This window comes from Geodermatophilus sp. SYSU D01106 (assembly GCF_054049995.1).
In genome coordinates, this window is record NZ_JBJGYM010000024.1 from 1 (window position 1) to 57671 (window position 57671).

A 57671-nucleotide genomic window follows, 5' to 3' on the forward strand; every position below is an offset into this window, starting at 1 on the left:
CCCCCCCCCCCCCCCCCCCCCCCCCCCCCCCCGCCCCCCCCCCCCCCCCCCCCGCGCCCCCCCGCCGGCCGGCCCCCCCCCCCGCCGCCCCTCTGTCGTCACTCGAACCGGACGGTCACCCGGCCGTTGATCAACGTGATGTCCCCCCGGTAGAAGCGCTGGCCCTGGTTCCAGCCGGACCCGACGGCGTCCCCCGTGGGGTAGCCGAGCCGGCCGTTCTCCCAGCCCTGGGCCGCCCAGGCGGCGAGGAAGGGGCCCTGGACGGCGTAGGCGGTGCCGGTGCCGAGCCACCCGCCCGTCTCACCGTTCCAGTAGAGCGAGCCCCCCTGGAAGTGCTGGCCGCACCCGCCGCCGCGCAGGCCGCAGAACATCTCGGAGGTCGGGTACCCCAGGCTGCCGTACTCCCAGCCGTGCCGGGCCCACCGGTCGGCGAAACGCCGGTCGACCACCCGGGCCCCCGTCGCCGGCGACCAGTAGACCGAGCCGTTTTGGAAGTGCTGGCCGCACCCGCCGCCGCGCAGGCCGCAGAAGGTGTCCGAGGTCGGGGAGCCCAGCGGTCCGCGCTCCCAGCCCTGCGCAGCCCAGCGATCGCGGATGGGCCCGAGGACCGCGAGGACGCCCCAGTTGGTGTCGTAGAGCGAGCCGCCCTGGAAGTGCTGCCCCACCCGGTGGTGCACCCCGTGGAAGGGATCCGACGTGGGATAGCCCAGCGGCCCGAACTCCCAGCCGAACTGGCCCCAGCGGACGCCGGTCGGTGCGGTGACCACGTGCGCACCCGACCCCGGGGACCAGTACACCGAACCGGCCTGGAAGTGCTGACCGCAGCCGCCGTTCCGCAGGCCGCAGAAGGCCGCGCCGGTCGGGTACCCGAGCCGTCCCCACTCCCAGCCCTGGGCCGCCCACAGGTCGGCGATCGGCCCGCTGCGCACCGCCACCGCTCCGCTGGCGGGACTCCAGTACACGCTGCCGCCCTGGAAGTGCTGCCCGCAGCCGGTGTCCCGGAGTCCGCAGAAGGCCGCGGAGACGGGATAGCCGAGGGGGCCCCGCTCCCATCCGTCCGCCGCCCAGCGGTCCCGGATCGGCCCGTCGATGCGCACCGGGCTCGTGCGGGCGGACCGGTAGATCGACCCGTTCGCGAAGTGCTGGCCGCACCCGCCGTCCGGCAGGCCGCAGAAGGTGTCGGACGCGGGGACGCCGACGCCCAGGACCAGGGAGCTGAAGGCGCCCCCCGTCCGCTGCCAGGCCTGGACGAGTGCGCTGTCGGTGAGGGCGTACGCCGCCGCGGAGCGGTCCAGCGACCAGAACAGGGACCCGTGGTCGAAGTGCTGCCAACAGACCACGTCGTCCATGCACAGCTTGGTCTCGCGTGGAGCGCCGAGCACGCCTGCCGGGCCGCCCAGTGCGGCGTACTTCGCCTCGATGCGGTCGCCGTCGATCCCCGGGATGCCGGCCGGAGCCGTCGTCGCCGGCGCGGACGTCACCTCCGCCGGCGTCGCCGGCTCCTCGGCGAGTGCCTGCCCGGGCGCGAGCAGCGCGCCGGCCAGCGTCACCGCCACGACCGCGCCGTGCAGCCAGCGCGGTGCGCCGCGCCCCCGTGTCCCCATCGTCCGCTCCTGGTGCCTCGTGCCCGCACCGGCGCGGGGGAGGCGGACGCTAGGGGCGGCCGGCGAGGTCGACACGCCCGACACCCCGCCCGCCGGCCGCACGTGACCGGGACGGGACCACGGCGGCGGATGACGAAGGGGCCCGGGACGACATGTCGTCCCGGGCCCCTCTGCGGTCAGCGGCCGGTCAGGGCCGCAGCGCCGGTGCCGCGTAGTTCAGCGGCAGCAGGAGGGCCGGGTCGCTGATCGGCACCTCCCACACCGCGTCGCCGCCGTCGGGGTCGATGACCTGCCCGGTGCGCAGGAACGTCGCCACCTGCCGCTGGCCCTGCAGCGCCGCCGGGAGGGTCAGCTGCAGCAGGAAGGAGTGCGGGTTGTCGGCCGCGTTCGCCGTCCTGTCGTTGCGGTAGAGGCTGGTCCGCGACCACAGGTCCCCGGCGTCGACCAGCGTGTACGACGTCGGGTTGGGCACCGTCTGGTCACCGAAGGCCACCTGGACGACGACCCGCTCGGGCGCGATGAGCGGCGAGAAGGTCTCCGGGCTGCCCGGCCGGGAGAGCCAGGTGGCCCGCGCCAGGTACTCCTGGATCGCCGCCGCCCCCGGCACGGTCAGCGTCACCGGGCCCTCGCCGCGCAGCGGCATCTGCTCCTGGAAGAAGCCGCGGGTCGGGTCGCTGCTGTTGAGCAGGCCGGCCGCCTGCAGCGCCTGGGTGGTCAGCGGCCGGAACGACGGCGACAGCCGCGCGATCTCGGTGATCGGACCGCCGGGCACGTTGAGCACCGAGCGGGCGATCGCCGGGTCCGCGCCGGTGACCATCGTCCCGTAGATGCCACCGAAGCTCTGGCCGAAGTAGGTCACCCCGCGGCCGGAGAGGTCGGCGCTGCCGTTGCGGTCGACGTCGGTGCCCAGCGAGCGCACCAGGGTCATGACGTCCGCGGCGGTCTGCCGCAGCGCGTCCCGCGACGACGCCGCGGCGATCGCCCCGGTGGCCGAGGAGCCCTCGGTGTTGCCGATGACGCCGTCGCCGTTCTGGTCGACGCCCCGGCCGTAGGACGACAGCCGCGTCGTCTGGCCGCCGCTGGTGACGACCCACTCGCTGCCGGGCCCGTAGCCGTGGCCGACGACGTTGGTGCCGATCGTGGCCAGGCCGGCGTTGGCGTTGCCGACGGCGGCGAGGAAGACGCTCGTCGTCGAGGCGGTGAAGCCGTGGCCGAAGACCGCCGTCGGCCAGCCACCCGTCGGGGACGTGCCCGGCGGGAGGACGGCGACGATCGGCAGCCGGGCCTTGCCCACCGGCGCCGGGCCGCCGTCGCGGGTGGGCGTCTGCCGGATGGAGACGTCGGGCTGCAGCCACGACGGCGCCTCGTAGGAGCCGAAGACCAGCGTGCTGCCGGCCGGGTAGGGCGGGAGCACCACCGGGACGGTCTGGTCGGCGGCGCCGCGGTCCTGCAGCTGCGCGACCGTGGTGCCGGCCGCCGGGAAGACGCCCTCGATCCGCAGGCCCGGCACGATGCCCTGGGCGCGGAGGGCCGCGCCGCTCTCGATCTGCCGGCGCAGGTCGAGCAGGCCGTCGGTCGCGCTCAGCGTGGTGAAGGTGTCCTGGGTGGCCTTGTTGTCCGGGCCGCCCTGCACCTTGAGCCGGTACGTCGTGCCGGGCGCGAGCTGCTCGGCCGGGTGGGCGTACAGGGTGTTGGTGGCCGGGTCCCACACGACGCGGTCGACGCCGGTGCGCCACCCGCCGTGCTCCTCCTGGACGGTGATGCGCGCGGCGGTCGCCGCCGGGTCGACGGGCGAGCTGAACCGCACGGCGATCCGCGGGTCCAGGTCGAAGCCGTCGAGCTGGTTGAGCGACTGCACCAGGCCGCAGGTGACCGGGGCCCCGCAGTCGGCCGTCGGGAGGGCGACCCGCCGTCCGGTCAGCTGGGCCGGGTCGCGGACGGTCAGGGAGTTCGACGGGAAGACCGAGAGGGGCTCGGCCTTCTGCGGGGCGGCCAGCGCGGGGGTCGCGGTGACCGAGAGGGTGGCCGTGAGGGCCAGCGCACCGAGGAGCGACGAGGTCGCCCGGTGCCAGCGTCGTTGCTGCACAGGCTTCTCCAGATGGAAGGGACGAACCGGTCCTTCCTAGCCTCCGGTGAGCCGTATCACAACTGGCGGGTGTTGCAGCCGCTCCTGCTCCACGTGGAACTCCGGTGCCGACCGGGCCGTCGCCGTCCGCCCCGGGGACGCCGCAGCGGCCCGGAGCGGGGTGCTCCGGGCCGCTGCGGGCGCCTGGCTGGGTGGCCGTGTAGCGCCTAGTTGGCCATGTCCACGAAGCGGCTGTAGTGGCCCTGGAAGGCGACGGTGACGTTCGCGGTCGGGCCGTTGCGGTGCTTGACCAGCATGATGTCGGCCTCGCCGGCCCGCGGGGACTCCTTCTCGTACATGTCCTCGCGGTGGATCATCATCACCATGTCGGCGTCCTGCTCGATCGAGCCGGACTCGCGGAGGTCCGACAGCATCGGCTTCTTGTCCTGGCGCTGCTCCGAGCCACGGTTGAGCTGCGACATCGCGATCACCGGGACCTCGATCTCCTTGGCCAGCAGCTTGAGGGCACGGGAGAACTCCGAGACCTCCTGCTGACGGCTCTCGACGCGCTTGCCCGACGTCATGAGCTGGAGGTAGTCGATGACCACGAGCTTGAGGTCCTGGCGCTGCTTGAGCCGCCGCGCCTTGGCCCGGATCTCCATCATCGTCATGTTCGGCGAGTCGTCGATGTAGAGCGGGGCGTCGGCCACCTCACCCATCCGGCGGGCGAGCTTCGACCAGTCCTCGTCCGACAGCGTGCCCGCGCGCATGTGGTGCAGCGGCACCTTCGCCTCGGCCGACAGCAGCCGCATGGTGATCTCGTGCTTGCTCATCTCGAGCGAGAAGATGACGGCCGGCATGTGGTGCTTCACCGTGGCCGACCGGGCGATGTCGAGCCCGAGGGTCGACTTGCCCACACCGGGACGGGCGGCGATGACGACCATCTGCCCGGCCTGCAGGCCGTTGGTCAGCTCGTCGAGGTCGCGGATGCCGGTGGGCACGCCGCGGGCGGTGCCGCCGCGGGAGGCGATGGCGTCGAGCTCGTCCATCGTCGGCTGCAGGACGTCCTCGAGGCGCGAGTAGTCCTCGCTCATCCGCTTCTCGGTGACCTCGTAGATCTCCTGCTGCGCGCGGTCGACGATGTCGTCGACGTCGCCCCGACCGCCGGCCGCGCCGTAGCCGAGCTGCACCACGCGGGTGCCGGCCTCGACCAGCCGCCGCAGCGTGGCCTGCTCGGCCACGATCTGCGCGTAGTAGCCGGCGTTGGCCGCCGTGGGCGTGGAGGCGATGAGCGTGTGCAGGTAGACCGCGCCGCCCATCTTCGACAGCTGGTCGGTGCGGTTGAGCTCGGCGGCGACGGTGATCGCGTCGGCCGGCTCGCCCCGGCCGTAGAGGTCCAGGATGCAGTCGTAGATCACCTGGTGGGCCGGCCGGTAGAAGTCGTTGCCGGTCAGCTGCTCGACGACGTCGGCGATGGCGTCCTTGCTCATCAGCATGCCGCCGAGCACCGACTGCTCGGCGGCGACGTCCTGCGGGGGCTGCCGGTCGTACTCCGGCGCCGTGGCCTGCGGCCGGCTGAAGTCGTCGGCGACCGCCACCTGGTACCTCCCTGTGCTCGTGGGCGCGCGCGGACACAGCCCGGGCGGGAGCCCGGGCCCGGTGGGGGAGCACCAGGACGCGCGACGCTCGTGCCCGAACGTCCGTCCGAGCACGTTGCTACCGGGAGCCACCGACAGTTCTCCGCCGGGACCCGGTGCCGCAGAGGACGGTAGGAAACCGACGGCCGGTCCGTCCAACACCCGTGTGCACCGCGTTCTGCACAACTTGTGGACAAGTCGGTGGACAGCCCGAGTCGACATGTGGAGACGGGCGGGACACCGACCGGCCATCCGCGGGTCCTGCGGGTGTCACCTGCGGGCGCTCCGCCCACGGGCTGTGGACACGAAGAAGTCGGGCGATCCGACGTCCGGGCGTGTCGTGTCGTCCCGTCCGGAACACCGGTCCCAGCAGCCCACCCGCCGGGTCGTACGAGCCCTCGGGCGGCCCCGCGCGCGGCACGGGAGACTGGCCCGGTGGACCCCGCGGACCTCGGCAGCTACCTGTCCACCCGGCGCGCCCGCGTCCGCCCGGCCGACGTCGGCCTGCCCGAGGGCCCCCGCCGCCGGGTGCCGGGCCTGCGCCGCGACGAGGTCGCGCGGCTGGCCGGCACCTCGGTCGAGTACTACACCGAGCTCGAGCAGGGGAAGGCCACGCACCCGTCCCCGCAGGTGCTCGCGGCGCTGGCCCGCGCGCTGCGGCTCGACGGCGACGAGCGCGACCACCTGTTCCACCTGGCCGGCCTCGCGCCGCCGTCGTCGGGCGGCAGCGGGCACGTGCAGCCGGCGATGCTCACCCTGCTCGACCGCCTGGGGACGACGCCGGCGCGGGTCATCACCGACCTCGACGTGACCCTCGCGCAGAACCCCATGGCCGAGGCCCTGCTCGGCGACGCCGGGCCGCGGACCTGGCCCGCCGCGAGCTTCGTCTACCGCTGGTTCACCGACCCCGCCGCACGGGGCCTCTACCCCGCCGAGGACCACCTGCGGCACTCGCGGGAGAGCGTGGCCGACCTGCGCGCCGCCGTCGCCCGCCGGGGGCGCGACGACGAGGCCGAGGACCTGGTGGAGCGCCTGCACGCGGCCAGCGACGAGTTCGCGGCGCTGTGGGCCAGCGGCGACGTCGCCGTGCGGCGCAGCGTCCGCAAGCGGATCGTGCACCCGACCCTGGGCGTGCTGGAGCTCGACTGCCAACGCCTGGTCAGCGACGACGGCCGGCAGCGGCTGCTGTTCTTCACCGCCCCGCCCGGCAGCGCCGCCGTCGGGCAGCTGGAGCTGCTGTCGGTCGTGGGTCGCCAGGACCTCGGGACCCCCTCCGGGGCCTGAGCGCCCCCGTCAGGCGCCGGGAGCCCGCCCGGCCAGCGCCAGGACCGCCAGGAGGGCCGAGTGGTCCAGCGGGGCGCCGCGGGACCCGAGCGCCGCGCCGAGGTCGGCGTCCAGCGCGGCCACCGCGTCGTGCCCGGCGGCGAGCAGCCGGCGCCCCTCGCCGGTCACCCGGAGCCCGGCCCGCCGGCCGCGTCCCGGGCCGGCGGGCGCCACGGCACCGAGCTCGACCAGCCGCCCGACGGTCGCGTGCACGCTCTGCGGCGTCACCCGCGCCCGCCGTGCCAGGTCGGTGTAGGAGAGCCCCTCGTCGCGGGCCAGGTGGCCGAGGACGCCGAACAGCCGCAGGGACAGGCCCAGCGGCGCCAGCCGGCTCCCCAGCAGGTCCTCCACCGCGCGACCGGCGACCACGAGCGCCATCGCGGCGCTGTCCGGCGGCCGGTCTGCCGCTCCTCCGGGTCCCGTCACGGACGGATCCTCCCAGCACCGCTTGTTTCAGTCCGGCTGATACCGTGGCCGCACCGGAGAGAGGAGTCCCATGGCCGCCGTGCTGCTCAGCGTCCACGTGGTCGTCGCCGTCGTCTTCGTCGGCGCGGTGACGATCGCGATCAGCCTGTTCCCCCGCTACGCCCGAGAGGCCCTCGCCGACGGGACGGGCGGCGGGTCCAGCAGCGGGTCCAGCAGCGGGTCCAGCAGCGGGTCCAGCAGCGGGTCCAGCAGCGGGTCCAGCAGCGGGTCGGGCAGCGGGTCCGGAGCCGGGGTGCCGGCGCTGCGCCTGCTGCACCGGGTCACCCGCGTGTACGCCGTGCTGTCCCTGGCCGTGCCCGTCTTCGGCGTCGCGACGGCGAGCGCGCTGGGCGTCCTCGGGAACGCCTGGGTCCTCGCGTCGATGGCGCTCACGCTGCTCGCGGCGGGCCTCCTGGCCGGCGTCGTCCTGCCCGGCCAGCAGGAACTGCTCGCCGCGGCCACCCGGGCCCTCCCGGCCGGCGGCACGCTCGTGGCGGCGCGGGCCCGCGTCGCGCGGCTGGCGGCGGCGTCCGGGGCCTTCAACCTGGTCTGGGTGGCCGTCGTCGTCCTCATGGTCGTGCGTCCGGGGTCGACCGCCGGTGTCTGACCCGGCCGCCCGCCGGCTGGGCGTGGCCACCGCGGCCGAGCTGGTCACCCTCGCCGTCCTGCTGGGGAACCTCGCGACCGTGCACTGGGCGCCGCTCGCCTCGGCGGTCGGGCCGCTGCACGGCACCGCCTACCTGGTGACGGCGGTCCTGGCCTGGCAGCTGCCGCTGCCCCGCGGCGTGCGGCTGCGGGCCCTGGTGCCCGCGGTGGGCGGGCTGCTGGTGCTGCGGGCGGCCGCGCGGCGGGCACCCGGGACGGCGGCGCCCCCGAGCCCGTGACCGGTGCCCTGACCGGCCCCGGAGACGCCGCGGGGGGCGCCGGACGGAGTGTCCGACGCCCCCCGGGCGGTGCTGCGGTGCGTCAGCCGGCGACGACGTCGATCGCCAGCTGGGTGGTGACCTCCGGGTGCACCCGCACGGTGACGGTGTGCTGGCCGGTGGTCTTGATGCTGCTCGGCAGCTCGATGCGGCGGCGGTCCAGCTCCGGGCCACCGGCGGCCGTGACGGCCGCGGCGACGTCGGCGGTGGTGACGCGGCCGAACAGGCGGCCGCCGTCGCCGGCGCGGGCCGGCACCCGGACGGTCAGGCCGGAGAGGCGGCCGGCCACGGCCTGCGCCTCCTCGAGCGACCGCACCTCGCGGGCGGCACGCGCCCGGCGCAGCGACTCGACCTGCTTCTCGGCACCGCGGGAGGCGACGATGGCCAGGCCGCGGGGGAGGAGGTAGTTGCGGGCGTAGCCGCCCTTGACCTCCACCGTGTCACCGGAGGACCCGAGACCGGTGACCTCCTGCGTCAGGATCAGCTTCTGGGTGCTCATGGTCAGCGCGCCGTCGAGGTGTAGGGCAGCAGGGCCATCTCACGGCTGTTCTTGACGGCCGTGGCGACGTCCCGCTGGTGCTGGCTGCAGTTGCCGCTCACGCGGCGGGCACGGATCTTGCCGCGGTCGGAGATGAACTTCCGCAGCAGGGTCGTGTCCTTGTAGTCGATGTAGGTCGCCTTGTCCTTGCAGAACTGGCAGACCTTCTTCTTGGGCTTGCGCACGGGGGGCTTGGGCACTGGGTTCTCCAGGTACGGCTAGATCTGGGTAGAGAGGGATCAGAAGGGCGGCTCGTCGGACGGGCCGGCCGGCGTGGACCAGGGGTCGCTCGCCCCGCCGCCACCGCCGCCGAAACCGCCACCACCGCCGCCGCCGAAACCGCCGCCGCCGCCGCCGCCCTCACCGCGGGCGGCACGGGTGACCTTCGCGGTGGCGTAGCGGAGGGAGGGGCCGATCTCGTCGACCTCGAGCTCGATCACGGTGCGCTTCTCGCCCTCCTTCGTCTCGAACGAGCGCTGCTTGAGGCGCCCCGAGACGATGACCCGCGAGCCGCGGGTGAGGGACTCGGCCACGTTCTCGGCCGCCTGCCGCCAGACGTTGCAGCGGAGGAACAGCGCCTCGCCGTCCTTCCACTCCTGCGACTGCCGGTCGAAGGTGCGGGGCGTCGAGGCGACCGTGAAGTTGGCGACCGCGGCACCCGACGGCGTGAACCGCAGCTCCGGGTCGGAGGTCAGGTTGCCGATGACGGTGATGACGGTCTCGCCGGCCATGCTCAGTGGACCTCGGGCCGCATCAGCTTGGTGCGCAGGACCGACTCGTTGAGGTTGAGCTGGCGGTCGAGCTCGGCGACCGCCGCGGGCTCGGCCTGGATGTCGACGACGGCGTAGATGCCCTCGACGTGCTTCTTGATCTCGTAGGCCAGGCGGCGCCGGCCCCAGATGTCGGTCTTGACGGTGCCACCGGAGTTGGTGACGACGGTCAGGAACCGGTCGAGGGAGGGAGCGATGGTGCGCTCCTCCAGGTCGGGGTCGAGGATGACCATCAGTTCGTAGTGACGCACGGAGAACCCCACCTCCTCTGGTCTGGGCGGCTGCAGGACGTCTGCAGCAGGAGGGTCGTACACGCGTCGCGCGCCCTGCCTGCCGGGACGGCACACGGGACGCGCATGTCGAGCGTACCAGCGCGGCCGCCGACCCCGGCCGGGGACGGCGGCCGCAGGCACGCAGGTCAGGGGCGCCGGCCGCCGGGCGCGCGCAGGGCGAGGTGCGTGCGGACGAGCGCGGCGGTGGCGCCGGCCAGCGCGACGACGGCGAGCAGCGCCGGGAGCGGCAGCCCGACGGCGGGAGGCGGCCCGTCGGCGGTGACGGTGCTGCTCTCCTCGTCGATCGCCGTGCCGTCGAGACCGCGGAGGTCGCCGGAGACGGGCACGGGGACGCCGTCGTGGTTCCCCGGCAGGCCGCCGGCACCCGCGCCGGGTGCACCGGCCGCGCCCCCTCCGGAGGACGCCGCGGGGAGGCCGGGAGCCGCCGCGACCGCGTCGCCCACCGGCGCCATCGCCGCGGCGGCGCCGCCGAGGTCGTAGCCGTACGGCTCGCCGTCGACGCCTCGCGCGGCCGGGGCGGCGGGTGCCGGGGCCGGGGCCTCCGGCGCCGCCTCGGGCTGCGGCGTCCCGGGGACGGGCGGCTGCGGCAGCGGCACGTCGACCGCCGGCAGCTGCGGCAGGCCGACCGACGGCAGGTCGGGCAGCGGCAGCAGCGTGTCGACGACGAACGGCGTCGGGACGCCGATCTGCACCTGCGTCTGCCGCCCGTCGACCGTGACCAGCAGGTTCTGCGGCAGCCGGCCGAGCGCCTGCGTCGTCACCCGGGTCAGCAGCGAGCCGGCGACGGAGGTGTCGGGCACGACGACGCGGTATGTGTAGGTGATCGCGCACTGCGGGAACACGCAGGTCCGGTCGAAGCGCTCGCGGTGCTCGGCGTCCCTCGGCAGCGGGTGGGTGCCCGACGGCGTCTGCAGCGTGACGTCGGTGAACACCTGCGCGGTGACCAGGGACGGCAGCAGCCCGCCCCCGCCGACCTGCACCGTCCTCGGCTCGATCCGGTTGACGAAGGCGACCTCGCCGCCCGGGTCGACCGAGACCAGCGGCGGGGTGAGGTCGCGGATCTCGACGGTGGCCGACGGCGCCGCGCTCGCGGTGGGGGCGAGCAGGACGGCGCCGCCCAGCACCACGACCCCGGCGAGCACCAGGGCGGCGAGCCCGCGCAGGGCCCCCCGCCGGACCCTGCCGCCCCGCGCCGTACCGGTCCCCATCCGCGCACCGCCCCGTCGTCGTCGACGTCGTCCGGCGGGGATCCGCCGTTCCTGGTGTCCCAACGACGGCGTCCACGCGGCGATACGGGTGGGTGCCCGATCCGCGCCGAACTACTGTCGCCGGGGTGGCTGCACACCCGATCGGCGTACACGTCGGCCCCGGACTGACCGAGGACAACCAGCTCGACGACGGCGGCCCGCTCGCCCGCGCCGCGGAGATGGACGCCGACGGCGTGCAGGTCTTCCTGGGCGACCCGCAGGGCTGGAAGGCGCCGCTGCCGCGCCCGGACGCCGAGGACCTGCTGGCCTCCGACGTCGCCGTCTTCGTGCACGCGCCCTACGTGCTCAACGTGGCCTCGACCAACAACCGCATCCGCATCCCGAGCCGGAAGAACCTCGCCGTGAACGCGCGTGCGGCCGCGGCGATCAGCGCCCGCGGGATGGTGGTGCACGGCGGGCACGTGCTGGCCAAGGACGACCCGGCCGCCGGGTTCGACAACTGGCGCAAGACGTTCGCCCGGCAGGCCGAGGACGGGGGCTTCCCGCTGCCGCTGCTCATCGAGAACACCGCGGGCGGCGACAACGCCATGGCCCGCGAGCTCGGCGCCGTGTCCCGGCTGTGGGACGCCGTCGGGGAGTTCGGCGCGGGCTTCGTCCTCGACACCTGCCACGCCTGGGCGGCCGGCTGGGACCTCGCCACCGCCGTCGACGACGTCCGGGCGGTCACCGGCCGCATCGACCTGGTGCACCTCAACAACAGCCGCGACCCGCAGGGCTCCGGCCGTGACCGGCACGCGCCGCTCGCCGCGGGCGAGATCCCGCTGGAGCTGCTGCTGGAGGTCGCCCGCGCCGCCGACTGCCCGGTCGTGCTGGAGACCCCGGGCGACGCCGCCTCCCACGCCGAGGAGGTCGCGCTGGTCCGCGAGGCGCTGGGCTGACCGCCGGCCGGGCGACCTCCCCCACGGCGTCCTGGCTCAGCCCACGGCGTCCTGGCTCACCGCCGACGGTGAGCTAGGACACCGCATGATCAGGCGGCCTGATCGTGCGCGGTCGCCGGCGCAGGACCACCCGGTCCTCCGCGCCGTCCAGGGGGCCGCCGGCGGGGTCGTCGACGGCCGGCCAGGAGGTGCGGACGACGTCGGCGTCGGGGCGCCACACGTCGCGCACCACGAGCGCCATCAGCACGACGACGGCGACGTCGCGCACCACGACGCCGAGGAAGAACCACTCGACGCCGACGCCGCGGTCGTCGGTGCCGAGGTACCAGAGCATCCGGACCACCCACAGCACCGCCTCGGTGGCCTGCCACAGCAGCAGCGAGCGCCAGCGCGGGCGGGCCAGCACCGCGAGCGGCAGCAGCCACAGCGAGTACTGCGGGCTCCACACCTTGGTGACCAACAGGAAGCCCGCGACGAGCAGGAAGGCCACCTGGGCCACCCGCGGGCGCACCGGCACGGCCAGGGTCAGCCAGCCGACCGCGGCCACCACCAGCAGCACGCAGACCGCCACGAGCGCGTTGAGCACGACCGGCGTCTCGCCCTCGGCCAGCGGCCCGTCGAACAGGTCGCCGCCGGCCGCGGTGATGGCGATGTTCCACAGCGTGTCCGGATCGGCCGGCCGGCTGCTGTTGAGCCGGAAGAACAGCGACCAGTTCTCCGGCGCGAGCAGCGCCACCGGCAGGTCGGCGACGAGCCAGGCGGCGCCCGCGGCGACGGCGGCCCGCAGCCACACGCGCAGCGTCCCGGCGCGCACGCAGAGCAGGAACAGCGCGCCGAGCACCAGGACGGGGAAGAGCTTCGCGGCGGTGCCCAGGCCGAGCAGGACGCCGGCGAGCACCGGCCGCTCGCGCGCCCAGGCCCACAGCCCGCACGCGGCGAGGGCGACGGCGAGCAGGTCCCAGTTGGTGAAGGCGTGCACGAGCAGCAGCGGCGAGAGGCCGATGAGCGCCGCGTCCCAGGGCCGGCGGCCGGCCGCGCCCAGCACCGCGCGCACGGTGACCAGCGCGCACAGGCTCAGCAGCAGGCAGGTGGCGACGTAGTAGGCCTGCACCGGCGGCACCTGGGGCAGCAGGCCGGCCGCCGTCGCCACGCTCTCGTAGCCGCGGCCGAGCAGGGCCGCCAGCGCCATGAACGCCCCGGTGAGCACCGGGTACTCGACGGCGGAGTCCAGGTAGGGGAGCGCGCCGGTGTCCAGGCCGTGCAGGCCGAACAGCGGGACGGCGTCGGAGTAGCAGAGGTGGGTGTACTGCACCGACCCGGCCCAGTTGCCGTCGGAGCAGGGCGCCTGCTTGAGCCAGGCGCCGGCGAGCACGACGGTCGCGTAGAGCAGGCAGACCCGCAGCGGCGTCCAGAACAGGGCGCGCCCGGTGACCGCGTGCCGCCCCCACGGGCCGCCGACGGCCTCGCTGGCCTGCGCGGCGACGGGGTCCGACCAGGTCGGCACCACGCGGTCGGGCCGGCCGGACGGCGCCGGGAACGCCGCGGGCCCGTCCGCCGGCGTGGGTGCCGGGGCGGACGGGCCCGAGGGGGTGGAGCTCACGTGTCCAGTGTGCCGGGCGGGTCAGCCGGTGGGTTGCAGCGCCTGACCGGGCGCGGGGGCCTGCGCACCGTTCTGGTTGCCCCAGCCGTTCGCGGTCTGGTCCTCACCCGTCCCGGGCACCGGCGGCACCGTGCCCGGGGCGTTCGTGTCAGGAGAGGGCGACTGCGTGACCGGAGGGACCGGAGACTCCGGCGCCGGCGGGGGCGTGGTGGTCGTCGGGGCCGGCGGCGGGGTCGTGGTGGTCGGTGCGGGCGGCTGCGTCGTCGGGGCCGACTGGGTGGTCGGCGCCGACTGGGTCGGCGGCGCCGTGGTCACCGGCGCCGGGACACCCTCGCCGGTGTCGCCGCGGATCTTCGGCGAGTTGGGCAGGTCCTCCTCCGGCGTGCCGGCGAGGACGGTGTCCATGAACTGCTGCCAGATGGCACCCGGCAGGCCCGAGCCGTAGATGATCGCGCCGTCGCTGTTGCGGATCGGCTCGTAGCGGTCGCTGCCCATCCAGACCGCCGTCGACAGCGAGGGCGTGTAGCCCACCATCCAGGCGTCGGAGTTGTCGTCGGCGTCGATGCCCTGCGTACCGGTCTTCGCCGCCACCTCGCGGCCGCCGTCGAGCGAGCGGCGCGAGTACTGCGCCACGCCCTCGAGGGCGAAGGTGGTGTCGTTGGCGACGTCGGCCGACATGACCTGCTCGCCGGCGTCGGCGCCGCTCTCCAGCAGCACCGCGCCGGTGGTGTCGGTGACCCGGGCGACGAAGTGCGCGTTGTGGCGCACGCCGCCGTTGGCGAAGGTCGCGAAGCCGACGGCCTGGTCGATCGGGCGCATCTCGTACTCGCCGATGCCGATCGAGGAGCCGGTGACGCCGCCGGAGTTCGGGGCGGTGAGCGTCGGCTGGTCGTCGAGCAGACCGCCGGTGGTGGCGGGCCACGTCTCCGGCATGCCGGTGGCGGCCAGCGCCGTCGCCCGCACGTTCTCCGGGCCGACCTCGTAGGCCAGGCCGTAGAAGGTGGTGTTGAGCGAGCGGGTCATGGCCTCGACGAGCGTGCAGGCGCCGCAGGAGGCGCCGCCGGAGTTGCGCACCGGCGCCTCGCGGTCGGGGAACTCCTGCGGGGAGCTGCCGTCGCGCCGGGAGTTGACGCCGATGCCCTGGTCGAGCGCGGTGGCCAGCACGTAGGGCTTCATCGACGAGCCGGGCTGGCGGCGGGTCTGGGCGTAGTCGACCGCGCCCTCGCCGGCGCCGATCTCCCCGCCGTAGTAGGCGCGGACCGCGCCGGTCCTCGGGTCGACGGCGACCAGCGCCTGCCGCAGGTTGCCCGGCTCGCCCTGCATGACGTCGAGCACGCTGGCGCGCGCGGCGTCCTGCGTGGCCTTGTCCACGGTGGTGGTGATGCGCAGGCCGCCGGCGCGGATCTGCTCGTCGGAGTAGCCGCGGGCCTCGAGCTCGTCGATCGCCTGCGAGACGACCAGGCCCTCGGGGCCGGTGGGGATGCCCAGCGCGGAGGACTCCGGCCGCGGCGCGATCGGCGGGTAGACCGAGGCGTCGCGCTCGGCCTGGGTCATCCAGCCCTCCTCGACCATCGCGTCGAGGACCAGGCCCCAGCGATCCTGCGCGCCCTCGGGGTTGTTCTCCGGGTCGTAGGAGCTCGGGCTGCGGACGAGGACGGCGAGCACGGCGCCCTGCTGCGGGGTGAGCTGCGCGGCCGGGACGCCGAAGAAGGTGTTCGCCGCGGCCTCGATGCCGTAGGCGCCGCGGCCGAAGTAGATGGTGTTCAGGTAGTTCTCGAGGATGTCGTCCTTCGAGTACTCGTTGTCGAGCTTGACGGCGAGGAAGAGCTCCTGGAACTTCCGGCTGAACGTCTGCTCCGAGGACAGGAAGGCGTTCTTCACGTACTGCTGGGTGATCGTCGAGCCACCCTGCGTCGAGCCGCCGGTGAGGTTGTTCCAGGCCGCGCGGACGATGCCGGTGAAGGAGATGCCGGGGTCGGAGTAGAAGTTCCGGTTCTCGGCGGCGAGGATCGCGTTGCGGGCGGGCTCCGAGACCTGGGCCAGATCGACGTTGGTGCGGTTCGTGTCGCCCAGGCGGGCCATCTCGGTGGTGCCGTCGGCGTAGTAGACGACGGTCGTCTGCGCGTTCTGCACCGAGCTCGGGTCGGGGACCTCGGTGGTGGCGTAGACGACGCCGACGAAGACGCCGAGCAGCACGAACATGCCGACCAGCAGGCCGAGCAGCACCTTCAGCCGGCGACGGCGGCGCTGCTTCTTCGTGCGCGCCTTCTTGCCGCCGGGCGCTCCGCCCGCGGGACGGGAGCCGGTGGGGCGGGAGCCGCCGGGGCGCGAGCCCCCGTCGCGGGCCGACGTCGTGCGACCGCGGGTGCCCCCGGACGGGCGGCGGGCGCCGCCCGAGCCGGGTGCGCGGGCGGCCGGCGGCCGCCGCGGCGGGCCGCCGGACGGCCCGACCGGCGAGGTCTCGTCGTGGGGAGGCACCAGGGAGCCCCTCCTCGGTAGTCGGTGGGCAGGTCTCGAACCGGCCCAGCGTGGCGTTGTCTGCTGTGTGCACCGGGGAGGACGCGCGGGTGCGCACCGTCCCCGGGACGGGTGTGACGGACGGGTCCGGCGGTGCGCCCGGCGGTCCCGCTAGCGCTGCTCGGTGGCCGTGCGGCCCCGCGCGCGCTGGCGGCCGCGCTGCGGCGAGCTCCCCGGCGCCGGCTCGGTACCGAGGACGTAGGAGCAGTCCAGGTGGTTCCAGCCGCAGCCCCGGCACACCTCGACGGCGTACACGGAGAACTCCTCCTGCATCGCGTCCATCCGGGCGAGCTCCGCGTCGGTCTTGGCCTGCCCGGCCACGTGGCCGAGCGCCTCGCCGTACACGTAGTTCACCATCGTCAGGCGCTCGCGCCGGCACACCGGGCACGTCTCGTCGGTGGGCTGCCCGTGGTACCTCGCCGCACGGGTGAGGTAGGGGCTCGCGTCACAGACCTCGAAGAGCCCGGTGCGGCCGGCCTGGACGTCCGCGAGGACGGCTCGCCGGTGCAGCGAGTAGTCCACGACGGAGCGACGTCCGGGCACGGCCGCCAATGTACGCAGGAACGCCAGTCACGGACCCCGGACGCGGGCACTCCACGCCCCCCGGCGCGCCCCGCGGACGGTGTCCTCGCTCACCTCCCGCGCCCGATCGGGCGACCCCTGCCCGACGGCGGGATCTCGAGTTGCCGCCCCGTTCACACCCCGATGTATCGTCCCGATACATCGACCGGCAGGAGCCGATGGGGGGCGACGTGCTCGAGTTCGCCATCCTCGGACTGCTGCAGCAGGCCCCGATGCACGGCTACGAGCTGCGGAAGCGGCTCGCGGAGGTGCTGGGCGGCCTGCGCAGCATCTCCTACGGGTCGCTGTATCCCGCGCTCAAGCGGTTGCACGCCGCCGGGCTCGTCACCACCGACGAGCCCGACCGGGGGGCACCGCTGCCGGCCGACGCACCGCCGCTCACCGGCCGGCGCGGGAAGGTGGTCTACACGATCACCGCGGAGGGCAAGGAGCGCTTCGCGGAGCTGGTCAGCCAGGCCGGCCCCGAGGCGTACGACGACGGCAGGCTCTTCGGCGTCCACCTCGCCTTCTTCCGGCACACCGCCGCCGACGTGCGGCTGCGCATCCTCGAGGGGCGCCGCCGCACGGTCGAACGGCAGCGGGACGGCCTGCGGTCCTCACTGGCGCGGACCCGGGAACGACTCGACCGCTACACGCTGGAACTGCAGCGCCACGGCCTCGACTCGGTCGACCGGGAGGTCCGCTGGCTGTCCGAGCTCATCGACAGCGAGCGCCGCTCCCCCGGCCCGGGCCAGGACGCCGCGGACCGCGGCGGCAGCGGGCCGCCGGACCACGCACCAGAGCAGGACTGAACCCAGGCCTGCAGGCACGACCCGGCTGCGACCGCCGCTGCAGCCACCGCCAGGACCGGAACGGTCCCGCGACACGGACCACCCGGTCCAGGGAGAAGGGAAGACCATGGGAGCTGTCAAGGTCGCCATCGTCGGCGTCGGCAACTGCGCCGCCTCGCTGGTGCAGGGCGTGCACTACTACCGGGACGCCGACGAGACCACCAAGGTGCCGGGCCTCATGCACGTCCGCTTCGGCGAGTACCACGTCTCGGACGTGGAGTTCGTCGCGGCGTTCGACGTGGACGCCAAGAAGGTCGGCCGTGACCTCTCCGAGGCCATCGTCGCCAGCGAGAACAACACCATCACGATCGCCGACGTGCCGCCGCTGGGCGTCACCGTGCAGCGCGGCACCACCCTCGACGGCCTGGGCAAGTACTACCGGGCCACGGTCGAGGAGTCCGACGACGAGCCCGTGGACGTCGTCGCGGCCCTGCGCGAGTCCGGCGCCGACGTGCTCGTCTGCTACCTGCCGGTCGGCTCGCAGCAGGCCGCCGAGTTCTACGCCCAGGCCGCCCTCGACGCCGGCGTCGCCTTCGTCAACGCCCTGCCGGTGTTCATCGCCGGGACCAAGGAGTGGGCGGACAAGTTCACCGCCGCCGGCGTCCCGATCGTCGGCGACGACATCAAGAGCCAGGTCGGCGCGACCATCACCCACCGGGTGCTGGCCAAGCTGTTCGAGGACCGCGGCGTGCAGCTCGACCGCACGATGCAGCTCAACGTCGGCGGCAACATGGACTTCAAGAACATGCTCGAGCGCGAGCGCCTGGAGTCCAAGAAGATCTCCAAGACCCAGGCCGTCACGAGCCAGGTCGACCGCGACATGGGCACCGACAACGTCCACATCGGCCCGTCGGACCACGTGCCGTGGCTGACCGACCGCAAGTGGGCCTACGTCCGGCTCGAGGGCCGCGCGTTCGGCGACGTCCCGCTGAACCTGGAGTACAAGCTCGAGGTCTGGGACTCCCCGAACTCGGCCGGCATCATCATCGACGCCGTCCGCGCCGCGAAGATCGCCAAGGACCGCGGCATCGGCGGCCCGATCCTGTCGGCGTCGTCGTACTTCATGAAGTCGCCGCCGGTGCAGTACACCGACAGCGAGGCCCGCGACGCCGTCGAGGCCTTCATCCGCGGCGACGTGGAGCGCTGAGGAAGGACCCCGTCCCCCTCACCGCTCGCGAGCTCGCGGTGAGCCTCCGGACGGGGCCGTTCCAGCGCGTCACCACGTGAGCAGGCCCGTCCCCCGACCCGGGGGGCGGGCCTGCGGCCTGTCGGGGGTCGGGGAACGACGCCGGGCTGCCTACGCTGGCCCGCATGCCGCGCCGCCTGCTCGCGACCGCGCTGGTCCTGCTCGGCGTCGGGCTGACCGGCTGCACGGACGAGGGCGCCGACCGGCAGCCCGGCGACCCCGTGACCGCCGAGGAGGCCGAGGTGCTCGCCGGCCTGCTGGCGCGGGAGACCGAGGAGGGCGGCGCGGACGTCGTCGTCACCGCGCCCTTCGGCGAGGAGGGCTTGCTCACCCTCACCGGCGAGGTCGACCTCGCGGGCTCGGCAGGCCGGGCGCGCGCCGTGACCTCCTACGGCGACGGGCGGCCCGACGACGTCCGCACGCTGTTCTTCACCCGCGAGCAGGTCTGGTTCGGCGACGTCCCCGGCCTGGGCGAGGCGCTCGCGGCCGCCGGCCTCCCCGACGTCCCGTTCGTGCGCCGCCCGCTGGCCACCGGCCCCGACGCGGTGCCGCTGGGCGACGTCCTCGTGCAGGTGGTGCTCAACCTGGGCGCGGAGGACGCCGACGACGCCGGCGCGTTCCTCGGTGCGGTCACCTGGGAGGGGCAGCGGTCGATCGACAGCCGGCTCGCGACGGTCTACGCGTCGGACGCGGGCTGGTCGGTGGCCGTCGACGACACCAGCGAGCTGCTGCTGCAGTACGAGACGGAGCTGCCCGGCCAGGGGACCGACGTGACGGTGACGCTGGCCGACCACGGCGCGCGGACGATCGCGCTGCCCGGTGAGGACCAGTCCCTCGACGCGACCGCGCACCCGGAGGTGGCCGCGGCCGTGGGCATCTGACGGCGCCTCGCACCGGGGCCCGGACATGGGAGGAGGGGGCGGCCTCTTCCCCAGACCGCCCCCTCCGGGGCCATTCCTACCACGGTCCGCCGGGCGGCGCCTCCCGCGACGGCGTGTCGGGCAGGGACCCATCCGGTCGGGGGACCGGGCCGGCTGCCTAGTTGGCCGAGGGGTCGGCCGGCGCGGTGGACAGCACCGCCAGGCGGCCCCGCTGGCGGCCGAGCACCGCGCGCCACAGCTCCGGGCCGGACAGGTCGCTGAGCACGTCGTCGGGGGTGCCGGGCACGCAGGCCCAGGCGCCCTCGGCGAGCTCGCCGGCCAGCTGCCCGGGCGACCACCCGGCGTACCCGGCGAACACCCGCAGCCCGGTCAGGCCGCCGTCGAGGGCGTCGGGGTCGGCGTCGAGGTCGACGAGGTAGACGTCGCCGGCCACCCGCCGCAAACCGGCCGGCTCGGCGCCCTCGCCGGGGCACGCGGCCAGGCACAGCGCCGTGTCGGTCTCGCACGGGCCGCCCACGTGGAACACCCCGGGCTCGACGGCGAGGTCGCACCAGCCGGGCAGTACGTCGCGGATCTCGACCTGGCTCGGGCGGCCCAGGACGACGCCGAGGGTGCCGCTGTCGTTGTGGTCGAGCACGTAGACGACGGTGCCCGCGAAGTTCGGGTCGCTCAGCGCCGGCATCGCCACCAGCAGCGACCCGGGGCCGACGTCGTCGAGGGTGCCCGTGGACAGCTGGGGCACCGCCGCGCGGCGTCGGCCCGGGACGGCCGGAGCAGGGCGGCCGGACTCGGGATCGGGTGACGAGGGCACCGAGGACATCGATCCCAGTGTGCAACAGTCCGGCCTCCGGGGGAGGGCGAGGCCGCACCGTACGGTGAGCAGGTGCCGCGCGCCGACACCTCCGTGCGGCACCTGCTCGCCCGCGGCGACTTCCGCCGGCTGCTGGCCACGCGCCTGCTCGCCCAGTCCGGCGACGGCGTCCTGCAGGCCGCGCTGGCCGGCACGGTGCTGTTCAACCCGCAGCGGGCGGCCGACCCGGTCGACGTCGCCGCCGCCTTCGCCGTCCTGCTGCTGCCCTACTCGGTGGTCGGGCCGTTCGCCGGCGTGTGGCTGGACCGGTGGAGCCGCCGGCAGGTGCTGGTGCGGGCGAACCTGCTGCGCGCCGGGCTGGTCGCCGTCGTGGCCGCGCTGGTGCTGGCCGGCGACGCCGGGGTCCCCTTCTACGCCGCGGGGCTGGCCGTCTTCGCCGTCACCCGCTTCCTGCTGTCGGCGCTGTCGGCGGGGCTGCCGCACACCACGGACCCGGAGTCGCTGGTGCCGGCGAACGCGCTGGCGACGACGTCCGGCGCGGTGGCCACGGTGGCCGGGGGTCTCGTGGCGCTCGGCCTGCTGCAGCTCGCCCCGCCCGGCGACGCCGCCTACGCGGCCGTGGCGCTGTCGGCGGCGCTGCCGTGGCTGGCCTCGGCCGCCGTCGCCGCCGGGTTCGCGACGGCGTACCTGGGGCCGGACTCCGGCGCCGGCCCGGCGCCGGTCGCGGCGCGGGAGGTGCTGCGCGGCATGGTCGCCGGCGCCCGGCACGTGGCCGCGCACCCGCCGGCCGCCGCGGCGCTGGCCGCCATCGGCGCGCACCGGCTCTGCTACGGCCTGCTGACGCTGCTCACGCTGCTGCTCTACCGGAACACGCTGACCGAGGGCGCGGGGCCGTTGTTCGCCGGCGGGCTCGTGGGCCTGGGCCAGGTGCTCGCCGCCGGGTCGGCCGGCACGCTGCTGGCGGCCGCCGTGACGCCCGCGGCGGTGCGGCGGCTGGGCGCCCGCGGCTGGGTCCTCCTGCTGCTCGTGGCCGGCGGGGTGCTGCAGCTCGCGCTCGTGCTGACGTTCGCGCCGCCCGGCATGGTCGCCTCCGGGCTGGTGCTCGGCTTCGTCGCGCAGGGCGTGAAGATCTGCGTCGACGCCACCCTGCAGCGCTGCGTCGACGACGACTTCCGCGGCCGCGTGTTCTCCGTCTACGACACGCTGGTCAACGTCACCTTCGTCGCGGCGCTCGTGGCCGGGGCGTTCCTGCTACCCGCGTCGGGGCGGTCGGTGCCGGCGCTGGTGGTCGTCGCCGGCGTCTACCTGCTGACCGCGGCCGGCTACGCCCGGGTCACCCGGACCCACCGGGAACCGGACCGGGGAGCCGGCCCGGCGGCGGCGGCCCGGTAGCGGCGTCCCGGTCGGCGGCTCGGCGGCGGTGGCTCAGAGGCGGCGGCTCAGAGGCCGGGCTCGCACTCCCCCTCGCCCAGGCGCGCCAGCCCGGCGAGGTCGCCGGGGCCGAAGCCCGTCTGGCCGGTGTTCGTCGCGTGCATCAGCGCGGTGGGGTCGTCGACGTGGTCCAGGCCCACCACGTGGCCGAGCTCGTGCATGAGCACGGCGCGGACGTCCTCGCGCCCGCCGGGGGACAGCGCCGCACCGGCCGACCAGCCGGCGTCGAGGGTGACGGCGCCGGAGACGTACACCCACGGGCCGCCCGCCGAGTAGGCGACGCTGCCGCCGAGCCCGGCGACGGTGTCGGCGAGCTCGGGCACCTCCTCCGGCGTCGACCAGCTGACCAGCACCGGCGCCCAGCGGTCGCCGTAGCGCTCGGGCTGGTAGGCCGGGCGCTGCTCCGACCACGCCTCGTCGGTGGTCCCGTCGGCCACGAACCGCAGGCCGGTCGCCGCCGACACCCGCGCGACGGCGTCGGCGACGAGCGCCTCCGCGTCGGCCGGGGCGCCGTCCAGCGCGACGACGTAGTGCACCGGGCGGCAGGGGTCGTAGGCGACGGGCGCGACGCCGTCGGCCTGGCGCTGGACGAAGGCGTACCCGCCGACGTCCGGGGCGGCACCGGGCCGGCCGAGGGGCGCGGCCTCCGACTCGAGGCCCGGGGGAGGGCGGTCGCCGTCCACCCCGAGCAGGCCGCCGCCGGGGGAGAGGTCCGGGGTGCCGGCAGCCGGCGCGGGCAGCCCGCCGGCGAGGTGCGCGGCGCCCAGGCTCAGCGCGACGACGGCGGCAACCGTCAGCAGGGCGCGGGCGGGGGAGGAGCGGCGGCGCGGCGCGGGCGGCGCCCAGGTGCGCCAGCCCGGCGGCGCGACGGGCCGGCCGGTGGTCTGGTCGAGCACCCACTGCGGCACCCGCCCGGTGGGGGAGGTGGGCACCGGCGGCGGGCCCCACGCGGGAGGTCCCGCGGGTGGCACGGCGGGCGGCGGCGGGCCCCACGCGGGAGGTGCCGGCGGCGGCGCCCACGCGGGCGGGAGCGGGCCGCCGGAGCCGGGCAGCTCCGAGGGCCACGGCGGCCGCCCGCCCCGGCCGTCCTGGTGTCCGCCGTGCACGTGCGTCCTCCCCGTCGGTCCTCCCGCGGATCCTCCCGGTCCGGGCGCCTCCGGGGTACCGGCCGCGGTCGCCCCGCCACCCCGAGGGGGGAGCGCGGTCAGAGGTCGGGCTCGCACTCCCCCTCGCCCAGGCGTGCCAGGCCGGCGCGGTCGCCGGGTCCGAGCGCGCGCTGGCCGTCGTTGTGCGCGTACATGAGCTCGCCGGCGTCCTCGACGTGCCCGAGGCCGACCACGTGCGCGAGCTCGTGCACCAGCACCGCCGACACCGCGTCGCGCCCCTCCGGGCTGGCGGCCCGGTCGGCGGCCCAGTCGGCGTCGACGAGCACGCTGCCGGTGACGTAGACGGCACGGCCGCCCGCGCGCACCGCGTCGCTGCCGCCGCGTGCGGCGATGCCGCCGCCGACGTCGGGGTTCGCGGCCGGCGGCTCGAAGGAGACCAGCACCGGCGCCCAGCGGTCGCCGTAGCGCGCCGGCTGGAAGGCGGGCCGGTCCCGGGTGACCCGCTCGTCGGTGCTGCCGTCGTGGACGAACGTCAGGCCGGTGGCCGCGGCGACCTCCGCGACGGCGCCGGTGACGAGCTCCTCCGCACCCGCGGGGGCGTCGTCGGGCCGGAGGACCCAGTGGACGGCGCGGCACGGGTCGTAGGCGACCGGGCTCGCGCCGTCGTCCTGGAGGCCCAGGTACTCCCAGGTGCCCGCGGCGGGGGCCGGGGGCGGGGTGCCGAGCGGCCCGGCCGACGCGCCGACGCCGGGCGACGGCCGCGTGCCGGCCGGGGCCGCCGCGACCGCCCCCTCGGGCAGGCGGAAGTCGTATCGGTCCGCTCCCCGGGCGTCGCCGGCCTCCCGGCCGGCGAGCCAGAGCAGCAGCCCCAGCGCGAGGACCGCGGCGGTGGCCTCGCGCACCCGGGACCGGGGGAGGGCGGGCCGGCGCAGACCCGGCGCCGGCGGCCACAGCGCGGCGGCGCCGCCCTCGGAGGGCCACGGCGGCCGGCGCGCGCGACCGTCCGGTACCCCTGCGTGCACGCTCGCTCCCGTCCCGCGGTCCGGCGCTCCGTCCTACCGGCGCGGGGCGGGCCGCGGGAGGGGCCGGACGGGGGCCGTCACCCGAGCGGGGGAGGCGCTCAGGACAGGGCGGAGGCGGCGCCCGGGCCCGGGCGGGGAGGCGCTCAGGCCCGGGCGGCCCACCAGGCGCGCAGCTCCGCCTCGGCCTCGTCGTGGTCGAGCGGGCCGCGCTCGAGGCGCAGGTCCTTGAGGAACCGCCACGCCTCGCCGACCTCGCGGCCGGGGCCGATGCCCAGGATCTCCATGATCGCGTTGCCGTCGAGGTCGGGCCGCACCCGCGCGAGGTCCTCGGCCGCGGACAGCTCGGCGATCCGGTGCTCCAGCGAGTCGTAGGTGGCCGACAGCGCCGCGGCCCGGCGCCGGTTGCGCGTCGTGCAGTCCGAGCGCACCAGCTTGTGCAGCCGGGGCAGCAGGTCGCCGGCGTCGGTGACGTAGCGGCGCACCGCCGAGTCGGTCCACTCCCCGCGGCCGTAGCCGTGGAACCGCAGGTGCAGGAACGTCAGCCGCGCGACCTGCTCCACGACCTCCTTGGGGTAGCGCAGCGCCGTCAGGCGCTTGCGGACCAGCTTGGCGCCGACCACCTCGTGGTGGTGGAAGGAGACCCGGCCGCGCGGCTCGTGCCGGCGGGTGGCCGGCTTGCCGATGTCGTGCAGCAGGGCCGCCAGGCGCAGCACCAGGTCCGGCGACGCCGCGTCCGGGTCCGCCTGCTCCAGCGCGATCGCCCGGTCGAGCACGGTCAGCGAGTGGGAGTAGACGTCCTTGTGCTGGTGGTGCTCGTCGATCTCCATCCGCAGCGCCGGGAGCTCCGGCAGGACGACGTCGGCCAGGCCGGAGGAGACGAACAGCTCCAGCGCCGCGCGGGGGGCGTCCTGCAGCAGCGTCTTGGACAGCTCGGCCTGCACCCGCTCGGGCGTGATGCGGGACAGCTGGCCCGACATGTCGGTGAGCGCCCCGACCACCTCGTCGACCGGGGTGAGCCCGAGCTGGGCGACGAAGCGCACCGCGCGCAGCATGCGCAGCGGGTCGTCGGCGAAGGAGTCCGACGCGCGGCCGGGCGTGCGCAGCCGCCGCGCGAGCAGGTCGCCGAGGCCGCCGAAGGGGTCGGTCACCGTGCGGTCGGGGCCCAGCGACACCGCCATCGCGTTGACGGTGAAGTCGCGGCGGGCGAGGTCGTCGGTCAGCGACGTCCCCCAGGCGACCTCGGGGTTGCGCGACTCGCGGTCGTAGCGGTCGGCGCGGAAGGTGGTGATCTCCAGCCGCGTGCCGCGGACCTCGGCGCCCACCGTGCCGAAGGCGATGCCCTGGTTCCACGTGGAACCCGCCCAGCCGCGCAGCAGGTGGAGCACCTGCTCGGGACGGGCGTCGGTGGTGACGTCGAGGTCGCCGTCGGGGAGGCTCGCGCCGGTGCCGGCGGCCAGCAGCGCGTCGCGCACCGACCCGCCGACGAGGTGCGCCTCGAAGCCCGCCGCGGCGAACCGCTCGCCGAGCTCGACCAGCACGGGGGACACGTCGACCAGCGCGCGCACGGTCTCCTGGACCGCCGGCGGAACGGGCTCGGCGGCCGGACGACTCTGGGGCTCTCCGGACACGACGAGCCAGGGTAGGCGACGTCTCGCGCTACCCTCCTGGCATGGCAGGGACCGGCGGACGAGGGCGCCCCGGGCGGCGTCTGCGCCGGGTCGACGAGACCTCCGCGGGGGGCCTCGTGGTCGCCGACGACGGCGTCTCCGGCCCCCGCGCCGCGCTGATCGGCCGCACCGACCGCCGCGGCCGCCTGCTGTGGTCGCTGCCCAAGGGCCACATCGAGGAGGGCGAGACCCCGGAGGACACCGCCGTCCGGGAGGTCGCCGAGGAGACCGGGATCATCGGCGAGGTCCTCGCCCCGCTCGGGATCATCGACTTCTGGTTCGTGGCCGAGGGCCGGCGCGTGCACAAGACGGTCCACCACTTCCTGCTGCGCGCCATCGGTGGCGCCCTGTCCGACGCCGACGTCGAGGTGACCGAGGTCGCCTGGGTGCCCCTCGACGAGCTGAGCGGCCGGCTGGCCTACGCCGACGAGCGGGCGCTGGTCGAACGCGCGCCGGCACTGCTCGCCGACAGTGCGTGACCCCTCGCGCGAGGTCCGTCCCAGGCACGAGACGCCCGCGGCCGGGACCGGCCGGCGCCGGGGGACCGCGACGCGCTGCCCCCGCACGGGTCTCGGTGCCGGCCTGACCGCGGCGCTGCTCGCCCTCCCGCTGCTCGCCCTCCCCCCGGCGGCCCTGCCGCAGGCCGCCGCCGCCCCGCCCCCGCCCGCGGCCCCGGCGGCCCCGGCACCCGCGACCGACCCCGAGCGCCCGGTGACCGTGTCGCTCACCCGCTTCGACCCGCGCACGGTCGCGCCCGGCGGCACGGTCACGCTGGCCGGCACGCTGACCAACACCGGCACCGAGGCGCTCAGCGACCTCGGCGTGCGGCTGCAGCGCGGCGCGGTGGTCACCAGCCGGGCCGACCTGCTGGCCAACGACGCCGACCCCGACCCGGCCACCGCCGTCACGGCCCCGTTCCAGCCCCTCGACGGCGTCCTCGAGCCCGGCGGCACCCTGTCGTTCACCTACACGGCCACCACCGCCGACCTGCAGCTCGACCGCGACGGCGTCTACCCGGTGCTGCTCAACGTCAACGGCACCGACCCCGAGGGCGAGCCGTCGCGGGTCGGCGAGATCGCCACCTCCGTGGTGCAGCAGACCGTCGCCCCCGCGGCCGCGACGTCGGTGGCCTGGCTGTGGCCGCTGGTCGAGCGCACGCACCGGGACGCCTCCGGCGGGTTCGTCGACGACGGCCTCACCGCGCTGGTGTCCGAGAACGGCCGGCTCGACCGGGCGCTCGCCGTCCTCGAGCGGCTGCCCACGGTGCTCGCCCCGGGCGCACCGGACGCCGCCCCGGTCGCCCCCGTGACCGTCGCCGTCGACCCGGCGCTGGTCGAGGAGCTCTCGCTCATGGCCGAGGGCCCTTACGACGTCGCCGGCGAGGAGGGCGCGGGCACCGGCACCGAGGCCGCCGCCGCGTGGCTGGAGCGGCTGCGCGCCGTGGCCGCCGACCATCCCGTGCTCGCCCTGTCCTACGGCGACGTCGACGCCGACGCGCTGGTGGCCGCGGGGCTGCCCGGCGCGGTCGCGCGCAGCCTGCCCGCGGGACCCGGCACCACCGGGGACTCGACGGCCGACGACGAGACCGCCCCCGGCCCCGCCGGCGCGGCGCTGCTCGCCGAGGTGCTGGGCGTGACCCCGCGCACCGACCTCGCCTGGGCCGCCGGGGGCTCGCTGCGCGCCGACACCCTCGGCACGCTGCGCGACGGCGGCGTCGAGCGGGTCGTCGTCGCCTCCAGCGCGCTGTCCGGCGGGGAGGCGGTGCTCGGGACCACCGGCGACGGCGCGGCCGCCCGCACCACCGTGCCCGGCGCGGACGGCCCCGTGGAGGCGCTCGCGGCCGACAGCGGCCTGTCCGCCGTCGTCGGCGCGGCCGGCAGCACCGCCGGCGGCCCGCGGGTGGCCGAGCAGCGCTACCTGGCCGAGCTGGTGCTGCTCTCCCAGCAGCCGGTCGCCGACCCCGCCGGGCAGTCGGTGCTGGTGGCCCCGCCGCGCGACGTCGACCCCGAGCCGGAGGCGGTCGCCGCGATGATCGCCGACACCGCGCTGCCGGGGCTGCGGCCGGCCTCGCTCGCCGACCTGGCCGCCGGCCCGGTCGCCGAGGCCGGGGAGCCGGTGCAGCCCGCCGAGGCCGCGGCGCTCGACCCCGAGGGCCTGGCCGACCTCGCCGGCGCCGAGGGCGTGCGCGACGACCTCGCCGGCGCCGTCGTCGGCGACCCCGACGAGGCGCTGGCCCCCTACGACCGGGCGCTGTCCCGGACCGCCTCGGCGTCCTGGCGCGACGAGCCGGCCGCCTTCCGCACCGCCGCCGCCGACCTGCGCGACACCCTGGGCGACCTGCGCGGGCGCGTCACGCTGCTGGCCCCGGCCGACGGCACCTACAGCCTCGCCTCCAGCGACGCGCCGCTCGTGCTCACCGTGCAGAACGACCTGCCCTTCGCCGTCCGCGTCGAGGTCGAGGCCCGCACCCGCGACAACGTCGGCCTGACCATCGGCGACCTCGGGCCCCAGGAGATCGCCCCCGGCGAGCGGACGACGCTGGAGGTGCCCACCGAGGTCCGCCAGTCCGGCCGCTTCGCCGTCACCGCCGGCCTCACCACGCCCGACGGCGGCCCGCTCGGCGAGGACGTCGCCATCCAGGTGCGCAGCACCGCCTACGGGACCATCTCGCTGTCGATCACGATCGGCGCGGCGGTGCTGCTCGGGCTGCTCTTCCTGCGCCGCGGCGTGCTGTTCCTGCGCCGCCGCGGCCGTCCCGACGACGACGCCGGCCTGCCCGACGGCGCGGCCTTCCCGCCGAGCCGGAGCCCCGTGTGACCGGCCGCCCCCGCAGCGACGAGGACGCCCCGGCCCAGCGGCCGCTGCCGCCGGTGCCGCCGTCGGTGGGCTCCCGCGGGCGCGGGCGCCCGCTGCCCCCGCCGCCCTATCCCGTCGCCCCGCCGCCGGAGTCGCGGCTGCCCGCGCCGCCGCGGCCGGTCCCGCCCGTCCCGCCGCCGGCCCGCCCGCGGCCCGAGGCGTCGTCCCGGCCGGAGGCGTCGTCCCGGCCGGAGGCGTCCCCCCGGCCGGAGGCGTCCCCCCGGCCGCCGGTCCCGCCGCCGTCGACGTCGCGGCCGCCGCGGCCGCCCGCGGCGACACCCCCCGCGACGCCCCCCGACGCCGGCCCCGCGCGGCGGCCCGACCGGCCGCTGCCCCCGGTGCCCCCGCCGGTGCGCCGCCGCTTCATCCCGGCCGACGAGACGCAGGTCATCCCGATCCTGCAGCTCCCGCCGGTGCCGTCGGCGCCCGGCGAGACCGAGGAGGAGGCCCAGCAGCGCGAGGGCGCCCCCGGCGGCAGCCGCGGCATCCTCCGCGCGGCCGGGACGATGGCGGTGGCCACGCTCGTCTCCCGCATCACCGGCCTGCTGCGCACGATGGTGCTCACCGCCGTCCTCGGCGTCGGGCTGGTCGGCGACGCCTACACGACGGCGAACACGCTGCCCAACATCGTCTACGAGCTGCTGCTCGGCGGCGTCCTCACCTCGGTGATCGTGCCGCTGCTGGTGCACGCGCAGGAACGCGACCGCGACGGCGGCGTCGCCTACGCGCAGCGGCTGTCGACCCTCGCGATCGCCGGGCTGGTCGTGGTGACCGCGGTCGCGGTCGCCGTCGCGCCGCTGCTCACCGCCCTGTACGGCATCCAGGAGGACCCGGAGCAGGTCCGGCTGGCCAACTGGCTGGCGCGGATCCTGCTGGTGGAGATCGTCTTCTACGGCGTCGGCGCGCTCGCGCAGGCGATCCTCAACTCCCGCGGCGTCTACGGCCCGCCCGCCTGGGCACCGGTGCTCAACAACGTCGTCGTCATCGCCACCGGCGTGCTGTTCGTGCTGTCCGCCGGCCCCGGCGACCTGGAGCCCGCGACGATCACCGCCGGGCAGGTGTGGCTGCTCGGCGGCGGCACGCTGCTCGGCATCGCCGTCCAGGCGCTGGTCCTCGTGCCGCTGCTGGGGCGCGCCGGGGTCCCGCTGCGGCCGCGCTGGGGGCTGCGCCAGACGGGCCTGCGCGAGGCCGGGAGCCTCGGCGTGTGGGTCGTCGTCTACGTGGCGGTCAGCCAGATCGGCGTCATCGTCGCCACCCGGGTGGCCAACGCCGCCGGCCGCGACGGCGGGCTGGGCAACTTCGCCTTCCAGAACGCGAGCCTGCTGTTCCAGATGCCCTACGGGATCATCGGCGTCGCCCTGCTGACGGCGCTGGTGCCGCGGATGAGCCGCGCCGCCGCCCGCTCCGACGTGCCCGGCGTCGTCCGCGACCTCGCGCTGGGCACCCGCCTGTCGGCGCTCGGCCTGCTGCCGGTCAGCGCGGCGCTCACCGTGCTCGGCCCGCCGCTCGCGGTGGTCGCCTTCGGCCGCGGCAACACCGGCCTCGAGGACGCCCGCGCCATCGGGCTGGCCCTGGCGATCGGCGCGTTCGGGCTGCTGCCGATGGCCGTGACGCTGCTGCAGCTGCGCGTCTTCTACGCCATGAAGGACGCCCGCACGCCCACGCTGATCCAGGTGGGCATGGTGGCCGTCCGGGTGCCGCTGCTGCTGCTCGTGCCGGCCGTCGTCGGCCCCGAGCACGTCGTGGCCGGGCTGATGCTCGCCACCAGCGCCACCTACCTCGCCGGCTGGGCGCTCGGGCACGTCGCGCTGCGCCGCCACCTGGGCGGCGCGGGCACCGGCGGGACCCTCGGCCCGGTGCTGCGGATGGTGCTCGCGGCCGTGGTCGCGGGGCTGCTCGGCCGGCTCGTCGTCGGGGTGACCGACGACGCGTTCGGGACCTCGGTGGGGGGCTCGCTCGGCACCCTGGTGATCGGTACGGTTGTCGTCGGAGTCACGGCCCTCGCCGGCTTCGCGCTCGCCCGTGTCCCGGAGCTCCGGGAGCCCCTCGCCGCCGTCCGCGCGCGGCTGGGCCGTGGGTGAGCGCGGGGGTGGCGGGGTACGGGACACCGGTGCCGGGGCGGCGTGCCTCCGGCGGGGAGCAGACAGGGGGTCGGCAGCGTCCGTGACGTCGACGATCACCGGGCTCCCCGACCGCTACCGCCCGCTCGACGAGATCGGTCCCGAGGAGCGCACCGACAGCGGGGTCATCCACAGCTGGCGGGCCAAGGACCGGATCCTCAACCGCGACGTCGCCATCCGCGTGCACGTCCCCGGCGGCCCGCCCGCCCGGGCGTGGATCGCGCGGGCGCTCACCGCCGGCGGCCTGGCCACCCCCGCTCTGGCGATGGTCTACGACGCCTCGGAGGGCACCGGCGGGGAGGCCGGCGTCGCCTACGTCGTCAACGAGTGGATCGACGGCCAGACGCTCGCCGAGCGGCTCGAGTCCGGGCCGATGGACGAGCGCCAGGCCCGCACCGTGCTGCGCCGGCTGGCCGAGGGCGTCGCCGAGGCGCACCGGGTCGGCCTGGCCGTGGGCGGCCTGGGCCCCGAGACCGTCGTGCTGCGCCCCAACGGGCTGGTCGGCCTGCGCGCCGTGCCGGCCGCCGCCGGCAGCGTGCAAGAGGACATCGCCGCGCTCGGCGCCCTGCTCGAGTACTGCCTCACCGGCCGCACCTCCGACGGGCCCGGCCCCGCGCCGGTCATCGCCGCGCCCGACCTCGCCGCCCTGGTCCGCCGCGCCCGCTCCACCGAGCCGGGCGCGCGACTGGCCAGCGCCGCCGCGATGGCCGCGCTGCTCGCCGAGCGTCCCCGCTCGCACTCCTCGGTCCCCGTCCGCGACCGCGACGAGAGCGACAGCGGCTGGCTGCGCCGGCTGCGCGAGCACCGGGAGGCCGAGCAGTCCGGCGCCCGGCCCGACGCCACCCAGGCGGTCGCCCCGGTCGGCGGCGCGCCGCAGCGGCTCGTCCCCGGCACGCTGCCCCCGGTCCCGCCCGCCCCCGCGCACGCCGAGCCCCAGCACGCCGAGCCCCGGCACGCCGAGGCCGAGGACGCCTGGCTCGAGGACGACCGCCGCGACGACGTCTGGGACGACGACGTCCTGGCCGGTGACGACCACGACGACGAGGACGACGAGCCGCGCTCGAGCACGTCCCGCCGGCTGCTGGTCATCGGCCTGCCGCTGGCCGCGCTGGTCGTCGTCGTGCTGCTGGCGCTGTGGGTGGGCAACAACCTGCTGTCGGTGTCCGGCGAGGTCGACTCGCCCGGGACCACGCCCCCGGCCCCGACCAGCAGCGCGCCGGCCGAGGACAGCGCCGCCCCCACCTCCGCCGCGGCCGGGCCGGTCGCCCTCGCCGGCGGCGCGGTGTTCGACCCCTTCGGCGACGGCGAGCCCGAGAACGACGACGAGGTCCCCGCCTCCTTCGACGGCGACCCGGCCACCACCTGGTCCACCCTGAACTACCGGGGCTCGGCCGACTTCGGCAACCTCAAGCCCGGCGTCGGCGTCGTCTACGACCTCGGCTCGGCCCAGGCCGTCGGCGGTGTGACCCTCACGACCAGCACCCCCGGCATCGCCGTCGAGGTGCGCACCGGCGACGCCCCGGACGGCGAGCTCGACTCGTTCGCGGTCGCCGCCACCGGCACGGTCGACGGCACCGCCGAGCTGGCCTTCGAGGAGCCGGTGACCACGCAGTACGTGCTGGTCTGGGTGACCGGCCTGGTGCCCGCCGAGGACGGCTTCGCGGGCACGCTCGCCGAGGTCGCCGTCACCCCCGCCGGCTGACCACGGCCTGACCACGGCCTGACCGCCGGGCGCCGCCACGCGGCCGCCGGCGGCCCTCCGGCGGGAATCCCGCCCTACGATGCCGCGTTGTGCCGCACGTGACCGATCCCCAGCCCACCCCCGGCCCCGCCACGACGACCGAGATCACCTCCCCGGTCATCCCGCCGGCGGAGCACGACGGTGTCCGTGACCTGATCATCATCGGGTCGGGCCCTGCCGGGTACACCGCGGCGATCTACGCCGCGCGGGCCAACCTGCACCCGCTGGTCTTCGAGGGCTCCCAGTTCGGCGGCGCCCTCATGACGACCACCGAGGTCGAGAACTTCCCCGGCTTCGCCGAGGGCATCCAGGGTCCGCAGCTGATGGACGACATGCGCACCCAGGCCGAGCGCTTCGGCGCCGAGCTGGTCGCCCGCGACGTCACCGAGGTCGACCTGAACGCGACGCCGAAGGTCGTGAAGGTCGGCGACGAGGTGCACCGGGCGCACGCGGTCATCGTCGCCACCGGCTCCAAGTACCGGTACCTGGGCCTGGACAACGAGCAGCGGCTGCTCGGCCGCGGCGTGTCGGCCTGCGCCACCTGTGACGGGTTCTTCTTCCGCGACCAGGACATCGTGGTCGTCGGCGGCGGCGACTCGGCGATGGAGGAGGCCACCTTCCTCACCCGCTTCGCCAAGAGCGTGACCGTCGTGCACCGCCGCGAGGAGCTGCGCGCCTCGAAGATCATGCAGAAGCGCGCCCAGGACAACGAGAAGATCCGCTGGGCCCTCGGCAAGCAGGTCACCGACGTCCTCGGCGAGCAGACCGTCTCCGCCGTGCAGCTCACCGACGTCGCCAGCGGCAGCACCGAGGAGCTCCCGGTGTCGGGCCTGTTCGTCGCCATCGGCCACGACCCGCGCAGCGAGCTGTTCGCGGGCCAGCTCAAGCTCGACGACGAGGGCTACGTGCAGGTGGAGCACCCCAGCACCCGCACCAACATCGACGGCGTGTTCGCGTGCGGCGACGTCGTCGACCACGTCTACCGGCAGGCGATCACCTCGGCCGGCACCGGCGCGGCGGCGGCCATCGACGCCGAGCGCTGGCTGGCCGAGACCTTCGACGAGCGCTGACGGAGGACCCCCTCGTCCCCCGCGAGGGGGCCGTTCCAGCAGGTCAGCACGGCGGGCATACCGCACCCCCTCCGCGGGTTATCCACCCCGGAGGCCCACCGGACCTCGACCGACCAGAGGGAGAACGACCATGGCAGGCAACACCGTGACGGTGACCGACGCGAGCTTCGCGAGCGACGTGCTGGGCAGCGACAAGCCCGTGCTCGTCGACTTCTGGGCGGAGTGGTGCGGGCCGTGCAAGATGGTCGCCCCGGTGCTGGAGGAGATCGCCCGCGAGCACGGCGAGAAGCTGACCATCGCCAAGCTCAACATCGACGAGAACCCCCAGATCGCCCGCGACTACCAGGTGATGTCGATCCCGACGATGACCGTCTTCCAGGGCGGCAAGCCGGTGAAGAGCATCATCGGCGCCAAGCCGAAGGGCGCCATCCTCTCGGACCTCGCCGACTACATCTGAGCCGGCGCACGGTCTGACGAAGGACCTCCCTGCCCCCCACCGCTCGCACGCTCGCGGCGGGCCCCCGCAGGGAGGCCGTTCCAGAAGGTCCCCAGGGCCCCGCTCGTCCGCACCGGACGGGCGGGGCCCTCGGCGTCCGCGGCGCGCGCGGGGCGACCCCCGGCGGGCCGGATGGTGTCGCGCACGGGACAATCGAGGGCACGATGGGTAGCGAGAGCAGCATGGAGCCGCTGGGTCCGGGCAGCACCGGGCCGGCGGTGGCCGACGTCCGGGCGGCGCTGCGCAGCCTCGGGCTGCTGGCGGTCGACGCCGCCGCCGGCGAGAGCGTCGGCGAGGAGTACGACCCCGCCACCGAGCTCGCCGTCCGGCACTTCCAGCAGGTGCGCGGGCTCTCGGTCGACGGCCGCGTGGGCGAGGAGACCTACCGGGCGCTGTCGGAGGCGCGCTGGTCGCTGGGCGACCGGCTGCTGCACCACGACCCCGAGCGCCCCATGCGCGGCGACGACGTCACCAACCTGCAGGAGCGGCTGCTCGAGCTCGGCTACGACGCCGGCCGCGCCGACGGCATCTTCGGCCGCGAGACCGAGACCGGGCTGCGCGCCTTCCAGCGCGACTACGGCCTGACCGCCGACGGCACCTGCGGCCCCGGGACGCTGCGCGCGCTGCGCCAGCTCGGCCGCAAGGTCACCGGCGGCCGCCCCCAGCTGCTGCGGCAGAGCGCGAGCTTCGTCGACAGCGGGCCGCACCTCATCGGCCGGCGGATCGTCGTCGACCCGGGGCACGGCGGCGCCGACACCGGCTTCACCGCCGGGGAGACGACCGAGGCCGACCTGGTGCTCGACCTCGCCAGCCGGATCGAGGGGCGCCTGGCCGCCGCCGGCGCCACCGTCTACCTCACCCGCGGCCGCGACCAGAACCCGACGGCGGAGCAGCGGACGGCGTTCGCCAACGACGCCCGCGCCGACCTGTTCATCTCCCTGCACATGGACGCCCACGGCTCCGAGCACGCCCGCGGGGTGGCCAGCTACTACTACGGCACCGGCTCCGGCACGTCGTCGACGGTGGGGGAGCGGTTCGCCGACCTCGCCCGCCGCGAGATGGTCGCCCGCACCGGCATGCTGGACCTCGGCGGGCACCCCAAGACGTGGGACCTGCTGCGCTGGACCCGCATGCCCGCCGTCCGCCTCGACTGCGGCTACCTGTCGCACCCGGTGGACCGGCTGCTGCTGCTCGACGCGCGGCTGCGCGGCACGGTCGCCTCCGCGGTGCTCGCCGCCGTCCAGCGGCTCTTCCTCCCGGCGGAGGCCGACCCGCCCACCGGCACGTTCGTGTTGCCCCAGAAGGTGTGACGACCACGTCGTCGGCCTACCGGCCGACACCGCGGCCAGGAGCCGTCCCCCTGGTGCGCTGAGCCCTGCCATGCCGTCCCGGCCGGGAGCCTCCGGCCCCTCGGTCGGTCCGGCATCCCGCGCGGGGCGGCTCACCGGTGTGACCTCTGTGACGGGTGTAGCCCCAGGTGTGACGGGTCCGTCTCACCCGCCGTGTCGGGGAGACGGACCCGTGCCCGTCCCTACACTCGGTCCGTGGCCTCCACCCCGCCGTCGCACGGCCAGCCGCACCGCCCCCCGCCGCAGCAGCACGGGCACGTCATCCCCCGTCACCCGCGGCTGGACCCCCTCGCCGACCGGTACGCAGCCCGCACCCACGGCATGAAGACCTCGGAGATCCGCGCGCTGTTCTCCGTCGTCAGCCGGCCCGAGGTGGTCTCGCTGGCCGGCGGGATGCCCGCGGTCACCGCACTCCCGCTCGACGCCGTCGGCTCGATGATCGGCGAGCTGGTCAGCGGCATGGGCGCGCAGACGCTGCAGTACGGCTCCGGTCAGGGCGACCCGCGGCTGCGCGAGCGCATCTGCGACGTCATGGCGCTCGAGGGCATCACCGACGCCTCGCCCAGCGAGGTCGTCGTGACCGTCGGCTCGCAGCAGGGCCTCGACCTCGTCACCCGCGTCTTCTGCGACCCGGGCGACGTCATCCTCGCCGAGGGCCCCTCCTACGTCGGTGCGCTCGGCGTCTTCCAGGCCGCCGAGGCCCGCGTGCGGCACGTGCCCATGGACGACGACGGGCTGATCCCGGAGGCGCTGGAGCAGGCGCTCATCGAGTGCCGCGCCAACGGCGACCGGGTCAAGTTCCTCTACACGGTGCCGAACTACCACAACCCCGGCGGCGTCACGCTGTCCGAGCCGCGGCGCCAGGCGATCGTCGACATCGCCGACCGCTACGACCTGCTCGTCATCGAGGACAACCCCTACGGCCTGCTCGGCTTCGACCGGGAGCCGATGCGCGCGCTGCGGGCCCGCGACGCCCAGCGGGTCATCTACCTCGGCTCGTTCTCCAAGACCTTCTCGCCGGGCCTGCGCGTGGGCTGGGTGCTCGCGCCGCTCGCCGTCCGCGAGAAGCTCGTGCTGGCCACCGAGGCGCAGGTGCTCTGCCCGCCGTCGCTGACCCAGTACGCCGTCGCCCGGTACCTCGACACCCAGCCGTGGCGCGAGCAGATCAAGCTGTTCACCGAGCTCTACCGGGAGCGGCGCGACGCCACCCTGGAGTCCCTCGACGCGCTCATGCCGCCCGGCACCACCTGGACCCGCCCCGATGGCGGCTTCTACGTGTGGCTGAAGCTCCCGAACGGCCTGGACAGCAAGCTCATGCAGCCGCGCGCGGTGAACGCGCACGTCGCCTACGTGCCGGGCATCGGCTTCTACGCCGACGGCTCGGGCCGCGAGTACATGCGGCTGTCCTACTGCTACCCCGAGCCCGACCAGATCCGCGAGGGCGTGCGCCGCCTGGCCCGGGTCATCGAGGCCGAGCTGGACCTGCACTCCACCTTCGACGCCGTCGACACCGGCACCTTCCGCGCGGTCGGGCGGCCGACCCACACCGCGGAGACCATCGTCGGACCCGCCAACAGCGACCGGATCGAGGACTGAGCACGTGACCGAGCCCGCCCCGTCCCCCGTGGCCGAGCGCCCGGCCGAGGAGACGCCGCTGCGCGCCGTCGTCCTCGCCGGCGGCCTGACCTTCGAGCGCGAGGTCAGCCTGTCCTCGGGCACCCAGGTGGTCGAGGAGCTCGCGCGCGTCGGCGTCGACGCCGAGCTGCGCGACGCCGACGCCGAGCTGCTGCCGGGCCTCGCCGCGGCACCGGCCGACGCGGTCTTCGTCGCCCTGCACGGCGCCACCGGCGAGGACGGCGCCCTGCGCGCGGTCCTCGACCTGGCCGGCGTCCCCTACGTCGGCTCCCCGGCCGCGGCCTGCCGCCTGGCCTGGGACAAGCCCGCCGCCAAGTCGGTGGTCCGCACCGCCGGCGTGACGACGCCGGACTGGGTGGCCCTGCCGCACTCGACGTTCCGCGAGCTCGGCGCCGGCGCCGTCCTCGACCTGATCGTCGCCCGCCTGGGGCTGCCGCTCATGGTCAAGCCCGCCTCCGGTGGCTCCGCGCTCGGCGCCCAGAAGGTCTCGCGGGTGGAGGACCTGCCCGCGGCGATGGTCAGCTGCTTCGCCTACGGCGACACGGTGCTCGTCGAGCGGTTCGTCGACGGCGTCGAGGTGGCGCTGTCGGTCGTCGACCTGGGGGAGGGCCCCGAGGCGCTGCCGGCGGTCGAGATCGCCCCCGAGTCCGGCGTCTTCGACTACACCGCGCGGTACACGCCCGGCCTCACGGAGTACCACGCGCCGGCCCGGCTCGCGGACGACGTCGCGGCCCGCGCGGCGCAGCTCGCCGTCCGGGTGCACGAGGCGCTCGGCCTGGCCGACCTGTCCCGCACCGACGCGATCGTCTCGCCCGACGGCGAGGTGCACTTCCTCGAGGTGAACGTCTCCCCGGGGCTGACCGAGACGTCGATGTTCCCGATGGCCGTGGAGGCCGCCGGGCACGACCTCGGCGAGGTCCTGGCCCGGCTGCTCACCCACCGGGCCCGCGCCCAGCGCCCCTGAGACCGGCTGCGACAGCGCCCGGGTTCCGTCCGTGACGGAACCCGGGCGCTGTCGTCTCAGGACTCCTCGTCGTCCTCGCGGCGGCCGGTGATGTCCGGCGCCATCTGGCCGATGATGCGCTGCAGGTCGTCGACCGAGCCGAACTCGACGACGATGCGCCCCTTCGCCCGGCCGATCTGGATCTTGACCTTGGTCTCGAAGACGTCGGACAGCCGGCCGGCGAGGTCCTCGACGCCGGGCGCGCTGATCCGGCGGGCGCGCCGGCGCGAGGCCGGCTGCTCGGCGGCGGCGAGGGCCACCGCCTCCTCCGTCGCCCGCACCGAGAGGCCCTCGGCGACGATCCGGCCGGCGAGCGCCTCCTGCGCCTCGGCGTCGCCCAGCCCGAGCAGCGCCCGCGCGTGGCCGGCCGAGATGACGCCGGCGGCCACCCGGGTCTGCACCTTCACCGGCAGCTTGAGCAGCCGGATGGTGTTGGTGACCTGCGAGCGGCTGCGGCCGATGCGCTGGGCCAGCTCCTCGTGGGTGGCGCCGAACTCCTCCAGCAGCTGCTGATAGGCCGCGGCCTCCTCCAGCGGGTTGAGCTGGACCCGGTGGATGTTCTCCAGCAGGGCGTCGCGCAGCAGCGCGTCGTCCTCGGTGTCGCGGACGATCGCCGGCACCGTCTCGAGCTCCGCGGCGCGGGCGGCCCGCAGCCGCCGCTCGCCCATGATGAGCTCGTAGCCGCCGCCGGAGTCGCTGCCGCGCTCGCGGACGACGATCGGCTGCAGCAGGCCGAACTCGCGCACCGAGTAGGTGAGCTCCTCCAGCGCCTCGTCGTCGAAGACCTGGCGGGGCTGGCGGGGGTTGGGGACGACGTCGGTGACGGCCACCTCGCGCAGCTGCGCGCCGGGCACCCCGACGGCCGCCTCGGCCTGGGCGGCGACGGTGGCCGCGGCCTGCGCGGCGGGGGGCAGGAGGGTGACGGGGGAGCCCGCCGTCGTCCCACCCGTCTCCGGGGCCCCACCCGCCTCGGGGGCGGGCGCGGTCTCGGTCTGGGGCAGCGTCGGCTGCTCGACCGGGGGAGCGGTGGGGATGAGCGCCGCCAGGCCGCGGCCCAGGCCGCCACGCTTGCTCATCGGGTCTCCTCGGAGGTGGGGACGGGCAGGACGCCGGCGTCGGACTCGGGGAAGGCGCGCTTCAAGGCACCCGACGGCGGGCCCGAGGACGGCCGGATGGCCGGCATCGGCGCGGTGGCCGGGGCCGGCGGGGGAGGCGGCGGGCCCATCGGCCGGGGGTCGCGCTCCGGCTGCAGGTGCACGCCGCGCTCGGCGAGCTCGCGGGCGGCCTCGACATAGCTGGTCGACCCGCGCGAGCCCGGGTCGTAGGTGAGCACCGACTGCCCGTACCCCGGCGCCTCGGACACCCGGACGTTGCGCGGGATGACCGTCGTCAGCACCAGGTCGCCGAAGTGGCTGCGGACCTCCTCCGCGACCTGGTCGGCGAGCTTGGTCCGGGCGTCGTACATCGTCAGCAGGATGGTGCGGACGGCGATCCCCGGGTTGAGGTGCGCCCGCACCAGCTCGATGTTGTTGAGCAGCTGCCCGAGGCCCTCCAGCGCGTAGTACTCGCACTGGATGGGGATGAGCACCTCGTCGCCGGCCACGAGCGCGTTCAGCGTCAGCAGGCCCAGCGACGGCGGGCAGTCGATGAGGACGTAGTGCGGCCGCTGGTCCTCGGGCAGGCCCTGGATGTAGCCCTCGATGGCCCGGCGCAGGCGGTACTCGCGGGCGACGACGGACACCAGCTCGATCTCCGCGCCCGCCAGGTCGATCGTGGCCGGGACGCAGCGCAGCAGCGGGCTCGCCGTCGTGGGGTGCACGACGTCGGCCAGCGAGCTGTCGCCGACGAGCGCGTCGTAGATCGACGGCGTCCCGACGGTGTGCTCGACGCCGAGCGCCGTGCTGGTGTTGCCCTGCGGGTCGAGGTCGATGACCAGCGCCCGCAGACCGAACAGCGCCAGCGCGACGCCGAGGTTGACCGTCGAGGTGGTCTTCCCGACGCCGCCCTTCTGGTTGGCGACCGTGATGACCCGGATGCGGCCCGGCGGCGGGAACGGCTCCTGGTCGGCGGCGTGCAGCACGCGGGTGGCCCGCATCGCCTCCATCGCGATGGGGCTGTCGAACTCCGCGCCGCCGGAACTGGCCGACGAGTCGGCCGCGAGGCTGCTCCGCAGCCGCTGGCCCGGGTCGGTCATCGGGGGTCCTCCCTGCCGTCCCGTTTCACGTGGAACGGGTACGGGTTGCTCTGTGCGTTCCACGTGGAACGCGGCGTAGCCGAGCGGTCACCGCGTGCCGCGCGTCATGACCACCACGGTAGTGGCAGCGTCCCCGAGCCCGGCACCGACAGCCCGCGCGTGGACGTCGCGCATCCCGGCGGCGGTCAGCTGCGGGAGCATCGCCGGCAGCTCCTCGACCGCGCGGGCGCCGACCAGGGCCACCAGTCGGGCGCCGGGGCGCAGCAGGCCCCGGCACCAGCCGACCAGCCGGGGGAGCGCCGCGACCGCCCGGGCGGTGACGACGTCGACCGCCCCCACGGCCGTGACCACCGAGCGCTCCTCGGCGCGGCCGCGGACCACCCGCCAGCCGGTGCCGAGTTCGGCGACGACCTCCTCGAGGAACTCCACCCGTCGCGCCATCGGCTCGACGAGGGCGAGCGAGAGGTCGGGCCGGGCCAGCGCGAGCGGGATGCCGGGCAGGCCCGCCCCGCTGCCGACGTCGACGACCCGGGCGCCGTCGGGGACGGCCTCGGCCACCGCGGCGCTGTTGAGGACGTGTCGCTCCCACAGCCGCGGCACCTCCCGCGGCCCGATCAGGCCGCGGGTGACGCCGTCGGAGGCCAGCCGGGCGACGTAGCGCTCGGCGTCGGGCAGCGCCGCCCCGAAGACGTCGCGTGCGACGGGCGGGGCCGGTGGGGCGGACGGGGCGCCGGCCGCCTGCTCGGAGGGGCCGCTCACCGCTCCGGCAGGACCACGACGCGGCGGGCGGGCTCCTCGCCCTCGGACTCGCTGCGGACGCCGGCCACGCCGGCGATGACGTCGTGGACGACCTTGCGCTCGAAGGGGTTCATCGGCGACAGCCGCTCGGGCTGCCCGCTGCCGGCCACCCGCGCGGCCGTGTCGGCGGCCATGGAGGTGAGGTCGGCGCGCCGCTTCGCGCGGTAGCCGCCGACGTCGAGCATGAGCCGGCTGCGGACGCCGGTGGCCTGCGCGACGGCGAGGCGGGTGAGCTCCTGCAGCGCCTCGAGCACCGCGCCGTCGGAGCCGACGAGGTCGTCGAGCTCGCCGCCGACGATGGCCACCGAGGCCCGGTCGCCCTCCACGTCGAGGTCGATGTCGCCGTCGACGTCGAGGATGTCGAGCAGCCGCTCGAGGTAGTCGCCGGCCACGTCGCCCTCGCGGACGAGCAGGTCGGTGCCGCGGGGGGCCACGCCCTCGACGGCCGGCTCGAGCGCGGCGTCGGCGCCGGTCTCGTCGGTGTCGGGGAGCTCGACGTCGGCGACCGGGCCGGTGGCCGGGCTCAGGACGGCGCCAGCGGTGACCTCGGCGGTCGCGGCGGTGTCGCCGGCGGGCTGGTGCGGAACGCTCACGGAGGGACCTCCAGTCGGTGCGGGCAGCCGGGCGTACCCGGGGGTCAGGAGCCGGCCGGCGCCGTCACGGGACGGCGGCTCGGGGCCGGCGGGTGCGTCCGCGGGACGCAGGGGTCAGCGGCGCTTCTTCTTCCCGCCGGTGCCGGCCGCGCGGCCGTGCGGCGGGCGGCCGGGGCGGTTGCCCCTGCCGGCGCCGTTGGCCGACGCGCCGCCGGAGCCGCCGGACCCGTTGCCCGACCTGCCAGACGCGGTCGCGCCCCCGGCACCGGTGCCGTTCGCGGGCGTGCCGTCCGCCGGGCCGGTGGCGGGCGTGCCGCCGGCCGTCGCGCCGCCGGTGCTCGCGCCCGTGGCGCCGTCGGTGCCGTTGCCGTCCTTGGTCAGGGCGACGCCGGGGGTGGCGGGACGGCCGCTCCTACCGGGGCGGACCGGCTTGGCGCCGGGCTTGGGGGCCAGCGTCTTCGGGTCGATCGCCGGCTTGTCGGCGGCGGCCTTGGCGAGCGCGGCGGGGGAGCCGGGCGGGGGCAGCTTGCGCAGGATGAAGAACTGCTGGCCCAGCGTCCACAGGTTGTTGGTCATCCAGTAGAGCAGGACGCCGATCGGGAAGAAGAAGCCCGTGACGAAGAGGCTGATCGGCATGCCGTAGAGCAGCAGCTTCTGCACCATCGCGGCCTGGCCCTCGACCGGGCCGGAGCGCGCCATGATCTGCTTCTGCGTGATGTACGTGGTGACGCACATGATCACCATGAGGATCAGCGCGACGGTGCGGATGCCGCCCTGGGAGACGCCGGGCAGGGCGAGGATGTCGGTGGCCTTCTGCCCCGTCATGTTGAACGACGAGGAGATCGGCGCGCCGAACAGCTCGGCGCGCGCCGCCTGGTCGGTGAGCTCGTCGGACCAGCTGTAGAGGCCGTCGGCGCCCGGACGCAGCCGGCGCAGGACGTGGAACAGCGACAGGAAGACCGGGATCTGCGGCAGGATCGGCAGGCAGCCGGCCAGCGGGTTGACCCCGCGCTCCTTCTGCAGCGCCATCATCGCCTGGCTGAAGCCCTGGCGGTCGGCGCCGTACTGCTTGCGCAGCTTCTGGATCTCCGGCTGGATCTCCTGCATCGCCCGCTGGCTCTTGACCTGCTTGACGAACAGCGGGAACAGGATCAGGCGCACGGTGACGACGAGGAACACGATCGACAGCGCCCAGGTGATGCCGGCGGCCGGGTCGAGGAACGTCGAGAACACCGAGTGCCACGTCTTCATGACGAAGGCGATCGCGGTGTACAGCCAGTCAAGCAACGCCAGCCTCCTGCTGCGGGGTCCGGCGGTCAGCCGGCGGGGTCTCGGGGGCGGGGCGACGGGCGCCGTCGGCGGCGGGCGCCGCGGGAACCGGTCCCGCGGGCGTCGCTGTCATCGACGTGCGGCCGTCGCCGCCGGTTCCGGCGGTCGCCCGCCCGGCGCGCGGCGCCGGGACCGGGTCGAAGCCACCGGGGTGCCAGGGTGCGCACTTGAGCAGCCGCCGCAGTGCCAGCCACGACCCGCGGGCGGCGCCGTGGACGGCGACCGCCTCGGCGGCGTAGGCGCTGCAGGTGGGTGCGAAGCGGCAGCGGGGCGGCAGGGCCGGGCTGATCGCGCGGGAGTAGAAGCCGATCGCCGCGAGCAGGGCGCGGGCGACCGGGCCGCGGCGACGGGGTCCGGGCCCCGCTGCGCCGGTCACGACCGCGTCCGCTCGCGCAGCAGCCGGTCGAGGCCCGCGGCGAGGTCGCGGCGCAGCACCGCCGAGTCGGCGGTGCCGGCCTCGGGCCGCGCGCGGACGACGAGGTCGGCCGTGGCGGGCAGGCGGGACAGCTCCTCGCGGACCGCCGCCCGCAGGCGCCGGGTCACGCGGTGGCGGACCACCGAGTTGCCCACCGCCCTGCCGACGACGAAGCCGGCCCGGGGGCCGGACGCTGCGGCCGCACCGTCCCCGGACACGTCAGGACCCCCGGCCGCGCTGGCCGGGGGTCGGACGGGGAGGTAGTGGAGCACCATGGTCGGCCGACCGGCCCGCCGGCCGGACCGGACGACCGCGGTGAACTCCGGACGCCGGCGCAGGCGGGCCTGCGCGGGCAGCACCTCAGGCGGAGAGCTTCTCGCGGCCCTTGCGGCGGCGGCCGGCGAGGATCGCGCGGCCCGCACGGGTGCGCATCCGCAGCCGGAAGCCGTGGGTCTTGGACCGGCGGCGGTTGTTCGGCTGGAAGGTGCGCTTGCTCACGGGGAACTCCTACGGCAGGACGTCGGTGGTGCGGGCCCGCCGGTGGGCAGGCACGCTGCGGGGTACGGGGCGGGACGGCACTCGCCGCTCCGCGCGACCCCGGAGGCTGGTCTCCGGGCACCCCGACGGGTACACGGACTCCGCCCATCATAACCAGGGCGGCGGGGAGGACGGCCAGGACCGGCGACGGCCCCTCCGACCGGGCGACCGGCACGGGACCCGTCCGGGGACCGGGCCCGGTGTGACCACTCAGGCTGCACCCCCGGGGCGGACGGTTGGTGGCGACGCGCCGACCGGGAGGGGACGACACGCCGAACGACACGCACGCCGGCGGCCACCGCGGCGCCCGGACGTCGTTGCCGGGCTGTGGACGGGGCTGTTAGCGTCGCCGTCGCTCCGGTCCGGGTGACCTGCCCGGCACGGGGGCCGACCACCCGGTCGACCTGACCGCCGTCCGCCTCGAGCCGTATCACGACCTCCCTCCCGATCAGCGACGACGCCGGGACCGACCCGCCAGCGGCGAGTCGACAAGGCGCCGTGTCGCCGGTCGTGCACAGCCTGTGGACACTCGTGTGGATCCCGTGTGTCCGGACGTCCACACCCGGGCGCCGCGACACCGGGGACCCGGGACGTGCGGGACGGTCGGACCACGGGGACAGCACCAGCTTGGGGAGGACACGGTCATGGCCGATGCCACGGAGGACCTGGCGGAGGTCTGGGACTCGGTCCGCGAGCGGCTGGCCACGAGCCTGACCCGTCAGCAGAACGCGATGCTCAACCTGACCCGGCCGGTGGGCCTCGTCGGGGGCACCGCCGTGCTGGCCGCCCCCAACGAGTTCACCCAGACCGTGCTCGAGTCCCGCATGCGCCGGGTGCTGGCCGAGGCGCTGTCCGAGCAGCTCGGCCGCGACATCGGCGTCGCCATCCAGCTGGAGGACGCCCCCGCCGGCGCGACCGAGCCCGAGGCCCCGACCCGCCGGCCGTGGACGCCGCCGGTCCCCGAGCCGACCGACGAGGACCGCGAGCGGGCCGACGACGGCCGCAGCGCCTTCGGTGTCCGCAGCGACGCCCGCCCGCTGGAGCGCGCGCCCCGCGACGGCGCCCCCGGCTACGACGACCGCCCCTTCGACGACCGCCCCTTCGACGACCGCCCCTTCGACGGCGCGCGGGCCGAGGCGCCGCGCGGGCGGGAGGACGTCCGGTACCCCGACGAGCGCTTCGGCGACGGCCGGTACCCCGACGACCGCCGTGCCGAGGACCGTCGCGCCGACGAGCGCCGTGCGGACGACCGCCGTGGCGACGACCGCTACGCCGACGCCGCCCGCTACGAGACCGCACGGCCGGCCGACACCCGTGCGGCCGAGTCGTCCGCCGACGGCGCGGGGGAGTGGGGCGGCACCGACTGGAGCCCCGCGGTGCGCGGCCGCGGCCGCCGGCGCGGCGTCCGGCCGGGGGAGGGCGCCGAGGTGCTGCCCTTCGACCTCGGCGACGACGCCCCGCCCGCCGACGAGCCCGAGGGCCGGCGCGACCGGGGCCCGGCGCGGTCCGGGGGCGGCGCGGTGCCGCTGTTCGGCGACCGCCGTCCCCCGGCGGGCCTGGACCCGGGCCTGAACCCCAAGTACGTCTTCGACAGTTTCGTCATCGGCAACAGCAACCGGTTCGCGCACGCCGCGGCGGTCGCCGTCGCCGAGGCCCCGGCGCGGGCCTACAACCCGCTGTTCGTCTACGGCGACTCCGGGCTGGGGAAGACGCACCTGCTGCACGCGATCGGCCACTATGCGGCGCGGATGTTCCCCAACGTGCGGGTGCGCTACGTCAGCACCGAGGAGTTCACCAACGAGTTCATCAACCTGGTTCACTCCGGCCGGGCCGAGGACTTCCGCCGTCGCTACCGCGACATCGACTTCCTGCTGATCGACGACATCCAGTTCCTGGAGCGCGCCGAGCGGACGCAGGAGGAGTTCTTCCACACCTTCAACACGCTCCACAACGCGAGCAAGCAGATCGTCATCACCTCCGACCGGGCACCGAAGAAGCTGACGACGCTGGAGGACCGGCTGCGCACCCGCTTCGAGTGGGGCCTGATCACCGACGTCCAGGCGCCCGACCTCGAGACCCGCATCGCGATCCTGCGCAAGAAGGCCTACGGCGAGCGCCTGCAGGTGCCCGACCCGGTGCTGGAGTTCATCGCCAGCAAGGTGCAGACCAACATCCGCGAGCTCGAGGGCGCGCTGATCCGGGTCACCGCCTTCGCCAGCCTCAACAAGCAGCAGGTCGACCTGCCGCTGGCCGAGCTGGTGCTCAAGGACCTGATCAGCGACGAGCAGGGCCCGCAGATCACCGCGGCGATCATCATGGCGGCGACCGCGGAGTACTTCTCCGTGACGATGGAGGAGCTGCAGGGCGCCAACCGCAGCCGCACGCTGGTCAACGCCCGCCAGATCGCCATGTACCTGTGCCGGGAGCTCACCGAGCTGTCCCTGCCGCGGATCGGTGCGTCCTTCGGCGGCAAGGACCACACCACGGTCATGCACGCGGTCAAGAAGATCACCAACCTGATGAGCGAGCGCCGGGCCACCTACACCCAGGTGACCGAGCTGACCGCCCGCATCAAGAGCCGCGCCCGCCAGTAGCCGGCGCCCGGCCCGTGCCGTCCCGCCGGCACGGAGGGGTCCCGCGCGGGATGTCCACAGCCGGAGGACGGGGACCGGGGCCCGGGCGGCCCCCTCCGGCTCCCGTCGTCACGCGGCTGACGGGCGGTGACCGGCCTCCCGGGTGTCGACATCGCGCCGAGTTGTCCCCAGGGATGTGCACACCCTGGGGAGATCGTGATCGGGGTGTGACCCCGCCGTCGCGACCGGCCTGGCACGGGGTGCCGTCCCCAGGGAACTCCCCAGTGTGTGTACGGAGCCCCTCGCTCCCGTCCCGACCTGCGCCTTCGTCCCGTCCGGAGGCCTCCGTCCCCACCCCGCGGTGGTCGCGGCGCGGCCGCCGCCGGCGGGCTGGGACACGGGCTGGGCACGGACTGGGGACGGACAGGGGGTGGACCGGGGACAGGACGTGGATCCGCGGGGGTCGTTGTGCACGGCCGTCGAGATGTCCACGTGTCGACAACAGGAGCACGCCGGTTCCCCACAGTGGGCCAACATGTCGACTCGGGCGCTGACCTGCGCGAAGGGCCTCGATCCCCAGCTTCCACACCGGTGATGACGGAGATGAGGGATAGAGATCGAGATTTCCTTGAACCCCAGTAGGGGTGGGGAAGTCCCGGCCCGGGGGCCTCCAGGAGCGATGAAGAGCAGCGACGAGGAGCAGGGAGAAGCGACGCCGGGGACGAGGACGAGAGCGACGGCAGGAGCAGGAACAGGACAGCGACCCCGGCGGCATTACGCCGGCGACGGGACACCTGATCGGGTCCCGGGTTCCCCCGGCCGTGCACCGACGGGCACGATGAACCGCGCAGGACGGACAGCACCACCCCGGTGAGCACGGACGCCGGGGAGCGGTGCGCAGAGACAGCAGTGGACCGTGCAGAGCTGGGGTGGGTCGGTCATGGAGTTCCGGGTGACACGCGAGGTGCTCGCCGATGCCGTCGCGTGGACGGCGCGCAGCCTCCCGCCGCGGCCCTCGGTGCCGGTGCTCGCCGGCATCCTGCTCGAGGTCGACGGCAGCCAGCTGTCGGTGTCCGGCTTCGACTACGAGGTCTCCGCCCGTGCGGAGGTCGACGTGCAGGCCGCAGAGGCCGGCCGCGTGCTGGTGCCGGGCCGGCTGCTCGCCGAGATCACCCGCGCGCTGCCCCCGCAGCCGGTCGACATCCACGCCGAGGGCCCGCGGCTGGCCATCACCTGCGGCAACGCGCGGTTCAGCCTGCCGACGCTGCCGGTCGAGGACTACCCGTCCCTGCCGTCGATGCCGTCGTCGGCCGGCGTGGTCGACAGCGACGTCTTCGCCGAGGCGGTCGGCCAGGTCGCCGTCGCCGCCGGCCGTGACGACACCCTCCCCATGCTCACCGGCGTCCGCCTGGAGATCGACGACGACCGGGTGACGCTGGCGGCCACCGACCGCTACCGGCTCGCGGTGCGCGAGTTCGCCTGGCGGCCGGACACCCCGGGCACCTCGGCCGCGGTGCTGGTCCCGGCGCGCACGCTCGCCGACGCCGCCCGCACGCTCACCAGCGGCCCGGAGATCACCGTCTCGCTGTCCTCCGGCGGCTCGGGCGAGGGCATCCTGGGCCTGTCGGGCAAGGACCGGCAGACCACCACCCGGCTGCTCGACGCCGAGTTCGTCAAGTACCGCGCGATCATGCCGAGCGAGTCCGCGGCCAACGCCACGCTCCCGGTCGCGCAGTTCACCGACGCCGCCAAGCGCGTGGCGCTGGTGGCCGAGCGGGGCACGCCCCTGCGCTGCGAGTTCACCCCCGGCCAGGTCACCCTGCGCGCCGGCGGCAGCGACGACGAGGGGCAGGCCGAGGAGCGCTGCGACGTCGACTTCGACGGCGACCCGCTGACGATCGGCTTCAACCCGACGTTCCTGCTCGACGGGCTCGCCGCGGTGCACACCGGCCGCGCGCGGATGGACTTCACCAGCCCGCTCAAGCCCGCGGTGCTCTCCGGCGTCGAGGACCCGGCCACCGACGACGACGGCGCCTCGCGCCCGGCCGAGCGGCCCGGCAGCTACCGGTACCTGATCATGCCGGTGCGTCTCCCCGGCTGATCCCAGACCGCAGGACGGGGCTCGATCGGGCCCTCCACGGAGGTGTCCCGGGCCGTGCGCCCGGGCACCGCATCCCGCGGGCACCCGCACCGGCGCGTGCGCCCGCATGACGACGACGGTGTGCGACGAGAGGAAGAACCGTGCAGCTGGGGCTGATCGGGCTGGGCAAGATGGGCGGCAACATGGCCGAGCGGGTACGCCGCGCCGGCCACGAGGTCGTGGGGTACGACCGGGCGCCCGGCAAGCGGGACGTCGACAGCCTCGAGGGGCTCGTCGGCGCGCTCTCGGCACCGCGCGTGGTGTGGGTGATGGTCCCCGCCGGGGAGCCGACCCGGCAGACGGTGCGCGAGCTCGGTGAGCTGCTCGAGCCCGGTGACGTCGTCGTCGACGGCGGCAACTCCAAGTTCACCGACGACAAGGTGCACGCCGAGATGCTCGGCGAGAAGGGCATCGGCTACGTCGACGCCGGCGTCTCCGGCGGCGTGTGGGGCCTGGAGAACGGCTACGCGCTGATGGTCGGCGGCTCGGCCGACGACGTCGCGAAGGTGCAGCCGGTCTTCGACGCGCTCAAGCCGCCCGCGCCCACCGACGAGTCGGGCGAGGCCATCCCGGGCGCCGGCTTCGTGCACGCCGGCCCGGTCGGGGCCGGCCACTACGCGAAGATGGTCCACAACGGCATCGAGTACGCGCTGATGCAGGCCTATGGCGAGGGCTACGAGCTGCTGGCCGCCGTCGACCTGATCGAGGACGTCCCGGGCGTCGTCGCCTCGTGGACCCAGGGCACCGTCATCCGCTCGTGGCTGCTGGACCTGCTGGTCCGCGCGCTGCAGGAGGACCCCGCCCTCGAGCGCATCCGGGGCTACGCCGAGGACTCCGGCGAGGGCCGCTGGACGGTCATGGAGGCGATCGACAACGCCGTCCCCATGCCGACCATCGCGGCGTCGCTGTTCGCCCGCTTCTCCTCCCGCCAGGAGGACTCGCCGACCATGAAGGCGGTCGCCGCGCTGCGCAACCAGTTCGGCGGGCACGCCGTCCAGGCGATCCAGGCGCAGGAGGTCGAGCGCCCGGCGTGATGGAGGACCCCCCTGCCCCCCACTCTTCGCAGGCTCGCGGCGGGGCCCTGCAGGGGGGCCGTTCCAGCACCTCACCACCGGCCGGGTGCTGACGTGTACGTCCGGCACCTCCAGCTCGTCGGGTTCCGCAGCTGGGATAGGGTCGACCTGGCGCTGCGGCCGGGGCCGACGGTGTTCGTCGGCCGCAACGGCGAGGGCAAGACCAACCTCGTCGAGGCGGTCGGCTACCTCGCGACCATGGGCAGCCACCGGGTCTCCGGTGACGCGCCCCTGGTGCGGCACGGGGCGCCCCAGGCGGTGGTCCGGGCGGCGCTGCGCCGGGAGGACCGCGAGCTGCTCGTCGAGGTGGAGATCAACCCCGGCCGGGCCAACCGGGTGCGGGTCAACCGCTCCCCGCTGGCCCGGCCGCGGGAGCTGCTCGGCCTGGTGAAGAGCGTGCTGTTCGCCCCGGAGGACCTCGCGCTGGTCCGCGGCGACCCGGCCGAGCGGCGCCGGTTCCTCGACGACCTGCTGGTCAGCCGCACCCCGCGGCTGGCCGGGGTGCGCAGCGACTACGAGCGGGTGCTCAAGCAGCGCAACGCCCTGCTCAAGACCGCGCGGATGGCCCGCGGGGACGCGCTGGCCACCCTCGACGTCTGGGACGCCCACCTCGTCGACCTCGGCGGGCAGCTGCTGGCCGCCCGGCTGGCGCTGGTGGCCGACCTCGCGCCGCACGTGGCGCGGGCCTACGCGACGGTCGCCGGCGCGGGCGCCGCGGTCGCCGGGCTGGGCTACGCGAGCACCGTGCCGCTCGCCGGCGAGGGCGCGCCGCTGGCCGAGGGCGCGCCGACGCCGACGGCGGGCGAGCTGTCGGCGGCGCTGCGCGAGCGGATCGCCGAGCGGCGGCGCGACGAGGTCGACCGCGGGATGACGCTGGTCGGCCCGCACCGCGACGACCTCGTGCTGCACCTGGGCCCCGCGCAGGCCAAGGGCTTCGCCAGCCACGGGGAGTCCTGGTCGCTGGCCCTGGCGCTCAAGCTCGGCTGCTTCGCGCTGCTGCGGGCCGACGGCGAGGAGCCCGTGCTCGTCCTCGACGACGTCTTCGCCACCCTCGACGCCGGGCGGCGGGCCGCGCTGGCCGACGTCGCCCGCTCGGCCGAGCAGACGCTGATCACCGCCGCCGTCCTCGACGACGTCCCGCCCGAGCTCCGGGGCGCCCGCGTGGAGGTCGGCGGCGGACACGCGATCCTGACGGTCGAGAACACGGCCGACGACGAGGGAGGGTCCCCGTGAGCGAGGACCGGCCGGCCCGGCCCAGCGACATCGCCCGCGCCGCGCTGGAGGCGGCCCGCGCGGCCTCCGCCGCCCGGCCCGCGCCCACCCGCCGCCGGGTGGCCGGCCCGCGCCGTCGCTGGACCGGCCCCCGCCCCGGCGACGACGACCCGCAGCCCCTGGGCCGGCTGGTCGACTCCCTGGTGAGCACCCAGGACTGGTCGGAGCAGACCCGCGTCGGGGCGGTGTTCGGCCGCTGGTCGGCGATCGTCGGCGCCGACATCGCCTCGCACTGCCGGCCGGAGACCCTCACCGAGGGCGAGCTCCTCGTCGTCGCGGAGTCCACCGCCTGGGCCACCCAGCTGCGCCTGCTCGCGCCGACGATCCTCGCCAAGCTGCGCGCGTCGGTGGGCGGGGACGTCGTGACCCGGCTGCGCGTTGTCGGACCGACGGCCCCCAGCTGGAAGAAGGGCCCGCGGTCGGTCCGCGGGCGGGGGCCCCGCGACACGTACGGATGAGGACGGAACAGCGATGAGCAGCCCCCGGGACGACGACCCCCGCGACGACCCCCGCGACGACGACCCCCGCCGGCAGGAGCCGGGTCCCCTCGGCGACGACGGTCCCGACGCCCCCGGCGGCGTCCGGCGGGACCCGTCCGCCGGCGGGCCGGTGGTGTCCTGGTCGCCGGCGGCCCCGGGCGGGCCGCGGCCGCGCACGCCCGGCGTCGTCGAGCAGGTCTTCGCCTACCGGGGCGACACCGTCGGGGCGCAGGGCTGGGCGCTGCAGCACGGCTGGACGATCTCCGACGGCACCGCGCCCGAGGACGCCGTGCTGGCCGAGCTGGTCGCCTCCGCGCCGGTGCGCGCGAGCCGCGACCACCGCGCGGCCGGCGTGATGCGCGGTCGCGCCGGCAACCTCGAGCTCGTCGCGTTCGACGTCGTCTACACCGACAAGCGCTACACGGTGCCGGAGTGGGCGGTCACCGCCGCGCCCGTGCTCGTGCCGCTGCCGCCCGGGCTGCGGCTGTCCCCGGCGCGGTTCTGGCGGCACCGCACCGGCGGGCTGCTGCACGTCCCCAGCGGCGACCAGGCGTTCGACGACCGGTGGGTGCTGCTCACCGCCGAGGACGGCCCGGCGGTGCGCCGCCTGGTCGCCGACCCGGCCGTGCGCGACCTGCTGCTGCACAGCGACGACGGCGACGAGTTCTGGGCGGCCGCGGGCCACCTGGCCGCCGTCCGGCCCGACGGGCACCGGCCCGCCCTCATCGAGCACCACGCCCGGCTGCTGACGGCGATGGTCGCCGCCCTGGCCGGCGCCGCCTGAGCCGCGGCCGGCCGGCGACCCCACCGTGACCGTCCCCGCCGAGCCCGCGACGTCCGCGGGCCTCCGCGAGCTGCTGCCGCTCGTCCGTCCGCACCGGCGGGCGCTGCTGGCCGCCGCCGGCCTGTCGCTGGTCGGCGCGGCCGCGGCCCTGGCGCAGCCCGCGCTCACCGGCCGGGTCATCTCCGCCGTCGGCGCGGGCCGGCCGCTGCTGCCCGCCGTCGCGGCGCTGCTGCTGGTCCTGGTCGCCGGCGCCGTGCTCAACGCGTTCCAGTCCTACCTGCTGCAGCGCACGGGGGAGGGCGTCGTCCTCACCACCCGCCGGACCGTCGCCGACCGGCTGCTGCGGCTGCCCGTCGCCGAGTACGACCGGCGGCGCACCGGCGACCTGATGTCCCGCGTGGGCGCCGACACCACCCTGCTGCGCGCGACGGTCACCTCCGGCCTGGTCGAGGTGGTCGGGTCGGCGGTCGTCGCGGTCGGCGCGCTGGTGGCCATGGCGCTCGTCGACGTCTGGCTCCTGCTGGTCACGGTCACCGCCGTCGCGGTCGGCCTGACCGTGGTCGTGGCGAGCAGCCGGCGGATCCGGAAGCTGTCGCGCCGGGCGCAGGAGGAGGTCGGCGCGATGACGGCGGCCGTCGAGCGGGCGCTGTCGGCGGTGCGCACCATCCGGGCCAGCGGCGCCACCGCGCGCGAGGTCGGCACCGTCGGCGCCAGCGCCGAGCGCGCCTACCGCGCCGGGGTCTCGGTGGCCCGGGTGGAGGCGTTCGTGGCGCCGGCCGGCGCGATCGCCGTCCAGGGCGCGTTCCTCGCCGTCCTCGGCCTGGGCGGCTACCGGGTGGCCACCGGCTCGATCGCCGTCGCCGACCTCGTCGCGTTCATCCTCTACCTGTTCCTGCTGGTGATGCCGCTGGGCCAGGCCGTCGGCGCCTGGACGCAGCTGCAGACCGGCCTCGGCGCGCTGGCCCGCATCCAGGAGGTGCTGGTCCTCCAGCCCGAGCGCGACGACGTCGCCGAGGTCGGCGGCGCGACCGCCGCCCCGCGCGCCCCGGCCGCCGGGGTGCCGCTGCTCGAGCTCGACGACGTCTCGTTCGCCTACCCCGACGGCACCCGCGTCCTCGACGGGGTGTCGCTGTCGGTGCCGGCCGGCAGCCGCGTGGCGCTGGTCGGCCCGTCCGGTGCCGGCAAGTCGACGGTGCTGGCGCTGGTCGAGGGCTTCTACCCGCTGTCGGGCGGCACGATCCGGTGGGCGGGCACCGACGTCCGGGAGCTGCCGCGGGCGGCGCTGCGCGCGCGGCTCGGCTACGTCGAGCAGGAGGCGCCGGTGCTGGCCGGCACCGTGCGGGAGAACCTGCTGCTGGCCGCGCCGGACGCCGCCGACGACGAGCTGTGGGCGGTGCTGGCCGACGTCGGCCTCACCGGCGTCGTGCAGCGCTCGCCGCGCGGGCTCGACGTGCCGGTCGGGGACGAGGGCGTGCTGCTGTCCGGCGGCGAGCGGCAGCGGCTGGCGATCGCGCGCTCCCTGCTGGCCCGCCCGGCGCTGCTGCTGCTCGACGAGCCGACCGCGAGCCTCGACGCCCGCAACGAGAACCTGCTCCGGGAGACGCTGGCCGCCGCGGCCGCCGACCGGGCGCTGCTCGTCGTCGCCCACCGGCTGTCCACCGTGCTCGACAGCGACCAGATCGTCGTCCTCGACGCGGGCCGCGTCGTCGCTCGCGGGACGCACGCCGAGCTGGTCGACACCAGCCCGCTGTACCGCGAGCTCGCCGCCGCGCAGCTGCTGGTCTGACCCCCGCCGGTCCGGCGCCGCGTTCCACGTGGAACCGCGCGACCGGCCCAGCGCCCCTGGGTGGGCGTGTCGGGCCCGGGGGCAACACCGGTGGTGCAGCCGGTGCCGCGAGTGGCGCAGAACGGACGTCAGGGGCTGCGTGACGCCGTTCCTGTCGGTGGACCCGGTAACATGGAGGCCAGGAATCCCCAGCATCCGGCTGAGCGGCGCTGTGCGCCCTCGGAGCCCCTCCCCAGGTGGGAGGGCCGGCGCGCCGGCTGCTCGACAGAAGGGCCCCACGTGGTCGCTCGGACCCAGACCGACACCAGCTACTCCGGCAGCTCCATCACCGTCCTCGAGGGGCTCGAGGCGGTCCGCAAGCGGCCCGGCATGTACATCGGCTCCACCGGTGAGCGCGGCCTGCACCACATGGTGTGGGAGGTCGTCGACAACTCCGTCGACGAGGCGCTGGCCGGCTTCTGCGACACCGTCCGCGTCACGCTGCTGGCCGACGGCGGCGTCCGCGTCGAGGACAACGGCCGCGGCATCCCGGTCGACATGCACCCGCGCGAGAAGCGCCCGACGGTCGAGGTCGTCATGACCGTGCTGCACGCCGGTGGCAAGTTCGACGGCAAGAGCTACGCGGTCTCCGGCGGTCTGCACGGCGTCGGCGTCACCGTCGTCAACGCGCTGTCCACCTCGCTCGACGTCCGCATCTGGCGCGACGGCCGCGAGTGGCACCAGTCCTACGCGATGGCCAAGCCCGGTCCGCTCGAGGAGATCGGCGCCACCACCAAGCGCGGCACCCAGATCACCTTCTGGGCCGACGGCGACATCTTCGAGACGACGACCTACTCGTTCGACACGATCAGCCGCCGGCTGCAGGAGATGGCCTTCCTCAACAAGGGCCTGACCATCGTCCTGCGCGACGAGCGGCCCGGCCGCGGCAAGGCCGAGACCGGCCTGGCCGAGGAGACCTCCGTCGCCGACGCGGCGCCGGCGCCCGGCCACGAGGACGCCGCCTTCGAGCCCACCGAGATCACCTACCGGTACGACGGCGGCCTCGAGGACTACGTCCGCCACATCAACGCCAAGAAGACGCCGATCCACCGCTCGATCGTCGGCTTCGGCGCCGAGGGCACCGGCAAGAACGACATGCGGATGAGCGTCGAGGTCGCGATGCAGTGGTCCGACGCCTACTCGGAGTCGGTCTACTCGTTCGCCAACACGATCAACACGCACGAGGGCGGCACCCACGAGGAGGGCTTCCGCACCGCGCTGACGTCGATCGTCAACCGGTACGCCGTCGAGAAGAAGCTCCTCAAGGAGAAGGACGAGAAGCTCACCGGCGAGGACATCCGCGAAGGTCTGGCCGCGATCGTCTCGGTCAAGATCGGCGACCCGCAGTTCGAGGGCCAGACGAAGACCAAGCTCGGCAACACCGAGGTCAAGGGCTTCGTGCAGCGCATCTGCAACGAGCAGATCTCGCACTGGTTCGAGGCGAACCCGACCGAGGCCAAGACCATCATCACCAAGGCCGCCTCGGCCGCCCGCGCCCGCCGCGCGGCGCAGGACGCCCGCAAGCTCGCCCGCAAGAACCTGCTGAGCAACAACTCGCTGCCGGGCAAGCTGGCCGACTGCCGCTCCACCGACCCCCGCGCCTCGGAGATCTACATCGTCGAGGGCGACTCCGCCGGCGGGTCGGCCAAGTCCGGCCGCGACTCGATGTTCCAGGCGATCCTGCCGATCCGCGGCAAGATCATCAACGTCGAGAAGGCGCGCATCGACCGGGTCCTCAAGAACAACGAGGTCCAGTCGATGATCACCGCCTTCGGCACCGGCATCCACGACGAGTTCGACCTGACGAAGCTGCGGTACCACAAGATCGTCCTGATGGCCGACGCCGACGTCGACGGCCAGCACATCCGCACGCTGCTGCTCACCCTGCTGTTCCGCTTCATGCGGCCGCTGGTGGAGGCCGGGCACGTCTACCTGGCGCAGCCGCCGCTGTACAAGATCAAGTGGGGCGGCAAGGTCGGCGACGAGTACGTCTACACCGACAAGGAGCGCGACGCCGTCCTCAAGGCGGGTGCCGAGGCCGGCCGCAAGCTGCCCAAGGACGACGCGATCCAGCGGTTCAAGGGCCTCGGCGAGATGAACGCGACCGAGCTGTGGGAGACCACGATGAACCCCGAGACCCGCGTGCTGCTGCAGGTCACGCTCGAGGACGCCGCCACCGCCGACGAGCTGTTCAGCGTGCTGATGGGCGAGGACGTCGACGCCCGCCGCAGCTTCATCACCCGCAACGCCAAGGACGTCCGCTTCCTCGATGTCTGAGACCGGCGGCGTGTGACGCGCAGGCCACCGGGAGGAGTCCTCCCGGTGGCCGCCACACGTCGCTGACCTGCGACTTCGTCCACCGACTGTGCACCGACCTGTGGAGACCCGAACGTGACCGAGACCCCGTACCGCGACCGCGTCGAGCCGGTCGACCTCCAGCAGGAGATGCAGCGGTCCTACATCGACTACGCGATGAGCGTGATCGTGGGCCGCGCGCTGCCCGAGGTGCGCGACGGCCTCAAGCCGGTGCACCGCCGCGTGCTGTTCGCCATGTACGACCAGGGCTTCCGCCCCGACCGCGGCTACGTCAAGTGCGCCCGCGTCGTCGGCGAGGTCATGGGTAACTACCACCCGCACGGCGACAGCTCGATCTACGACGCCCTCGTGCGGCTGGCCCAGCCCTGGTCCATGCGCTACCCGCTGGTCGACGGCCAGGGCAACTTCGGCTCGCCGGGCAACGACCCGGCGGCGGCCATGCGCTACACCGAGGCCCGGCTGACGCCGCTGGCCATGGAGATGCTGGCCAACATCGACGAGGAGACCGTCGACTTCCAGCCCAACTACGACGGCAAGAACCAGGAGCCGCTGGTCCTGCCGGGGCGCATCCCCAACCTGCTCATCAACGGCTCGGCCGGCATCGCCGTCGGCATGGCCACGAACATGCCGCCGCACAACCTGCGCGAGGTCGCCGACGCGGTGTTCTGGGTGCTCGAGCACCCCGACGCCGAGCCCGAGGAGGCCCTCACCGCGTGCATGGAGCGGATCAAGGGCCCCGATTTCCCCACCTACGGCCTGATCGTCGGCCGCGACGGCATCGAGGACGCCTACCGCACCGGCCGCGGTTCGGTCCGGATGCGCGCGGTGGTCACCGTCGAGGAGGACGCCCGCGGCCGCGTGCAGCTCGTCGTCACCGAGCTGCCCTACCAGGTCAACCCGGACAACCTGGCCGAGGCGATCGCCGACGCCGTCAAGGACGGCCGGCTGCAGGGCATCAGCGAGATCGCCGACGAGTCCAGCGACCGCGTGGGCCGCCGGCTGGTCATCACCCTGCGCCGCGACGCCGTCGCCAAGGTCGTGCTGAACAACCTGTACAAGCACACCCAGCTGCAGACGTCGTTCGGCTGCAACATGCTCTCGATCGTCGACGGCGTCCCGCGGACGCTGCGCCTCGACGAGCTCGTCCGCCTCTACGTCGACCATCAGATCGAGGTCATCCAGCGGCGGACGCGCTACCGGCTGCGCAAGGCCGAGGAGCGCGCGCACATCCTGCGCGGCTGGGCCAAGGCGCTCGACCAGCTCGACGCCGTCATCGCGCTGATCCGCAGCAGCCCGTCGGCCGACGAGGCCCGCACCGGCCTGATGGAGCTCCTCGACGTCGACGAGATCCAGGCCGTCTCCATCCTCGACCTGCAGCTGCGCCGGCTGGCCGCCCTCGAGCGCCAGCGGATCATGGACGAGCTCGCCGAGATCGAGGCCCGCATCGCCGACCTGCAGGCGATCCTCGACTCGCCCGAGCGGCAGCGGCAGATCATCCGCGACGAGCTGGCCGAGATCGTCGAGAAGTACGGCGACGACCGCCGCACGAAGTTCATCGCCAACGACGGCGACGTGACGATGGAGGACCTCATCGCGGAGGAGGAGGTCGTCGTCACCATCACCCGCACCGGCTACGCGAAGCGGACCAAGAGCGACCTCTACCGGTCCCAGCGCCG

Annotated in this window: 50 protein-coding genes (1 of these 50 running past the window's edge); 26 read left to right on the forward strand and 24 right to left on the reverse strand. The window is 75.5% G+C overall.

Annotation, left to right across the window (positions count from 1 at the left end):
- Positions 1-98: 98 nt before the first annotated feature.
- The 3 genes from ACI78R_RS19965 to dnaB form a co-directional block, all read right to left on the reverse strand.
- A complete protein-coding gene (locus ACI78R_RS19965; protein WP_457042022.1) occupies positions 99-1604 on the reverse strand; it encodes an LGFP repeat-containing protein in 1506 nt (501 codons plus the stop codon).
- Between the two features lie 187 nt (positions 1605-1791).
- Positions 1792-3690 (reverse strand): Ig-like domain-containing protein, encoded by a 1899-nt coding sequence (locus ACI78R_RS19970; RefSeq protein WP_457042023.1) that lies wholly within the window; start codon positions 3688-3690, stop codon positions 1792-1794.
- A gap of 206 nt (positions 3691-3896) precedes the next feature.
- Entirely contained in the window at positions 3897-5267 is a 1371-nt protein-coding gene (dnaB, locus tag ACI78R_RS19975) for a replicative DNA helicase (protein WP_073422045.1), read from the reverse strand.
- A gap of 474 nt (positions 5268-5741) precedes the next feature.
- On the opposite strand from dnaB, the gene ACI78R_RS19980 reads away from it, so the two are divergent.
- Positions 5742-6590, forward strand: a complete 849-nt coding sequence (locus tag ACI78R_RS19980; RefSeq protein ID WP_073422046.1) for a helix-turn-helix transcriptional regulator — start codon at positions 5742-5744, stop codon at positions 6588-6590.
- A 9-nt stretch (positions 6591-6599) separates the two neighbouring features.
- Here ACI78R_RS19980 and ACI78R_RS19985 read toward each other — a convergent pair whose 3' ends face one another.
- Positions 6600-7055: a MarR family winged helix-turn-helix transcriptional regulator gene (locus ACI78R_RS19985; protein ID WP_457042024.1), complete on the reverse strand. Its 456-nt coding sequence runs from the start codon at positions 7053-7055 to the stop codon at positions 6600-6602.
- A 70-nt stretch (positions 7056-7125) separates the two neighbouring features.
- On the opposite strand from ACI78R_RS19985, the gene ACI78R_RS19990 reads away from it, so the two are divergent.
- Both ACI78R_RS19990 and ACI78R_RS19995 read left to right on the forward strand, forming a co-directional pair.
- Complete coding sequence (locus ACI78R_RS19990) at positions 7126-7701, forward strand: hypothetical protein (RefSeq protein WP_457042025.1); 576 nt, start codon at positions 7126-7128, stop codon at positions 7699-7701.
- On the forward strand, positions 7694-7978 hold the full coding sequence (locus tag ACI78R_RS19995; protein WP_073422049.1) for a hypothetical protein: 285 nt from the start codon (positions 7694-7696) through the stop codon (positions 7976-7978). Before ACI78R_RS19990 ends, ACI78R_RS19995 begins: the two co-directional genes overlap by 8 nt.
- Before the next feature lie 82 nt (positions 7979-8060).
- Here ACI78R_RS19995 and rplI read toward each other — a convergent pair whose 3' ends face one another.
- From rplI to ACI78R_RS20020, 5 genes are all read right to left on the reverse strand, one after another.
- Positions 8061-8516 (reverse strand): 50S ribosomal protein L9, encoded by a 456-nt coding sequence (rplI, locus tag ACI78R_RS20000; RefSeq protein ID WP_073422050.1) that lies wholly within the window; start codon positions 8514-8516, stop codon positions 8061-8063.
- A gap of 2 nt (positions 8517-8518) precedes the next feature.
- The gene (gene rpsR / locus ACI78R_RS20005; protein ID WP_073422051.1) at positions 8519-8755 is read right to left on the reverse strand and encodes a 30S ribosomal protein S18; all 237 of its coding nucleotides are present in this window, start codon (positions 8753-8755) and stop codon (positions 8519-8521) included.
- A 39-nt stretch (positions 8756-8794) separates the two neighbouring features.
- Entirely contained in the window at positions 8795-9286 is a 492-nt protein-coding gene (locus ACI78R_RS20010) for a single-stranded DNA-binding protein (RefSeq protein ID WP_110909081.1), read from the reverse strand.
- 2 nt (positions 9287-9288) lie between these two features.
- Positions 9289-9576 carry a 30S ribosomal protein S6 gene (gene rpsF, locus ACI78R_RS20015; RefSeq protein WP_075014203.1) on the reverse strand — a complete coding sequence of 96 codons (288 nt, stop codon included), beginning with the start codon at positions 9574-9576 and terminating at the stop codon, positions 9289-9291.
- A 167-nt stretch (positions 9577-9743) separates the two neighbouring features.
- Complete coding sequence (locus ACI78R_RS20020) at positions 9744-10826, reverse strand: hypothetical protein (RefSeq protein ID WP_457042026.1); 1083 nt, start codon at positions 10824-10826, stop codon at positions 9744-9746.
- Between the two features lie 125 nt (positions 10827-10951).
- On the opposite strand from ACI78R_RS20020, the gene ACI78R_RS20025 reads away from it, so the two are divergent.
- A complete protein-coding gene (locus ACI78R_RS20025) occupies positions 10952-11764 on the forward strand; it encodes a deoxyribonuclease IV (RefSeq protein WP_457042027.1) in 813 nt (270 codons plus the stop codon).
- Positions 11765-11837: 73 nt separating this feature from the next.
- On the opposite strand, the gene ACI78R_RS20030 is transcribed toward ACI78R_RS20025, so the two are convergent.
- The 3 genes from ACI78R_RS20030 to ACI78R_RS20040 form a co-directional block, all read right to left on the reverse strand.
- A complete protein-coding gene (locus ACI78R_RS20030; protein WP_457042028.1) occupies positions 11838-13364 on the reverse strand; it encodes a glycosyltransferase family 87 protein in 1527 nt (508 codons plus the stop codon).
- Between the two features lie 21 nt (positions 13365-13385).
- Complete coding sequence (locus ACI78R_RS20035; RefSeq protein WP_457042029.1) at positions 13386-15842, reverse strand: transglycosylase domain-containing protein; 2457 nt, start codon at positions 15840-15842, stop codon at positions 13386-13388.
- 150 nt (positions 15843-15992) lie between these two features.
- Positions 15993-16424, reverse strand: a complete 432-nt coding sequence (locus ACI78R_RS20040; RefSeq protein WP_454555877.1) for a DUF5318 family protein — start codon at positions 16422-16424, stop codon at positions 15993-15995.
- Positions 16425-16633: 209 nt separating this feature from the next.
- Here ACI78R_RS20040 and ACI78R_RS20045 point away from each other — a divergent pair, with 209 nt between their 5' ends.
- The 3 genes from ACI78R_RS20045 to ACI78R_RS20055 all read left to right on the forward strand — a co-directional run bounded on the left by ACI78R_RS20045 (position 16634) and on the right by ACI78R_RS20055 (position 19360).
- The gene (locus ACI78R_RS20045; protein WP_073422230.1) at positions 16634-17254 is read left to right on the forward strand and encodes a PadR family transcriptional regulator; all 621 of its coding nucleotides are present in this window, start codon (positions 16634-16636) and stop codon (positions 17252-17254) included.
- A 106-nt stretch (positions 17255-17360) separates the two neighbouring features.
- Positions 17361-18440, forward strand: coding sequence for an inositol-3-phosphate synthase (locus ACI78R_RS20050; RefSeq protein ID WP_073422057.1), 1080 nt, complete (start codon positions 17361-17363; stop codon positions 18438-18440).
- 164 nt (positions 18441-18604) lie between these two features.
- A complete protein-coding gene (locus ACI78R_RS20055; protein WP_457042030.1) occupies positions 18605-19360 on the forward strand; it encodes a hypothetical protein in 756 nt (251 codons plus the stop codon).
- A gap of 157 nt (positions 19361-19517) precedes the next feature.
- Here ACI78R_RS20055 and ACI78R_RS20060 read toward each other — a convergent pair whose 3' ends face one another.
- Positions 19518-20102, reverse strand: coding sequence for a YqgE/AlgH family protein (locus tag ACI78R_RS20060; RefSeq protein ID WP_457042031.1), 585 nt, complete (start codon positions 20100-20102; stop codon positions 19518-19520).
- Between the two features lie 141 nt (positions 20103-20243).
- Here ACI78R_RS20060 and ACI78R_RS20065 point away from each other — a divergent pair, with 141 nt between their 5' ends.
- Positions 20244-21563, forward strand: a complete 1320-nt coding sequence (locus ACI78R_RS20065) for an MFS transporter (RefSeq protein ID WP_457042032.1) — start codon at positions 20244-20246, stop codon at positions 21561-21563.
- Between the two features lie 47 nt (positions 21564-21610).
- On the opposite strand, the gene ACI78R_RS20070 is transcribed toward ACI78R_RS20065, so the two are convergent.
- From ACI78R_RS20070 to ACI78R_RS20080, 3 genes are all read right to left on the reverse strand, one after another.
- Positions 21611-22534, reverse strand: a complete 924-nt coding sequence (locus tag ACI78R_RS20070; RefSeq protein ID WP_457042033.1) for a matrixin family metalloprotease — start codon at positions 22532-22534, stop codon at positions 21611-21613.
- Positions 22535-22806: 272 nt separating this feature from the next.
- The gene (locus ACI78R_RS20075) at positions 22807-23730 is read right to left on the reverse strand and encodes a matrixin family metalloprotease (RefSeq protein ID WP_457042034.1); all 924 of its coding nucleotides are present in this window, start codon (positions 23728-23730) and stop codon (positions 22807-22809) included.
- A 143-nt stretch (positions 23731-23873) separates the two neighbouring features.
- Positions 23874-25358, reverse strand: a complete 1485-nt coding sequence (locus ACI78R_RS20080; RefSeq protein ID WP_457042035.1) for a CCA tRNA nucleotidyltransferase — start codon at positions 25356-25358, stop codon at positions 23874-23876.
- Between the two features lie 41 nt (positions 25359-25399).
- On the opposite strand from ACI78R_RS20080, the gene ACI78R_RS20085 reads away from it, so the two are divergent.
- The 9 genes from ACI78R_RS20085 (at position 25400) to ACI78R_RS20125 (ending at position 37628) form a co-directional block, all read left to right on the forward strand.
- Positions 25400-25876 carry an NUDIX hydrolase gene (locus ACI78R_RS20085; RefSeq protein ID WP_073422062.1) on the forward strand — a complete coding sequence of 159 codons (477 nt, stop codon included), beginning with the start codon at positions 25400-25402 and terminating at the stop codon, positions 25874-25876.
- Positions 25869-28214 carry a DUF6049 family protein gene (locus ACI78R_RS20090; protein ID WP_457042036.1) on the forward strand — a complete coding sequence of 782 codons (2346 nt, stop codon included), beginning with the start codon at positions 25869-25871 and terminating at the stop codon, positions 28212-28214. Before ACI78R_RS20085 ends, ACI78R_RS20090 begins: the two co-directional genes overlap by 8 nt.
- The gene (gene murJ, locus ACI78R_RS20095) at positions 28211-30334 is read left to right on the forward strand and encodes a murein biosynthesis integral membrane protein MurJ (protein ID WP_457042037.1); all 2124 of its coding nucleotides are present in this window, start codon (positions 28211-28213) and stop codon (positions 30332-30334) included. The genes ACI78R_RS20090 and murJ overlap by 4 nt, the downstream gene beginning before the upstream one ends.
- 82 nt (positions 30335-30416) lie before the next feature.
- Positions 30417-32075, forward strand: coding sequence for a hypothetical protein (locus ACI78R_RS20100; protein WP_457042038.1), 1659 nt, complete (start codon positions 30417-30419; stop codon positions 32073-32075).
- 98 nt (positions 32076-32173) lie between these two features.
- The gene (gene trxB / locus ACI78R_RS20105) at positions 32174-33184 is read left to right on the forward strand and encodes a thioredoxin-disulfide reductase (RefSeq protein WP_073422234.1); all 1011 of its coding nucleotides are present in this window, start codon (positions 32174-32176) and stop codon (positions 33182-33184) included.
- A gap of 130 nt (positions 33185-33314) precedes the next feature.
- Positions 33315-33641 carry a thioredoxin gene (gene trxA / locus ACI78R_RS20110; protein ID WP_073422065.1) on the forward strand — a complete coding sequence of 109 codons (327 nt, stop codon included), beginning with the start codon at positions 33315-33317 and terminating at the stop codon, positions 33639-33641.
- A gap of 221 nt (positions 33642-33862) precedes the next feature.
- Positions 33863-34990 carry an N-acetylmuramoyl-L-alanine amidase gene (locus tag ACI78R_RS20115; protein ID WP_457042039.1) on the forward strand — a complete coding sequence of 376 codons (1128 nt, stop codon included), beginning with the start codon at positions 33863-33865 and terminating at the stop codon, positions 34988-34990.
- 234 nt (positions 34991-35224) lie between these two features.
- The gene (locus ACI78R_RS20120; protein WP_457042040.1) at positions 35225-36625 is read left to right on the forward strand and encodes an aminotransferase-like domain-containing protein; all 1401 of its coding nucleotides are present in this window, start codon (positions 35225-35227) and stop codon (positions 36623-36625) included.
- A gap of 4 nt (positions 36626-36629) precedes the next feature.
- Positions 36630-37628, forward strand: a complete 999-nt coding sequence (locus tag ACI78R_RS20125; RefSeq protein WP_457042041.1) for a D-alanine--D-alanine ligase family protein — start codon at positions 36630-36632, stop codon at positions 37626-37628.
- A 56-nt stretch (positions 37629-37684) separates the two neighbouring features.
- On the opposite strand, the gene ACI78R_RS20130 is transcribed toward ACI78R_RS20125, so the two are convergent.
- The 8 genes from ACI78R_RS20130 to rpmH all read right to left on the reverse strand — a co-directional run bounded on the left by ACI78R_RS20130 (position 37685) and on the right by rpmH (position 43494).
- Positions 37685-38743 carry a ParB/RepB/Spo0J family partition protein gene (locus ACI78R_RS20130; protein ID WP_457042042.1) on the reverse strand — a complete coding sequence of 353 codons (1059 nt, stop codon included), beginning with the start codon at positions 38741-38743 and terminating at the stop codon, positions 37685-37687.
- Positions 38740-39861 carry a ParA family protein gene (locus tag ACI78R_RS20135; RefSeq protein WP_457042043.1) on the reverse strand — a complete coding sequence of 374 codons (1122 nt, stop codon included), beginning with the start codon at positions 39859-39861 and terminating at the stop codon, positions 38740-38742. The genes ACI78R_RS20130 and ACI78R_RS20135 overlap by 4 nt, the downstream gene beginning before the upstream one ends.
- Before the next feature lie 87 nt (positions 39862-39948).
- Positions 39949-40620, reverse strand: coding sequence for a 16S rRNA (guanine(527)-N(7))-methyltransferase RsmG (gene rsmG, locus ACI78R_RS20140; protein ID WP_457042044.1), 672 nt, complete (start codon positions 40618-40620; stop codon positions 39949-39951).
- Positions 40617-41252, reverse strand: a complete 636-nt coding sequence (locus ACI78R_RS20145) for a Jag family protein (RefSeq protein ID WP_245794769.1) — start codon at positions 41250-41252, stop codon at positions 40617-40619. Before ACI78R_RS20145 ends, rsmG begins: the two co-directional genes overlap by 4 nt.
- 114 nt (positions 41253-41366) lie before the next feature.
- The gene (yidC, locus tag ACI78R_RS20150; protein WP_457042045.1) at positions 41367-42539 is read right to left on the reverse strand and encodes a membrane protein insertase YidC; all 1173 of its coding nucleotides are present in this window, start codon (positions 42537-42539) and stop codon (positions 41367-41369) included.
- A complete protein-coding gene (gene yidD / locus ACI78R_RS20155) occupies positions 42532-42957 on the reverse strand; it encodes a membrane protein insertion efficiency factor YidD (protein WP_457042046.1) in 426 nt (141 codons plus the stop codon). Before yidD ends, yidC begins: the two co-directional genes overlap by 8 nt.
- Entirely contained in the window at positions 42954-43418 is a 465-nt protein-coding gene (gene rnpA / locus ACI78R_RS20160; RefSeq protein ID WP_457042047.1) for a ribonuclease P protein component, read from the reverse strand. The genes yidD and rnpA overlap by 4 nt, the downstream gene beginning before the upstream one ends.
- Complete coding sequence (rpmH, locus tag ACI78R_RS20165) at positions 43357-43494, reverse strand: 50S ribosomal protein L34 (protein WP_040338882.1); 138 nt, start codon at positions 43492-43494, stop codon at positions 43357-43359. The genes rnpA and rpmH overlap by 62 nt, the downstream gene beginning before the upstream one ends.
- Positions 43495-44177: 683 nt before the next feature.
- Between rpmH and dnaA the strand changes: the two genes are divergently transcribed.
- The 9 genes from dnaA to gyrA all read left to right on the forward strand — a co-directional run.
- Positions 44178-46127: a chromosomal replication initiator protein DnaA gene (dnaA, locus tag ACI78R_RS20170; RefSeq protein ID WP_457042048.1), complete on the forward strand. Its 1950-nt coding sequence runs from the start codon at positions 44178-44180 to the stop codon at positions 46125-46127.
- Positions 46128-47022: 895 nt separating this feature from the next.
- Positions 47023-48207, forward strand: a complete 1185-nt coding sequence (dnaN, locus tag ACI78R_RS20175) for a DNA polymerase III subunit beta (RefSeq protein ID WP_457042049.1) — start codon at positions 47023-47025, stop codon at positions 48205-48207.
- 140 nt (positions 48208-48347) lie between these two features.
- The gene (gene gnd / locus ACI78R_RS20180; protein ID WP_073422077.1) at positions 48348-49280 is read left to right on the forward strand and encodes a phosphogluconate dehydrogenase (NAD(+)-dependent, decarboxylating); all 933 of its coding nucleotides are present in this window, start codon (positions 48348-48350) and stop codon (positions 49278-49280) included.
- Positions 49281-49373: 93 nt separating this feature from the next.
- Complete coding sequence (gene recF, locus ACI78R_RS20185) at positions 49374-50552, forward strand: DNA replication/repair protein RecF (RefSeq protein WP_457042050.1); 1179 nt, start codon at positions 49374-49376, stop codon at positions 50550-50552.
- Positions 50549-51049 (forward strand): DUF721 domain-containing protein, encoded by a 501-nt coding sequence (locus ACI78R_RS20190; protein WP_073422079.1) that lies wholly within the window; start codon positions 50549-50551, stop codon positions 51047-51049. The genes recF and ACI78R_RS20190 overlap by 4 nt, the downstream gene beginning before the upstream one ends.
- Positions 51050-51062: 13 nt before the next feature.
- A complete protein-coding gene (locus ACI78R_RS20195; RefSeq protein ID WP_457042051.1) occupies positions 51063-51854 on the forward strand; it encodes a hypothetical protein in 792 nt (263 codons plus the stop codon).
- A 25-nt stretch (positions 51855-51879) separates the two neighbouring features.
- Complete coding sequence (locus tag ACI78R_RS20200; RefSeq protein WP_457042052.1) at positions 51880-53640, forward strand: ABC transporter ATP-binding protein; 1761 nt, start codon at positions 51880-51882, stop codon at positions 53638-53640.
- A gap of 279 nt (positions 53641-53919) precedes the next feature.
- Positions 53920-55956 (forward strand): DNA topoisomerase (ATP-hydrolyzing) subunit B, encoded by a 2037-nt coding sequence (gyrB, locus tag ACI78R_RS20205; protein ID WP_073422081.1) that lies wholly within the window; start codon positions 53920-53922, stop codon positions 55954-55956.
- 114 nt (positions 55957-56070) lie between these two features.
- On the forward strand, positions 56071-57671 hold the 5' portion of the coding sequence (gene gyrA, locus ACI78R_RS20210; RefSeq protein WP_073422082.1) for a DNA gyrase subunit A. Its footprint extends 868 nt past the window's final position; only the first 1601 of its 2469 coding nucleotides appear in the window; its start codon is at positions 56071-56073; the stop codon falls past the right edge of the window.

What these genes read in the sequence shown, in the direction of transcription:
- ACI78R_RS20010 (WP_110909081.1), bottom strand. Translation starts at nt 9,286, where the DNA reads ATGGCCGGCGAGACCGTCATCACCGTCATCGGCAACCTGACCTCCGAC.
- ACI78R_RS20055 (WP_457042030.1), top strand. Translation starts at nt 18,605, where the DNA reads ATGCCGCGCCGCCTGCTCGCGACCGCGCTGGTCCTGCTCGGCGTCGGG.
- ACI78R_RS20050 (WP_073422057.1), top strand. Translation starts at nt 17,361, where the DNA reads ATGGGAGCTGTCAAGGTCGCCATCGTCGGCGTCGGCAACTGCGCCGCC.
- dnaA (WP_457042048.1), top strand. Translation starts at nt 44,178, where the DNA reads ATGGCCGATGCCACGGAGGACCTGGCGGAGGTCTGGGACTCGGTCCGC.
- ACI78R_RS20085 (WP_073422062.1), top strand. Translation starts at nt 25,400, where the DNA reads ATGGCAGGGACCGGCGGACGAGGGCGCCCCGGGCGGCGTCTGCGCCGG.
- ACI78R_RS20020 (WP_457042026.1), bottom strand. Translation starts at nt 10,826, where the DNA reads ATGGGGACCGGTACGGCGCGGGGCGGCAGGGTCCGGCGGGGGGCCCTG.
- ACI78R_RS19965 (WP_457042022.1), bottom strand. Translation starts at nt 1,604, where the DNA reads ATGGGGACACGGGGGCGCGGCGCACCGCGCTGGCTGCACGGCGCGGTC.
- trxA (WP_073422065.1), top strand. Translation starts at nt 33,315, where the DNA reads ATGGCAGGCAACACCGTGACGGTGACCGACGCGAGCTTCGCGAGCGAC.
- rplI (WP_073422050.1), bottom strand. Translation starts at nt 8,516, where the DNA reads ATGAGCACCCAGAAGCTGATCCTGACGCAGGAGGTCACCGGTCTCGGG.
- ACI78R_RS20115 (WP_457042039.1), top strand. Translation starts at nt 33,863, where the DNA reads ATGGAGCCGCTGGGTCCGGGCAGCACCGGGCCGGCGGTGGCCGACGTC.
- ACI78R_RS20130 (WP_457042042.1), bottom strand. Translation starts at nt 38,743, where the DNA reads ATGAGCAAGCGTGGCGGCCTGGGCCGCGGCCTGGCGGCGCTCATCCCC.
- ACI78R_RS20135 (WP_457042043.1), bottom strand. Translation starts at nt 39,861, where the DNA reads ATGACCGACCCGGGCCAGCGGCTGCGGAGCAGCCTCGCGGCCGACTCG.
- ACI78R_RS19990 (WP_457042025.1), top strand. Translation starts at nt 7,126, where the DNA reads ATGGCCGCCGTGCTGCTCAGCGTCCACGTGGTCGTCGCCGTCGTCTTC.
- ACI78R_RS20195 (WP_457042051.1), top strand. Translation starts at nt 51,063, where the DNA reads ATGAGCAGCCCCCGGGACGACGACCCCCGCGACGACCCCCGCGACGAC.